The sequence below is a fragment of the Nonomuraea sp. 3N208 genome (genome assembly GCF_052245935.1).
Lineage (GTDB): Bacteria > Actinomycetota > Actinomycetes > Streptosporangiales > Streptosporangiaceae > Nonomuraea.
Map to the genome: position 1 here is coordinate 57,672 of NZ_JBQQBR010000030.1, position 57,671 is coordinate 115,342.

The window sequence follows — 57,671 nt, forward strand, 5'->3', positions numbered from 1 at the left end:
GTCTTCGTGCCCGACGACCGCTACAAGGGCGAGGTCGAGGACCGATCCGCGATGCGCGAGACGGCCGCCGCGACCGACGTGGACGTGCTCGACTGGCGCCCGGTGTGGATCGAGGACTTCATCACCTGGTGCGCGAAGCGCGAGCTCCCGATCGACTTCATCTCGACCCACCTGTACCCCACCGACTTCGCGTTCGGCGCCGACGGCGAGGCGGTGCAGATCACCCGGTACGCCGACGCGACGTTCGACGACCTGACCCTCCTTCGCAAGCTCGTGCAGAACAGCGCGTATCCCGACGCGGAGATCCACATCACCGAGTGGTCGACGTCGCCGTCGGCCCGCGATTTCATCCACGACACGCTGTTCGCGGCGACGTACATCACACGGTCGTATCTCAAGTGCGCCGCCCTCGCCGACTCGATCTGCTACTGGGCCTTCACGGACGTGTTCGAGGAGGGAGGCGCAGGGATCGGACCGTTCCACGGCGGGTTCGGACTGGTGAACGAGGCGGGCATCCACAAGCCCACGTTCCACGCGTTCACGATGCTGGAACGGCTCGGGGACCGGCTGCTCCTCGCGACGTCCGACGGTGTCGTGACCCGTGACAGCCGGACGTCGGCCGTGTCCGCGGTGTTCTTCAATTACCCCGAGGACATGGCCATGAGGGGTCTCGGCTCGGAGAACGCGTACCCGGCGACACGCGCGCTGGCGGAGATGGGGCCGAGCCGGAGGATCCACCACTCGATCGGCGGCCTGGAGCCTGGCACCACGTTCCTCGTCGAGGTCCTGGACTGGGAGCACGGGAACGTCGCCGAGGCCTGGTACCAGCTCGGGTCCCCTCTCAACCCGTCCCGGGCCGAGAGCGAGTACCTGAGCAAAGTCGCCGACTCGCTCCACAGATTCACACTGACCGTGCCCGACAACGGTGTGCTGAACCTCGATGTCGAACTGACGCCCTGGGCGGTGATGTCGTTGAGTCAGTCGGCATGACCGCGCCACTCACCATCGTTCCTCAGCGAATCAGGGGTGCAGGGCGCGCGCACGCTGAGCGGAGTGACGAAGGCGATGCGTGCCAGATCCGCCGAGGACGGCCCGTCGCGCAGTCGCAGCTCAGCCCTCCCACACCCGGACCGTGGCCTCCACCGACGTGGTCCAGTCATGGCCGCCCGCCTTGCCGGTCAGGACCGTGGTGCCCATGGGCTCGTCCGCGCCCGGGGTGACCTTGAACTCGGCAGTACGTTCCGAGCCGGGGCTCAGGGGCCCCATCACGACCTGGGCGGGCGTGACGCTCCATCCGTCCGGAGCCTCGACGGACACCGTGGCCGAAGGGGCCAGCGGCATCTCGATCGCCCGGACGGTGACGGTGACCTTGGCCTCCTGACCCGGGATCACCTCGGCCGGTGCGCCGAGCCGGACCTTCTGCAAGCTGTACGCGCGATAGGTGTGGCCGGCCTGCCCGGTGAGCTCGATCAGGTCGGGGCCGACCTTCCTAGTGCGGGCCTGGCCGCCGCGCATGGCGTCGACCACCTTGTAGCGCCCGGTGAACATCTCGGCGCGTACTCTCACGGTGCCGTCGCGATCAGGCGTGATCAGGAACTCGTCGGCCTGCCCTTCGCTCCATGCCGCGCCGACGGTGTGACCGCCGCGACCCCGAAGCCCCTTCACCCGTCCCTTCGGCCAGGCCGCCGGCCGGGCCGGCAGCAGGTGCAGCTCACTGTTGTGGCTGTGCAGCAGCATCTCCGCGATGCCGGACGTGGCGCCGAAGTTGCCGTCGATCTGGAACGGAGGGTGCAGATCGAACATGTTCGGCGCGAGCCTGGCCGGTGTGACGAGGGCGCGGACCAGGTCGTGCGCCCGCGTGCCCTCCTCCAGCCTGGCCCAGTAGTTGATCTTCCAGGCCAGCGACCAGCCCGTCCCGTCGTCGCCGCGCAACTCCAGCGTCCGGCGCGCGGCCTCGAACAGCTCGGGTGTGTCGCGCTTGGTGATCTGATGGCTGGGATGCAGGCCGTACAGGTGTGAGACGTGCCGGTGGTTGCGCTCGGTCTCCACCCAGTCGTAGAGCCATTCCTGGATGTTGCCGCGGGAGCCGATCTTCATCGGCGCCAGCCGCTCGCGGGCGGTCTCGACCTTGGCCCGGAAGTCCGCGTCCACGCCGAGCACCTTGCTGGCCTCGGCGCAGCCGTCGAACAGGTCACGCAGGATCTGCATGTCCATGGTGGGGCCGGCGGCCACGCTGGCATTCGGGTGGTGGCTGAGCTCGGGTGAGTTGGACGGGTTCGTGACCAGCCAGCCGAGTTCCGGCTCCGGCACCAGGGTGTCGAGGAAGAACTGGGCGGCGCCCTTCATGGCCGGGTAGTTCGCGCGCAGGAACTCGGCGTCGCCGGTGAACAGGTAGTGATCCCAGATCAAGGCGGCCAGCCAGGCGCCGCCGGTCTGCCACATGCCCCAGAACGCGCCGTCGACGACCGAGGTGGCCCGCCATGCGTCGGTGTTGTGATGGGTGACCCAGCCGCCCGCCCCGTACTGTGCCTCGGCGGTGCGGGCGCCGGTCACGGTGAGGTCCTTGATCATGTCGAACACCGGCGCGTAACACTCGGACAGGTTCGTCGAGTCGGCGGGCCAGTAGTTCATCGGCAGGTTGGCGTTGATGGTGTACTTCGAGTCCCACGGCGGGCGCATCTGGTCGTTCCAGATGCCCTGCAGGTTGGCCGGCTGGGTGCCGGGCCGTGAGGAGGAGATCAGCAGGTATCGGCCGAACTGGAACAGCAGCGCGGCGAACTGCGGGTCGTCGGTGTCCGCATGCTGCGCGATGCGGACGTCGGTCGGCTGGTCGGCCGCCGCGGTGCGGCCGAGCTCGAGCGTCGTGCGCCCGAACAGGCGCTGGTAGTCGGCCACGTGCCGGCCGCGCAGCTTGTCGTAGGGCCGCTCCAGGGCGGCGTTGAGATGCTTCCGCGCGATGCCCTGGTAGTCGCCGCCGACATTCTGGTAGTTCACGTAGCTGGAGCCGATGGAGATCAGCAGTGTCACGCTGTCGGCGCCGGACACCTGCAGAGTGCCGCCGGAGCTGGTGACGCTGCCGCCTTCGGCGACGGCCCGGGCCAGTGCCAGGAAACGGACCGAGCCGGTCACTCCGTCCATGTCGCCCGAGACGCCGTCGAGTGCCACGGTGGTCGCGTCCGGGCTGGAGCGTGTCGTCCGCTGCGGGCTGTCGAACGTCGCGGAGAACGTGATGGAGCCGGGCCGGTCGGCGGTCAGGCGGATGGCGATCACCTGGTCCGGCGCGCTCGCGAACACCTCGCGCCGGTACCGCACGCCGTTCAGGACGTAGCTCACGGAGGTCGTGGCGGTGGTGAGATCCAGCTGGCGGTTGTACTCCGACGCCCCTGCGGCGCTGCCGAAGCTGAGCCGTAGATTGCCGACGGGCTGGTAGGCCAGCTGGCCTGCGGGCTTGCCGAGCATCGTCTGGTTGATCAGGTCCTGGGCCTGGGTCCACTGGTTCTCGAAGACCAGCCGCCGGATCTCCGGCAGCGCCTGCGCACCCTTCGGGTTGCTCTGGTCGTACGGTCCGCCCGCCCACAACGTGTCCTCATTGAGCTGCAACCGTTCGGTATCGACGTTGCCGAACACCATGGCACCCAGGCGACCATTGCCGATGGGGAGAGCGCGGAGCCAGTCGGCGCCGGCGGCCTCGTCGTACCAGAGCGCCAGGTCGTTGGCGGCGCGCACCTCAGGGGGCGGCGTCGAAGCGGCTCGGGCGACCGCCGTCCATTGCATCGGCAGCAGGAGCGCGCCGGCCCCGGCTGTTCCGATCTTCATCAGCTGCCTTCGTGTCAGGGGGTGTTCGGACATGGCTGTTCCCAATCGGTAGGGGGTGCGGTGCTCGGGACGCCGCGTCGAGCTATTCCTGGACCTTGCCTCCGGTGAGGCGGGACAGGACGAGAGCGACGATGATGATCGCGCCGTTGAGGGCCTGGATCCACTGGGCGGGCACGCCGGCCAGGGTGAGGACGTTCTGGATCATGTAGAGGAGGAGGATGCCGGTGAACGCGCCGAACATCGTGCCCTTGCCGCCGTTGAGGCCGACGCCGCCGATCACGGCCGCGGCGAACACGGTGAAGATGGCGCCGTCGCCCTGCGCGGCCGCCACGGAGGCGAGGTGCCCCGACATCAGCAGGCCGCCGAGCGCGGCCAGCACGCTGGCGCCCACCAGGGCGGTCCACAACACCCGGTCGGTACGGATGCCGGCCGCCTTGGCCGCGTCCACGTTGCCGCCGATGGCGTACAGGGCGCGGCCGTACTTGGTGAAGCCCAGCAGCACGATTCCGGCGGCGAACAGCAGCAGGCAGAGCCAGATCGAGGCGGGCACGCCGAGCCACAGGGCCGAGCCGAGATAGAGCATCGACGCCGGCAGGTTGAAGAAGGTCTGGCCGCCGGAGATGCCGGTGAGCAGGCCGCGCAGCACGATGAGCATGCCGAGGGTGACGATGAAGCCGTTGAGCCCGAACCGTACGATCAGCAGCGCGTTGATCGCGCCGATGAGCACGCCGACGGCCAGGGTGACGGGGATCGACCAGAAGCCCGGCAGCAGACCGAGCCCGGCGCCCGAACCGGCGGCCACGGTCAGCCACGCTGCCACGCCCGGCGCGAGACCGAACGTCGACTCCAGTGACAGGTCCATCTTGCCGGCGACCAGCACGATGGTCTGGGCCAGGACCAGCAGCGAGATCTCCGACATGGTCTGCAGGATGTTGATCAGGTTGTCGCCCTGCAGGAAGATCGGGTTGACGATCTGGCCGACGACGGCGATCGCGATGATCGCGGGGATCAGGGCGAAGTCGCGCAGCCGGGCCAGTCGTATCCGTGGCCGTTCCCGCTCGGGGGCGGCGCTCTCGGTGGCGGGCGTGAGAGTTTTCTCAGGCATCGAGCCGGACTCCTTCCATGGCCGCCACCACGTCGTGGTCGTGCCATCCGGCGGCCATCTCGGCGACGACACGGCCCTGGAACATCACCAGCAGCCGGTCGCACAGCCGCAGGTCGTCGAGTTCGTCGGAGGCGATCAGCACGCCGGTTCCTCTGGCGGCCGTTTCCTCGACCTTGCCGAGCAGGAACTCCTTGGACTTGACGTCCACCCCGGCGGTGGGGGTGATCAGCACGAGCAGCCGGGGATCGGAGGCCAGCGCCCTGGCCATGACGACCTTCTGCTGGTTGCCGCCGGACAGGCCCATCACGGGCAGGCCGGGACCGGGGGTCTTGATCGCCAGGTTGGCGATCAAGGTCCTGGCCAGCCGGTCGCGCCGCCGGTTGCTGATCAGGCCGGCCTCGCCGAGCTGGTCGGGGACGGTCATGGTGGCGTTGTCGGCGATCGACATCATCGGGACGAACCCCTGGTGGTGCCGGTCGCGGGGGACGAAGCCGACACCTGCGGCGAGCGCGTCGGGCACGCTGCCGGGACGGGGAGCGCGCCCGGCGACCTCGATCGCGCCCGAATCGGCCGCGCGCAACCCGACGACGGTCTCGGCCAGCTCGGTTCTGCCGCTGCCGGCCGCGCCTGCCAGGCCGACGATCTCGCCGGACCGGATCTGGAAGTCGATCTCCCGGTAGGCGTCGCCGTACGTCAGGCCGCGAACGCCTAGCACCTCACCGGCGCCGCCGGGCACGGCCGTCCGGGAGGACGCCTCTGCCAGGCCGGCGGCCTCTCCCGCCATCGCCGCCACCAGCTCCGCGTGCGGCAGATCGGCCACCGTGGTGGTCAGGATGTGCCGGGCGTCGCGGAAGACCGTGACCGTGTCGCAGATCTCGTAGATCTCCTGCAGGTGGTGGCTGATGAACAGGAAGGTCACTCCCTGTTCCTGCAGGGTTCGGATACGGGTGAACAGCCGGGCGATGGCGGCGGCGTCGAGCTGGGCGGTCGGCTCGTCGAGGATGATGAACCGGGCGCCGAACGACAGCGCACGGGCGATCTCCACGAACTGCCGCTGCTCGACGTCCAGTTCGCCGGCCGGCAGGCGCACGTCGACGTCCACTGACCAGGTGGCGAGCAACTCGGCCGCTTTGCGCCGCAGGGCGGCCCAGCGGACCAGCCCGAGCCGGTTCAGGTCGTGGCGGTGCAGGTAGAGGTTCTCCGCCACGGTCAGCTCGGGGATGATCGTGGACTTCTGGTAGACGCAGGCCACCCGTTGCCGCCAGGCATCACGGTCGGCCAGGCGCGGGGCAGGCTCGCCGCCGAAGCGCACCTCGCCCTCGTCGGGCGCCTGGAGCCCGGTGAGGATCGATACCAGGGTGGACTTCCCGGCTCCGTTGCGGCCGACGAGCGCGTGGGTCTGGCCGGGCATGATGCGGATTCCGGCGCGGTCCAGCGCGACGGTCTCCCCGTATCTCTTGGTGACACCCATCGCCTCGACGAGAGGCGTGGCCGTCTGATCACCCGCCAAGGTTGTTGCCCCACAGAGAGGAGTCGCCCGGCTTGACGCTCGCCACGCCTGCGTAGGTCCCGCCGTCGGCGGTGACCAGGGGCGCGGAGAGCTGGTCCTCCAGCAGGCCGGGGCGCACCTGGATGATGGTGCTGTCGTGGTCGGTCGGGCCCGGTTTGAACGTCTTGCCGTCGATGGCGGCCTTGGTGTACTGCAGCGCGTACTTGGCGTATTGGTCGGCCGGCTGGGAGACGGTCGCGTCGATCTTACCGGCGGCGATCTCCTTGAGCTCCTGGGGGATGCCGTCATTGGAGATGACGAAGACGTGCTTGGGATCGTCCGGCGGAACCAGGAGGCCGCGCTGCTGGAGCACCTGGAGGGTGCCCGACAGGGCGAAGCTCGACTGCATGTAGACGCCCTTGATGTCGGGATTGGCGGTGAGCTGCGTCTGGAGCTTCTGCGAGGCGACCGCACCGTCCCAGTTGGTGGCCTCGCCGAACACCGTGATGCCGGGGTAGCTCGCCTTCATGCAGGCATTGAACGCCTCCGTGCGGTCGCGGCCGTTGATGGAGGCCAGGTCGCCCTGGAGCATCACGACCTTGCCCTTGCCGGACAGCTTCTCGCCGAGGAACTTGCACGCCTTCTCGCCGTAGGCCCGGTTGTCGGCGCGTACCACCATGAAGGCGTCGCCCTGCTCGGGACGGGTGTCGACCATGACGACGGGGATCTTCTTGGTGTTGAGCTGCTGGAGGGTGGGGGCCACGGCGGCGGTGTCCTGCGGCGCCAGCACGACGCTCTTGACGCCCTGGCTGATGAAGCTCTGCACGTTGGCGGTGAGCTTGGAGATGTCGTTCTGCGAGTTGGAGGTCTTCAGCTCCAGGCCGTTCTCGGCACCGAACTGGGGGACGTACTTGATGAAGGAGTTCCAGAAGTCGGTGTCGGAGCGGGGATAGTCCACCCCGACGACCGGCTTGCCGCCTCCTGAGGCGGCCGTGCCGTCGCCTCCGCCGCCCCCGCAGGCGGTGGCCAGGCCGGCCGACAGGGCGACGGCCGTCCCAAAGGCGAGTCCTTTTCTCATGAGTGTTCCTTCCCTGTGCTGGGTGGGGGCTGGGGAGCGCGTCACACCGCACCCGCCGCGTCGGCGGCCCACTGGGGGCCGTGCGGGTAGGCGTACTCGGCGCGGGATGCCGGATGCATCTCGGCGCCCCCGCCCGGACGTGCGGGGGCGAGGTATCGGCCGTCCCGGATCACGACCGGGTCGGTGAAGTGGTCGTGCAGATGGTCGATGTACTCGATGACACGGTCCTCTGCGGTGCCGCTGACGGCCACGTAGTCGAACATCGACAGATGCTGGACCATCTCGCACAGGCCGACGCCGCCCGCGTGCGGGCACACCGGCACCCCGAACTTTGCGGCCATCAGGAGGATGGCGATGTTCTCGTTGACGCCGGCGACTCTGGCGGCGTCGAGCTGCAGGATGTCGATCGCGCCCGCCTGCAGGAGCTGCTTGAACATCACCCGGTTGTGGGTGTGCTCGCCGGTGGCGACTTTGATGGGTGCCACCTGCTTGCGGATGGCGGCGTGGCCGAGCACGTCGTCGGGCGAGGTGGGCTCCTCGATCCAGTACAGGTCGAACTCGGCGAGCGGGGCCAGCCACTCGATCGCCTGTCCGACGTTCCACGCCTGGTTGGCGTCCACGGCGATGCGCACATCAGGGCCGACCGTCTCGCGGGCCAGCCGTAAGCGCCGGACGTCCTCGGCCAGGTCGGCGCCGACTTTCAGCTTGATCTGGCGAAACCCGTCGGCGACCGCCTCCTCCGCCAGGCGGGCCAGCTTGTCGTCGGTGTAGCCGAGCCAGCCGGGAGTGGTGGTGTAGGCGGGGTAGCCCTCGGCCAGCAGGCGTGCGCGGCGCTCGGCACGGCCCGGCTCGGCGCCGCGCAGGATGGCCAGCGCCTCCTCCCGGGTGAGCGCGTCCTCCAGATAGCGGAAGTCGACGACGTCGACGATCTCCTCCGGCGGCAGCTCCGACAGCAGCCGCCACAGCGGCTTGCCCGCCCTGCGCGCACGAAGGTCCCACAGAGCGTTGAGCACGGCTCCAGCCGCCATGTGAATGACGCCCTTCTCCGGGCCGAGCCAGCGCAGCTGGCTGTCGCCGGTGAGCCGGCGGGACACCCCGCCAAGATCGCCGAGCACCTCGGCCACCGGCCGCCCGGTGACCAGCGGCGCCAGCGACTCCACGGCGGCGACGGCGATCTCGTTGCCACGCCCGACGGTGAAGGCGAGCCCGTGCCCTTCCTGCCCGCCGCCGGTCCGCACGATCACGTACGCGGCTGAGTAGTCGGGCTCGGGGTTCATGGCGTCGGAGCCGTCGAGGTGCCGTGAGGTGGGGAATCGGATGTCGTGGGCCTCGATGGCGGTGATCAGCTCGGCCACGACGGCCGCCCTTGGTGATGTTTACACACGAGGGTGTCCCTCCATGGGATGTTTCGGGGAGGTGAAGCGGTCTTCACCACACCGACATGGGATGTCTTTGTAATCCTCGCGAGGGCGGCATGTCTAGACCTCCCAAGGAAATACCGGGAAAATCGCCAATTGACTGCCCCGGCAGGGCACGATCTGATGAGTAGACAACCCATGTCTGCTCATCCATAAGTCCAAATCTTCCTCGAACATAGGATGTCTGTTATGTTTCCCACCGTGAAGCGCGTGCCGATCGAGCGACTCCGTGCCTGGAGGTCGCCCGCATGTCCCTGACCGACGAGGCGATCTCCCGCATCCGGGCCCTCATCCAGTCGGGCGAGCTGCCACCGGGCGCGCGGCTGCCGCCGGAGCACCAGCTCGCCGCCCAGCTCGGCGTCTCCCGCAACCCGCTGCGCGAGGCGGTCAAGGCGCTGGTCGTGGCCCGGGTCCTTGACGTACGGCGGGGCGACGGCACGTTCGTGACCAGCCTGGAGCCGCGGCTGTTGCTGGAAGGGCTGGGACTGGCCGTCGAGCTGCTGCGCGACGACACCCTGCTGGAGATCGTCCAGGTACGGCGGATGCTCGAGCCCGCGGCGACCGCCCTCGCCGCGTCCCGGATCTCCGCCGAGCAACTCGACGAGATCGGCGAGCACCTGAACGCGATGCGCGCCGCCTGCGATGACGTGGAGAAGCTGAACCACCACGACGCCGCCTTCCACCGCGCCGTCGTGCGGGCGACCGGCAACGAGACGCTGTCCACCCTGCTCGACGGAATCTCCGGCCGCACGCTGCGGATGCGGGTGTGGCGCGGCACGGTGGAAGCCGGCAGCTCGCACAAGACCGTCGCCGAGCACGAGGCGATCTACCACGCCCTGGCCGCCGGCGACGCGACGCTCGCCCAGGCCGCGGCGCTCATGCACATCGGCACGACCGAGACCTGGCTGCGCTCGGTGTTGGGAGACGTCGAGGACTCCCGTGACCAGGGTGTGAACTTCGAGGGCTCCCAGCTCGGCGAGGAGGAGACACGATGAAGGTCCGCCTGGCTACAGGGAGAGCGGCCTGACGGTCGAGCTGCCCGATGAAGCCGGTGCTCCCAGGCGGTGGAGGCGGCGATGAGCAGGGCGCAAGACCGGGACGGCCGAGGCCCGACGTCGGGCGAGAGCGCGACGGCGCGCTAACGTTGCAGGCGCACGGGGGCGCTGGGTGCGTTGCGCCGGACGAGCCAGGCCTCGGTGATGTGCGTGAACATCGCTTCGCTGGCGCCATCGGGGTCATGGGCGGCGATGCGTTCATAGATCCGGCGATGGCCCTGGTTGGACGCCACGCACAGGGCGCGTTCCGGCTTTCCCATGTATCGGGCGGTGTTGATCACCTGGCTCTCCAGCGCTCGCACCACGCCCCGGCCGATGCGGTTACCAGACGCCTGCATGATCGTGTCGTGGAAGGCGCGGTCGTGGTCGGCGTACGTGACGTGGTCGTCCACGAGCTCGTCCATCCGGTCCACCAGAGCACGCAGCCGCTCGATGCTCTCCTCGCCCGCCACCCGGGCGGCGAGGTAGGCCATGTCGGACTCGAGCAGACGGCGTGTGACAACGAGGTCGTCGAGGATCCCCAGGCTCTCGTCCATGTCGATGGTCGCCGCCAGAACGAGCTCGTCGAGCATGTCCCACATCGTGGGCGGGGTCACCATGGTGCCCGCGCCCTGGCGAACCTGGACGAGCCCCTTCTCCTGGAGGATCTTCACGGCCTCACGGACGACGGTCCGGCTCACCGAGAAGGTCTCGCACAGCACGGGTTCGGGGGGAAGGGGCGTGCCGGGCGGGTGCACGCCGCGGACGATGCGCTCCACGAGTTCCGCTGTCACCGCCTTGCCCAGGCTGGCGGGTCGTCGGACCCATGCGGGCGGCGGCGCGGGGACGCTGCCGGGCGATTCCTGCGATGCCGTCATATCTTCCTCCGGTGACCCGCTAGGTCAGCGCCCACCGCGTCAGTATATGCCATCCGTATTGACAGCATACGTCATACGAATTACGTTTCCGGGAAGACGGCCGAGGACGCCGGCCGCATTCTGGAGAGTGATCAGCCATGAGGCAGCGAACACTATGGTCGGTCGTCCTCGTCACGGGACTGGCCGTGACCGGCTGCGGAAGCGCCGCACCGACGCAATCCTCCTCCGGGGAACCCAGGAGCAGGATCGTGGTCTGGGACTGGAAATCCGGCGAACCGCCCGTGGCCTCCTACCTTGAGAAGGCCAAGGCCGACTTCGCCAAGAAACATCCCGATGTCACCGTCGAGTTCGTGGCCCAGCCGTTCGATCAGTACTACACGCTCTTGGGCGCGGCCACCCAGTCGGGAAAAGGCCCCGACGTCATGCTCTTCAACGGCGGCGGCCAGCTCCGCGACCGGGTGGACACGCTCCTGCCGCTGGACCAGTACGTTGCCGAGGACAAGCAGCGGCTGGCGGGCTGGGACGCCTTCAGCAAGGACGGCAAGATCTACGCCGCCCCGGTGACGCTGCAGGGCCACCCGATCTACTACAACAAGACGATCTATCAGAAGGCGGGGCTGGATCCGGCGAACCCGCCGAAGACGTGGAACGAGTTCGTCAGTGGCTGCGCTGCCATCAAGAAGGCAGCCGGCGCCAGGTGCTTCGCCCTCGGCAACAAGGAAGGCTTCGGGATCCAGTTCTTCATGTCGGGACTCGGGCCGGGCATCCTGACGCCCAAGGAGTACGACGACTGGATCTCCGGGAAACGCGACTGGACCTCTCCCCACGTGAAGGAGATCTTCGCCCTGTGGAAGAAGGTCAACGATGACGGCCTGAACAACGACGGGGCCAACTCCACCGCGCTGTTCAACGACGCCTTCGCCGTCTTCAACACCGGTAAGGCCGCCCACATCATCGGGCTGATGTCGGATATCGGGCACTGGAAGGACTTCGGCGAATTCCTGGGTGCCGACCAGGTCGGCGTCATGACCGCCCCAGTGGTCACCGACGGAGCCACGCCCGTGCTCCCCTACGACGGCGGCATCGGTTACGGGGTCGCCAAATCGACCAAGAATCCTCAGCTGGCCGCCGACCTGGTGCGATCGCTGACCTCGACCGGCGCGCTGACCGCCTTCTACACCGGCGCCGGCGCGATCACCTCCGACACCACGATCGACGTGTCGCAGGGCGCTCCCGCCGTGGCCGCGATCGTGCCCCAGATCAAGGACGGCAAGCCCGCACTGCATGTCGCGTTGTCCTCCAAGACTCTGGACCTGATGGGGAGGCTGTCCCAGCAGCTCCTGAGCGGGTCGGCGAGCGTCGATGAAGCGGTGAAACAACTGGCCGCTTCGGACAAGACGAGCTGATCGCGTGCCGATCGGAGGTTCATCACCGGTGGTCCGCTCGGCTGCGGCGGAGCGGACCACCGGAGCAAAGTTCGAGCGGCCAGGACGCCACAGCGGCACCGGAAGGACCCCGCGCGGGGCGCGGGCCGAGCGTCTGGCGCCCTTCGTCCTGGTGGCTCCGGCCGTACTGATCATCGTGGCGCTGCGGTTGTGGCCGCTGCTGCTGGGCGTCAACTTCTCCTTCACCGGCGACGGCGAGCGCAACGGGACCTTCGTCGGCTTCGACAACTACGCCGAACTGCTGAACGATCCGTTGTTCCGCACCGCGCTGGGCAATGTCGGCTTGCTGGTGATCCTGCTTCCCGTCGCGGTGGCGATCCCCGGCCTGCTGGCGACGTTCATCTACCTGCGGGTGCCCGGGCATCGGCTCTTCCGCGGCGTCTACTTTTTCCCGGCCGTGCTCTCGCCGGTGATCGTCGGTGCGATCTTCAACCTGATGCTCGGCTTCGACGGCCCGGTGAACACCGCCCTGGCGCTGATCGGCCTCGGCCCCGTCGACTGGCTCGGTGACCCGGACATCGCCATGTTCACGGTCGTCGGCGTGCACATCTGGGCGACGTTCGGGATGGCCCTCGTGGTGTTCCTCGCCGGATTCTCCACGCTGGACGCCGCACTCCTGGACGCCGCCCGGATGGACGGCGCGTCACTGCCCCAGATCATCTGGCATGTCATCGTCCCGGGCCTGTCCCGCACCATCCAGTTCGTCTTCGTGACCACCATGATCGGAATGCTGACGTCCATGTTCGGCCTGCTGTACGTCATGACCAGCGGCGGCCCTGAAGGTTCGACGTACCTGCCGGAGTTCTACGTCTGGTTCCAGCAGGGACACATGAACCGCCCGGCACTCGCCTCGGCCGCATCGACGGTGCTGTTCCTCATCATGCTCGTGGTCGGAATCCTGCAGGTGATCGTGCTCCGCCGTGCAGGGAGGGAAGACTGATGCCCGGCAAGAGCTTGGGCAGGTGGGTGGCCGCCGTCCCGATGGCGCTCCTCGCGCTGGCGACCGTCTATCCCCTCCTGTTCACCACCAACGCCGCGATGAAGACCCGGCGGGAGTACATCCTCGACCGCTTCTCCCCCACGAGCTCGCTGCACCTGGAGAACGTCGCCGCGGCGTGGAACAGCGTCGGCATGGCGCGCTACTTCGCCAACTCGCTCATCGTGGTGACGGTAGCGGTGATTCTGCTGCTGCTCTTCGGGTCGATGGCCGGCTTCGCACTGGCTCAGTTGCGCTTCCGCGGCTCCTCGGCGCTGTTCCTCGGCTGCCTCGCGGCGTTGTTCGTCCCGTTCCAGGTGATCATGGTGCCGATGGCCCGGGTCATGGCGGACAGCGGCCTCATCGACACCTATCCCGGACTGATCCTGGCCTACGTCGCGCAGTTCCTCCCCTTCACCATCTTCCTGATGACCAGCCACTACAGGACCATCCCAGTGGAGATCATCCACGCGGCAAGGATCGACGGGAACTCCACCTACGGCGTCTACCGGCGGATCATGATCCCGCTCGGTACTCCGGCCCTGTTGTCGGTCGGCATCCTCGATGCCTTGTTCTGCTGGAACGACGTGCTCATCGCCCTGCTGATGATGCCGTCGCCGGAGCATCGCACCCTCATGGTCGGGGTCACCTCGCTGCGCGGACAGTACTCGGACAACATCCCCCAGTTCGCCTCAGGAGTTCTGATCGCCGCGATACCCGTCCTGTTGCTCTATCTCTTCCTTCAGCGTCAGATCGCCGACGGTGTCACCGCCGGCTCCACGAAGGGCTGACATGCGGATTTCGGGGTATCGCACGTTGACAACGGTGCATGAATGGGGCCGCCCCGTCGGCGACGCCAACGGCGTCTACGCCGACGGGAACGTGTCGGTGCCGATCATCATGGTGGACACCGACGAGGGGATCACCGGCGTCGGCCTCGGGCCGCACGCACACCTCGACACCATCTTCGCCGCCATCGAAGGCGAGGATCCGCGCGGCGTGACGGCGCTCTACGACCGCATGCTGCGACAGACCTTCAAGGCCGGCCACGCGGGCGCCGTGTTCGGGACGATCGGCGCGCTCGACACCGCTCTGTGGGACATCAAGGCGCAGGCCGCCGGCGAACCGCTCTGGCGCCTGCTGGGCGGTCGCGACCGGCGGGTCCCAGCCTACGCCTCCGGCCTGGACATCGGCCTGACCGACGAGGAACTCGTCTCCCTCTACCAGGTCTACGCCCGGCACGGGCTGCGGGCGGCCAAGCTCAAGGGCGGCCTCGACATCGACCGCGACCGGCACCGCCTGACACTGGTACGAGAGGTCCTGACCGAGGCCGGGCACGGATCGCGACCGGGCCTGATGCTCGACGTGAACGAGGCCTGGACCCGCAAGCAGGCGGTCCGGCACGTCTGCGAGCTCGAACGCACCCTGGATCTCACGTGGATCGAAGAGCCGGTCCGGCGGTGGGACGCCGAAGGCCTGGCCGTCGTCGGTCGCGGGGTCCGCGCCTCGGTCGCCACGGGGGAGAATCTCACCGGGCTCGAGCAATATCGACCGCTGCTGGCCGCGGGAGCCGTCGACATCGTCCAGATGGCCGCCGTCTGGGGAATCACCCATTTCCTGCGAGTATCCGCTCTGGCACACGCCCATGACCTGCCGGTCAGTCCGATCGGCACCACCCCGATCGCCCTGCTGCACGCCTCGACGTCGGTACCGAACCACCTGATCAGCGAGCTGCAGGACCTGCAGCCACCACTGGGCGTGTCCCTCGACCTGACCGTCGAGGACGGCGCGTTCATCCTCGGAGACTCCGCGGGCCTGGGCGTCACGATCGACGAGGCCGCGGTCACCTCGTTCACCCGTCGGCCGGCCGACGCCATGACGGCCGGCACCCCCAACGTCCGGCCCGAGCACGCCGGACGGCGACTGCTGGCGGTGGCCGATCAGGGCGCCGCATCGCAGCGCCTGCTCACCCCCTAGTCGTAGACCCTCACGACCGGACGGCGAGGTGAACTCGTACCGTTCGCCGCCTCCCGTCCTTGCCACCTACGTGCCGGAAGAAAGGGAACACGCGTGCGTCCGTTACTCGTGCTGCACAGACGAACATCGGCTGCGTCGTCCGCCGCCTTACTGATCGCGGCCGGACTCATCGTCGGCCCGGTCGCCTCCCGGGCGGAGGCCACGGCCCCGGGAGACCAGACGATCGTGGTCGCGCCCGCCGGGACCAAGAACGCCGACGACAAGGGCCCGGGTAGCGCCGGACGGCCGCTAGAGACCCTGGAGGAGGCACAACGGCGGGCGCGCCAGGCGGCCGCGGAGGGCAACCGCGACGTCACCGTCGAACTCCTCGACGGCACCTATCGGCTGACCGCGCCACTACGGTTCGACGCCGCCGACTCCGGCCGGAACGGGCACACCGTGACCTGGAAGGCCAGGCGCGGCGCCAAGCCCGTGCTGAGCGGCGCCAAGCCCGTCACCGGCTGGGTGCTCGACGATGCCGCGACGGGCGTCTACAAGGCCCAGGTCGGCACCGGATTCGACAGCCGGCAGCTCTACGTCGACGGCGTCCTGGCGCAGCGGGCACGCACCAAGCTGGCCCGCGACGACATCACGCTCAACGCGACCGGCTTCACCGTCAACAACCCCGACCTCGCCTACCTGGCCACGCTGCCCGACCAGAAGCGCATCGACTTCCAGGCGATGCTGTCGTTCACCAACCGTTTCGCGCCCGTGCAGAGCATCTCCGGCTCCACGGTCGTCATGCAGCAACCGGCCTGGGACAACAACACCTACGGTTACGACACCATCCAGTCTCCGTTCCGCACGCCGACCATCTTCCTGCTGAACTCCAGGAAGTTCCTCGACGAGCCCGGCGAGTGGTACCTGGACACGAGTGCCGGGACGCTCTACTACAAGCCGCTCGCCGGGCAGGATCTCTCACGTGCGCGCGTCGAGCTGCCTCGGCTGGAGTCGCTGCTGCAGGTCGGCGGGACGTACGACGAGCCCGCCCGCAACCTGCGGTTCGAGGGCCTGACCTTCACCGGCACCACATGGCTGCACCCCAGCACTGCCGACGGATACGCCAACCAGCAGACCGGCACGTTCATCAGCGGCGTTCAGCCGCACCGGCCGGCCGACGCGTTCACCTCGTGCGCGGTCGGCTGCAAGGGATTCGAAGGAGCGCGCAACGGCTGGGCGCAGGCACCCGCCGCGGTGCAGGTGTCAGCCGCGGAGAATGTCAGCTTCGCCGGCGACACCTTCGTGAACCTCGGTTCCGTCGGGCTCGGCATCGGCAACGACGCCAACGCCCACGCCAGCGGCGTGGGATTGGGCGCGCACCACGTGACGGTCACGGGAAGCACGTTCACCGCGAGCGCCGGCGGCGGCATCGTGGTCGGCGGCGTACGGCCCGACGCCCACCACCCCTCCGACCCGCGCATGGTCAACAGCGACATCAAGATCAGCGACAACCGGGTCTACGCGACCGCGCTCGAATACCAGGACCAGGACGCGATCTTCGCCAGCTACGTCACGCGGCTGACCATCGAGCACAACTACGTCTCGGACATGCCCTACACCGGCATCGGCGTCGGTTTCGGCTGGGGCGCCAACGACCCGGGCGGCAGCCCCGAGTACATCAACCGCGGTCTCTACGACTTCCAGCCGATCTACGACACCCCGACGACCTCGAGCGATGTCCGCATCGTGGGTAACCACGTGCGCAACGTCATCCAGACGATGAACGACGCCGGCTGCATCTACACCCTCTCCGCGATGCCCCGCAGCACGATCGACGAGAACTACTGCGAGAACAGCGGGCAGCTCGGCCTGTACTTCGACGAGGGCTCGCGGTACCTGTCCGCGAACCGCAACGTGTTCGTCAACACCGCGGGGCAGTGGGCGCATGCCAACAACCAGAACGGCAACTACACCGGCAACCTCACACTGACCGGAAACTTCGCGACCAACCCGGCCATCACCGGCATCGTCACCGGCCAGCGCGGCAACGTCGCACGCGACAACACCGCCATCACCTCCGGCAACCTCCCGATCGCGGCCAGCGAAGTGATCCACAAGGCGGGTCCGACCGGCCAGTACCGCGGCCCCGCCGACCCGCAGCGCCCGCCGGTCGGCGCCTACCTGGTGGCCGAACCGGTCAGCATGAGCGCCGGTGGTACGAGCACGGTCACCGCCACGGTGGCGAACATCGGTGACAGCCCGGCTTCCGGCCTGCGTGCCCGGATCACCGTCCCCGAGAAGTGGCAGGCCGTGCCCATCGGCGAGCCGCTGAAGCCGGACCTCCCCGCGGGCGCCTCGGCCACCGTGTCGTGGAAGGTCACGGCGCCCGGGTCAGTCACGACCCCGGTCGACCGCGCGCCGGTCACGATGTCACTGACGTTCCAGGCAGGCAGGACCGAGTACGCGCTGAAGAGGTCGCTGACACTGACCGCGCTCAACCCGCTGACGTCCCTGAAGGGGTACGGCTCGGTGCCGAGCCGGTTCGCCGAAGCCGGATCCGCGTACGCCATCCTGACCTCCGGCGCCGATATCTGGCAGGACGGCGGCGCGTCGTTCGACGAGTACGGCGCCATCTACCAGGACGACGCGGTCGGAACCACTGCCACGGTGACGGCACGGGTCACCGAGATGGACAACACCAACTCCTGGGCCAAGGCGGGTGTCGTCATCCGCAATGATCTCACCGCCGCCGCCTCGTCGCCCGGGTACGCCGTCATGGTCGTCACCCCCGGCAACGGGGTCGCCTTCCAGTGGGACTCCAACGGCAACGGTTACCTCGACTCGTTCAGCGCAGTCTCGGGGACCAAGGCGCCGGCCTGGGTCCGCCTCGTCCGCTCCGGCAACGAGGTCAGCGGCTACTACTCCACGAACGGCACCGATTGGATCAAGGTCGGCCCGACCGCCACCCTGCCCGGCATCGCCGGTACGCAGGACGCGGGGCTGATCGCGACCTCTCACGCGGCCGGCGTGACAGGCCAGTTCAGCTTCAGCGACTTCACAGTGAGCACGTAGGGAGTGCACGTGAGTGGAGACACCTTCGCCGGAAGCGGAGGACCGCCTCCGGTGAAGGTGTCTCTCGCAATGTTCCTCAGGTCCGGGTCCAGCGCTGGTTGACGCCGCCGTTGCAGCCCCAGATGACCAGCTTGGTGCCGTTGGCGGTGGCGTTGTTCGGCACGTCCAGGCACTTGCCGGCGCCGACGGCGGTGATGGTGCCGTCGGCGTTGAAACGCCACTGCTGGTTGGACTGCCCGTTGCAGTCCCAGATGATCACATTGGTGCCGTCGACGGTGCCGCCTTCGTAGACGTCCAGGCACTTGTTCCCGTAAACCCGTAGCTCACCGCTCGCGGTGGGCGTCCACTGCTGGTTGGCCTGGCCGTTGCAGTCCCAGATCTGCGCCTGCGCACCGTTGGTCTGCGAGGCGCCGGCGACGTCCAGGCACCGCCCCGAGCCGGCCCCCTTGATCGCCCCCGTGGGCGTAGGGACGATGCCTCCTCCGGTCACGATGTACATGGCCGCCCCGTGCCCGGGCACCGACGCGCTGATGGTCCCGGACGAGGAGGACGTCGTGTGCGCCCAAAGGTCGCGCACCGAGTAGGAGGACGCCGAGCCCAGGCCCAGGGCGGAGGCGGTGGTGGAGACGGTCGAGGTCGAGGTGCCCCGGTTGAGCAGGACGACCGCGACCGAGCCGTTGGACATGGGCTTGCGCCAGACCTCCAGATTCCCGTTGTCGCTGATCTTGTGGCCCTGCCTGCCGCCCCAGTCCTGGTTGACCGCGATGACCTCGGTGTTCGTCAGGATGGACCGGGTCTCCGCGCTCATCGACCGGATGTCATTGCCCGCGATGAGCGGAGCGTTCAGCAGCGACCACAGGCTGAAGTGCGCCCGTCCCTCGGTCGCCGTCAGCGCGCCGACGCCGACCTCCAGCATGTCGGGGTCGTTCCAGCCGCCCGGCCCCGAGTACGCCTCGAGCCCGACCTGCTGGTCCAGGATGCCCATGATGGAGTTCCAGTTCGCGGCGATGTCGCCCGTCGTGCGCCAGGAGTTGCCCACCGGCATCCCCCAGGTCCACACGTTCTCCTGGCCCCAGTTGCACAGGCTGTACACGATCGGGCGCCCCGTGGCGGCCAGCGCGTCACGCATGGCGGTGTAGCGCTGCTGCCCGGTCCTGCCCTGGTGGTCGCCGCAGTTGTCGTACTTCAGGTAGTCGATCCCCCAGGACGCCCACAGGGCGGCGTCGCGCTGCTCGTAACCCAGGCTGGCCGGGTACCCCGCGCACGTGGTCGTCCCCGCCGAGGAGTAGATGCCGAGCTTCAGCCCTTTGGCATGGACGTAGTCCGCCAGGGCCTTCATGCCGCTGGGGAACTTCTGCGGGTCCGGCACCAGGTCCCCGTTGGCGTTGCGGCTCTTGGTGGACCAGCAGTCGTCGATGTTGACGTACTCGTAGCCCGCCGCCGCCATGCCGCTGGAGACCATGACGTCCGCGGTCTGCCGGATGAGGCTCTCGTTGACGTTACAGAAGAAGGTGTTCCAGTCGTTCCACCCCATCTGCGGTGTACGGGCGAGCCCGTTGTCCAGCGCGATGGCCGGCGACGACGTACCGCCGATCGCGACCAGGGAGCCGGCGGCCAGTACCGCCGCCAGCGCCCATCGAATGATCTTACGCATCTGACTCCTCTCAACACGGGATCGGTGAGCATCCGGACGTCCACCGGCGTCACAGAAAGGCGCTCATATCGGCCGATCCGGCAGCACCCGCAGGTCCACCCGCACGCCCCGAGACGACAACCGGGTCAGGCAAGGCTCCAGCGTTGGTTGGCGCCGCCGTCACACGACCAGAGGCTGAGCTTGGTGCCGTTCGCGGTGGCGTCCGGGGCGTCAATGCGCCCTCACCTGATCAGGAGGCGTCGCAGGTAAGGGTGGGTGTGGCCGCGGCGCCGTTGGCGGTGAAGCCGAACGTGGTGGTGCCGTCGGGGGCGATGGAGCCGTTGTAGGCCTCATTGCGGACGGTCACGCCGGCTCCGGAGCCGGAGCGGATGCCGTTCCAAAGGCTGCTGATCGTCTGCCCGCCCGGCCAGGTCCAGCCGACCGTCCAGCCGTTGACGGGGGTGCTGCCGGCGCGGACGGTGACGGTGGACTGGAAGCCGCCGGACCAGGAGTTCACGGTCTGCATCGTGGCCGTGCATCCACCGGGTACCGGCGTCGGACTGGGCGACGAGCCACTCCCGAACTGGGAGAAGAACTTCCACACCTCTCCCTTGGTCCAGGTCGTGACGCCACTCTCGGCGTAGGTCCCATCCACCGGACCGGGCATGTGACCGTTGTCGAACGCGGCCCAGACGACCGGATAACCGGCCCGGCACCCCGAGTAGGTGGTGACGATATGGCTCCGGCTGCCCGAACTCGGCTCGGGCGGGTTCTGCGCGGTACAGCCGTTGTTGCGGACGAACCTGTCACGCAGCGACCGTCCCTGCGAGATGTTGAGCACCGTGTCCCCGATGCCGTGCAGCCCCATGTACGCGACGGGCTGGGTTCCGTCGCTGCACCCGCTGAGCTGCGCACCGGAGAAGACCGCGACCGCCCGGAAGACCGTCGGCCGCGAGCACGCGAGAGAGAAGCTCATCCCGCCGCCGTAGCTGAAACCGGTGGCGAAGCGCTGCGAGGTGTCGACGCAGAGATCCGCCTCGATGAGCCGGATCATGTCGTCGACGAAGGTGACGTCCTCACCGTTGCTGTTCGCCCAGCCATTGTTGAAGCCCTGGGGCGCGACGAAGATCGCGCCGTTGTTGGACAGCTGCCTGAGTCCGTAGAAGGACCAGGGGTACCCGCTGGTTCCGCCAGAGTCGACGTCGGCGGCGGTGCCGCCCCGCCAGTGGAAGCCGAAGATCAACCGGTAGGGCGTGTTGTTCTGGTAGTTGTCGGGAAGCCGGAGGATGAAGGAGCGGTTCTTGCCGCTGGTCTGAATCGACTGCGTACCGCTCCTCAGCGTCGGAGCCTTGCCGCATCCGGCGGTCGTCGCAAGGGTGCCGGCACCCGCGGATGCCGTGGCTCTGCCGACGTCGTTGCTCATCGCCGCACGACCCGTGACCAGAACGAGAAGTGCCGCGACCGCGATCGCTCCTAAGAAGAATCTGTGCCTTGACATCACATAACCTCGATCATGGTGCGGATACCGATGCATCTGGAGAGAGAAACCATTCACTTCCTCCTAATGAGGCGGGAGCGTCGGTCGGCAGGCGCGACAGCCGGCTTGGGACTACTGGAATGAGGCGTCGTCGATGGAGAAGCCGTCGGTACCCGCCGCCGTCTCGACGTAGAAGGTGGCGCCGGTCAGCGCTCCGCTCCATGACACGGTCGCCGTGCCGGTGAGCTGGGTCCAGCCGCCGGAGTTCACCGTCGTCACCGGTGTGAGCTGGAGGTAGCTCGTCGTGCCGTTGGCGGTGACCGCCAGGGTCGCCTTCGCGCCGGGCGTGCCGCTCTGCGACCGCACCCAGACGCTCGTGGTGTAGCTCTTGCCGTTGGTGAGCTTGGTGGTCACATCCTGGGTGGTGCCGTTCCATGACGCCGTGCGCCCGGCGATGGACAGCGCCCGCGCGCCGCCGTGCACGGGGTCGGTGACGGACGACAGGGCTCCGCCGGACGCGCCCCAGCCCGTCGTGCCGCTCTCCATGTCGCTGTTGGTCAGCAGGTTCCCGCCGGTAGCGGGGCCGCCGGTGAACTGCCACCAGTTGACGTTGAACAGGTTGCCGCTCCCGCCCGTGTACTTGAAGTACAGGTCATGGGTGCCCGTCGCGCCGTTCACCGGGCAGGTGACGGTCGTCCACGTCTGCCAGCCGCCGGTGCCCGGCACGGTGCAGGTCCCCACCAGCGTGCCGTTGACGCCGTCGAGGTGGAGCTCGATCCGGCCGCCGCTGGTCGCGGAGGCCACTCGCGCGGTGAAGGACGTCGCGCCTGAGCCGAAGGCGACGCCCTTGACCTTGATGTGGTCGCCGTTCTCGATCCAGCCGACGTTCATGCCGCCCTCGCTGGAGGGTTCGGTCTCCACGCCGGACTCCCAGGCGATCGTCTCGGCCTCCTGGCGGACATAGGGGTTCAACGTGCCCACCTGAGGCGCCCCGGTCGTGGTCATGTTGATCGTGGGGATGGTTCCGTCGGCGTTGTAGCTGAACTTCACCACGGCAACCGAGCGGGTGAAGCCGCCACCGCCCGGCAGGGCGCCGTTGTGGTAGAAGAAGTAGGACCCGCCGTTGAAGTCGATGATTCCGGGGTGGTTCGTGAAGCTGCTGCCCTGCGTGGGCATGACCGTCCCGCGGTAGGTCCAAGGCCCGGTGGGGCCAGGGGCCGTCGAATAACCGATGAACTCAGAGCAGCATTTCGCCGCGAAGACGTTGTAGTAGAGGCCGTTGCGCTTGTAGACCCAGGGCCCCTCTTCGTACAGGGTCGGACGGCTCGTGTTGCCGGTGCGGGTGCCGAACCCCGCGGTGGTGAGCGGAATCTGGGTGGGGCTGCCCGAGTACGAGATCATGTCGGCGTTGAGCCTGACGTACCAGAGGTTGGGGTTACCCCAGTACAGGTAGGCCTGCCCGTTGTCGTCGATGAAGACCGTGGGGTCGATCTCGCCGTTCCTGACGAGAGGGCGGCCGATGGCATCCGTGAAGGGCCCGGTGGGGCTGTTGGAGACCCCGACGCCGATGGCCATCTGGCCGCTCGCCCGGTCCTTCACCGGGACGTACCAGTAGAACTTGCCGTTCCTGTAGACGGCCTGGCCGGCCCACGCGTCCGCGCTCGCCCAGCTGAAGGTGGCGACGCTCATCGGCGAGCCGTGGTCGGTCCAGTTCACCATGTCCGCGGACGACCAGACCCGCCACTCCTTCATGGTGAAGTACGTCGAGCCGTCCTCGTCGTGTCCCGTGTAGAGGTAGACCCGGCCATCGTGCACCAGTGGAGCGGGGTCGGCGGTGTAGATCGTCTGGACGATCGGGTTGTCCGCCCTGGCCGTGCCCGGAATCACCGTCACGGCGCAGAGCAGCGCCACGATCGCCAGCACACCGCGCCTCGCCATGACGCCGAGCCTCGCGATGACGCCGAACCGAAGGGGGGATGCGACTTTCATGGTCACCTTCCGAAGTCGGGCGGGCATGGGTGCGAGCCGCGGTGTGTCAGGTGCGGGTCCAGCGCTGGTTGGCGCCGCCGTGGCAGGAGTAGAGCTGGAGCCGGGTGCCGTTGGCGGTGCCCTGGCCCACGGCGTCCAGGCACAGCCCGGACTGCACGCCGGTGATGGTGCCGTCGGCGTTCAGCTGCCATTTCTGGTTGGCGCCGCCGTGGCAGGAGTAGATCTGGATGACGGCGCCGTTGCCGGCGCCGGCCGCGTCGAGGCACTTGTTGCCATAGACCCTGAGCTCACCGGCCGAGGTGGCGGCCCACTGCTGGTTGCCGCGCCCGTTGCAGTCCCACAACTGCACCGCGGTGCCGTCAGCGGTGGCGGCGTTGGGCACATCCACGCAACGCCCGGAGCCGACTCCCTTGATCTGCCCGGCGGGTGGTGGCGTCGGCGTCGTGGTGGACGAGCCGCCGTCCAGGCCGAAGAAGCGGATGGCGTGCGCGGCCATCCCTGGTCGCGGCAGATCGTGGCCGGCTCCGGTGATGGTGTACGCCTCGACCTGCCCGGAGCCGAAGACTCGCCGGGTCCATCCGGATTGCGGGCTGTCGGTGGAGGTCGGGGTCTGGCCCAGCCCGTGCACGTTGGTCCACTGGTCGACCTCCTCCTGCAGCATCGTGTACGGCAGCACGGAGTCGGCGGTGCCGTGCCAGGCCATCACGCGCGGCCGGGGCCCGGTGTAGCCGGGGTAGGCGTTCCTGACCAGGTCACCCCACTGCTGCGGCGTCTTGTCCCCGCAGCCGGCGGGCCCGAGGCAACCGTAGGGAACACCCGCGAACGGCGCGCCGGCCTTGAACACGTCCGGATACGTGGCGAGCAGGTTGTTGGTCTCCATCGCGCCGGAGGAGAAGCCGGTGGCGAACACCCGCTCCGGGTCACCGTTGTAGCGTTGCAGCACATGGGTCGTCATGGAGACGATCGACACCGGGTCACTGCCGCCACCGTGGCGCAGGGCCTCGTTGGACCACACATCGAAGCAGTTCGACATGCCGTTGGCGCTCTTGTTCGCCTGCGGGTAGATGACGATGAACCCGTACCGGTCGGCCAATGAGGCGAACTCGGTACCCTGGTGGAAGCCCGGGGCCCAGCCGTTGCAGCCGTGCATCGCCACCAGGACTCCCGGGCGGGATGCCACCGTGTCGGGGACGTAGAGGTACATCCGCAGACCGCCGGGGTTGGTGCCGAAGCTCGTCACTTCGGTCAGGACCGCCGCCGACGCTCCCGGCGCAACCGTGAGGAACATGGACAGAGCGGTGGCTAACGCCGTGATCAGAGCCGCCAGGGCGGCTCCGATGCCCGCGTACCTTCTCGTACGGGGTTCGCTTCGCGTCATTGGTTCGCCTCTCCGCTGTTAGCGCTAACAACCTGCTGGCCTGGTCGAGCTCCCCTAGGGCCGGTGGAGGTGGTGGCGGGACGGAGCAAACACGAGGCAGAAAGGTACTGTCAAGAGCGCCTTAACGTGCAGCGGACCGGCGGAGGCGGCGTCCGAGCGCGCTCACCTCGGATTACCGAGCCTGGCCGCAGTCGACCAGCGAGAGCGTCGCCATGAAACTTTCATTTGAACCCCACTCGAAGAGTCCAGCCGAAACTTTCAAGGGTCACAATTCACACTTGAGCCAGCACAAGCGGCGCAGGCAGAGGTAGGCTCCGCCGATAATTTTCACTATATCCTTGACAATTTTCGGCGAGCTTCCCACACTGAGTGCCCGAGGTGATCTCCCTACCGGCTCGGTGGTGCTCAACAGGGACTGCCGTCCCGACACCTGTGCGTCCCTACCGGGGCGCGGCGTCGGTCCCGCGGGTGTGTCCCGCACGAACCCTTCCCCATGTTTCGCATACGGAGGCTCCAGCATGCGTGTCAACGCCATGTCCCCACCTACCGCCCGACGGCCGCTCGGCGCGCGCCGCCGGGCGCTGATCACCGGCGCGCTCGGCGCACTCGGCGTGATCACGGCACTGGCGACGGCGATTCCGGCCGATGCCGCGGAGAGCACGCTCGGCGCGGCCGCCGCGCAGAGCGGCCGCTACTTCGGCACCGCCATCGCCTCGGGCAGGCTCGGCGACTCCGCCTACACGACGATCGCCAATCGCGAGTTCAACATGGTGACGGCCGAGAACGAGATGAAGATCGACGCCACCGAGCCCAACCAGGGGCAGTTCAACTTCTCCGCCGGGGACCGGGTCTACAACTGGGCCGTGCAGAACGGCAAGCGGGTGCGCGGGCACACCCTGGCCTGGCACAACCAGCAGCCGAACTGGATGCGGCCGATGGAGGGCAGCTCGCTGCGCCAGGCGATGATCAACCACATCAACGGCGTCATGGGCCACTACAAGGGCAAGATCTACGCCTGGGACGTGGTCAACGAGGCCTTCGCCGACGGCAACTCCGGCGGCCGGCGTGACTCCAACCTCCAGCGCACCGGCAACGACTGGATCGAGGTGGCCTTCCGCACCGCGCGCGCCGCCGACCCGGCTGCCAAGCTGTGCTACAACGACTACAACATCGACAACTGGAGCTGGGCCAAGACGCAGGGCGTCTACAACATGGTCAGGGACTTCAAGGCCCGCGGCGTGCCGATCGACTGCGTCGGCCTGCAGTCGCACTTCAACAGCAACAGCCCCTACAACAGCAACTACCGCACGACCATCCAGAGCTTCGCCGCGCTGGGGGTCGACGTGCAGATCACCGAGCTGGACATCCAGGGCGGCTCGGCCACCACGTACGCCAACGTCGTCAACGACTGCCTGGCGGTGCCGCGTTGTACCGGCATCACGGTCTGGGGGGTTCGCGACACCGACTCCTGGCTCGGCGCAGGCGCCGCCGCGCTGCTCTTCGACGGCAACGGCAACAAGAAGCCCGCCTACACCGCGGTGCTCAACGCGCTCAACGGCGGCAGCACGTCGCCGACGCCCGGCCCGGGCGGCGCCGGACAGATCAAGGGCATGGCCTCCGGCCGCTGCGTGGACGTGCCCAATTCCAGCACCACCGACGGCACCGCGGTCAACCTGTGGGACTGCAACGGTCAGACCAACCAGCAGTGGACGCAGTCCTCGGCCGGGGAGCTGAAGGTCTACGGCAACAAGTGCCTGGACGCCGGGGGCACCGGCAACGGCGCCAGGATCCAGATTTACTCCTGCTGGGGTGGCGACAACCAGAAATGGCGCGTCAACTCCGACGGCACGATCGTGGGCGTGCAGTCCGGGCTGTGCCTTGACGCCGTCGGCGCCGGCACCGGCAACGGCACGGGGCTGCAGCTGTACAGCTGCCACGGCGGCAGCAACCAGAAGTGGACCTACAACGCGAGCGCTGCGTGAGCTTCACCGACTGCTCACCCTGGCGCCTGGGCCTGCTGACCCAGAACAGCTCCACCTGCTGACCGCACCCCCGGTGCGACCCTCCCTCGACCCCCGTGGGGAGACCGAGGGAGGGTGAGCCACGCCCGTCCGAAGCGGCCGGGTGTGGCTCACCCGTGCTGTTGAGGCGCCACTGCTGGTTGGCATTGCCGTTGTAGCTCCCCTGCTTGAGCACCGAGCCGGAGGGGACGTTGCCGCCGCTGTCCAGCACCAGACCGGTGGTGACGTTCGTGATCCATACGTGGCTCGCCGGCGGGCCGGACGCGGTCATGCGATACGTGCGCCCGGCTTGGCCGGTCAGTGCGATGACGTCGGACTTGGGCCTGGTGCCACCGACGGTGCGAGACAGAAACTTAACCCTTGATCCGTCGCAAGTTACCTGTTGCCAACCGGTAACTTCTGTGAAACTTTCACATGCACGAGCAGTGCGGCGCGATCTCCTGGGAGGCAAAACTCCAGGCGGGAAGGCGTTCCGATGGCAACGCCCAGGCCGGCGAGGGTTCCCCTCGTTGACGCCGGGCCGGACCGTCGGATGTACTCCGCGACAACGCGCTCAACGGAGTAGGCCACACAGCTCTCTGCAGGATCGGTTGTTAACGCTAACAGATTTCGTGGCCCATCTGCGATCTAGTCAAGGAGCCCTGGATGTCCCCCCTCATCCCCGGCGACGGCGACGGACACACCGTTCGCTGGTATGCCATGGTCGCCACAGCGCCATATCAGTCAACGGCTCGATGCGCATTGGCCTCCAGAACAGCCATGGCGGCCGCGGCTCCGCATAGCCCCCTGGCAGGATTCGCACCGCGAGCCGACCCCGCCTTCTCTCGCGTGGCCGGATTGGCCAACGGCGACTGGTCGTCGTTCCGGTCGCACAGCTTCCCGGCCTCTCACCTGGCACCGAGGCTACATGCTGCGCGTCGACCCGATCAGCTCCTCGTCGAGCGCCGCGACCGCCAAGACCCCGACCTGGGTGACCTCACTACCGAAATGTTAACGCTAACACATCCGCCGAGAGCGGCATCTCCACGCCGACAACCATGGGCAGCCTCACCGAGAGCCTGACCCGGTGAACACGCGACCGGCGGGGGCCGGTCACCGCCCCCCATCTCCAAGGAGCTCCGCATGTCCTTGAGTCGTCGCCAGATCTTTCAGGCCGCGGGCGCGACCGCCGCACTCTCGGTCGCCGGCCAGGTAGCCGGCACATCCCCTGCTCTGGCCGCACTCCCCTGGGCCAGATCCGACATCGGCGTCTCGGCCTACGAGTTCGACCTCGGCCAGGTCCGGCTGACCTCCGGCCGTTGGCTGGACAACCAGAACCGCACGCTGAACTACCTGCGCTTCGTCGATGTCGACCGGCTGATGTACGTCTTCCGGGCCAACCACCGGCTGTCCACCAACGGCGCGGCGGCCAACGGCGGCTGGGACGCGCCGAGCTTCCCGTTCCGGTCCCACATGCAGGGCCATTTCCTGACGGCGTGGGCGCAGGCCTACGCCGTGCTCGGCGACACCACCTGCCGGGACAAGGCCAACTACATGGTGGCCGAGCTGGCCCGATGTCAGGCGAACAACGGCGCCGCCGGATTCACCAGCGGCTACCTGTCCGGTTTCCCCGAGTCGGACATCACGGCCGTGGAGAACCGCACCCTGACCAACGGCAACGTGCCGTACTACTGCATCCACAAGACCCTGGCCGGGCTGCTGGACGTCTGGCGGCTGATCGGCAACACCCAGGCCCGGACCGTTCTGCTGGCCCTGGCGGGGTGGGTGGACGCCCGCACGTCGCGGCTCAGCTCAAGCCAGATGCAGGCCATGCTCGGCACCGAGTTCGGCGGCATGAACGCCGTGCTGACGGACCTGTACCAGATGACCGGCGACTCCCGCTGGCTGACCACGGCCCAGCGGTTCGACCACGCGGCCGTGTTCAACCCGCTGGCCGCGAACCAGGACCAGCTCAGCGGGTTGCACGCCAACACCCAGGTGCCCAAGTGGATCGGGGCGGCCCGAGAGTACAAGGCAACGGGCACCACCCGTTACCGCGACATCGCCGCCAACGCCTGGTCCATCACCGTCGGCGCGCACACGTACGTGAACGGCTCCAACAGCCAGGCCGAGCACTTCCGCGCCCCCAACGCGATCGCCGCCCACCTGACCAGAGACACCGGCGAGGCGTGCAACACCTACAACATGCTCAAGCTGACCCGGGAGCTGTGGCTGCTGTCGCCGACCCGGGCCGACTACTTCGACTATTACGAGAACGCCCTGCTCAACCATTTGATCGGGCAGCAGAACCCGGCTGACGCACGCGGGCACGTCACCTACTTCACCCCGCTCAACCCCGGCGGACGCCGGGGTGTCGGCCCGGCCTGGGGCGGAGGCACCTGGAGCACGGACTACAACTCCTTCTGGTGCTGCCAGGGCACCGGGATCGAGACCAACACCAAGCTGATGGACTCGATCTACTTCCACAACGGCACCACCCTGTTCGTGAACCTGTTCACGCCCTCCACACTCAACTGGGGCCAGCGCGGCATCACGGTCACCCAGACAACCTCCTACCCGGCCGGCGAAACCACGTCGCTACAGGTCACCGGCAACGTGAGCGGATCGTGGACGATGCGCATCCGCATCCCCGCCTGGACCCAGGGCGCGACGATCAGCGTCAACGGCGTCCAGCAGAACATCGCCACCATGCCGGGCACCTACGCCGACCTCACCCGGTCGTGGGCGTCGGGCGACACCGTGACCGTGCGGCTGCCCATGCGGGTGGTCATGAAGGCCGCCAACGACAACCCCGACGTGCAAGCCGTCACCTACGGCCCGGTCGTGTTGTCGGGCAACTATGGCAACACCGGCCTGTCGTCGGCCCCGGCCCTGACCCCCTCCTCGATCACCCGGACCAGCACCTCCTCCCTGGCCTTCACGGCCACGGCCAACGCGGCACCTGTGCAGCTGGGCCCCTTCTACGACGCTCACGACCACAACTACGTCGTCTACTGGAACACCGGTGGCCAGGGCGGCACCGGCGCGGCGAGCTTCCGGCTGATCAACGCGGCCAGCGGGCTGGCCCTCGGCATCCAGAACATGTCCACCACCGACGGCGGCCTGGCCCTCCAGTGGACCGACAACGGCACCGCCGATCATGACTGGATCCCGGTCATCGACGGCAGTGCCCTGCGGTTCCGCAACGTGCACAGCGGCAAGGTGCTCGGCGTCGAGAACATGTCGACCGCTGACAATGCCAGGGTGCTCCAGTGGGGTGACACCGGCACCGCCGACCACCGCTGGACGATCAGCGACGTCGGCGACGGCTCCGTCAAGATCCGCAACGTCCACAGCTCCAAGCTGCTCGGCATCCAGAACGGCTCGACCGCCAACGGCGCCCAGGTGGTCCAGGACTCCGACAACGGCAGCCCGGACAATCAGTGGCGGTTCGTGCCGAACGGCGCGCGGCGCATCCAGAACGTAGGCACCGGGATGGTCCTCGGCGTCACCGACATGTCCACGGCCGACGGCGCGCTCGTCGTCCAGTGGGGCGACACCGGCACCGCCGACCACCTGTGGACGACGATCATCGACACCGGCGGCTACCTGCGGCTGCGCAATTCCCACAGCCAGAAGGTGCTGGGCGTGGAGAACATGGGCACCGCTTCCGGGTCGCGCGTCGTGCAGTGGGCCGACAACGGCACCGCCGACCATCGCTGGCGGCTGCGCTACGGGTCGGGCGCCGCCTTCCGTATCCAGTGCGCCAACGGCGGACGGGTCCTCGGCCTCGGCGGCACGTCCCAGGGCGCGCAGGTCGTGCTCGCCGACGACAACGGCGCGAACAACAACCTCTGGAGGTTCCTGTGAGGCGCGTGCTCGCGGTTCTCTCATCACTGCTTCTCGTGGTCGTGTTCCTCACGCCCCAGGCGTCGGCCGCGACGGTCGACACCAACGCGTGGTACGTGCTGGTCAACCGCAACAGCGGCAAGGCCTTGGACGTGTACAACCTGTCCACCGCCGACGGCGGCCGGATCACCCAGTGGACCCGCAACAACGGCAACCAGCAGCAGTGGCAGTTCGTCGACTCCGGCGGCGGCTACTACCGGCTGAAGTCCCGGCACTCCGGCAAGGTTCTGGACGTCTACAACTTCTCCACCGCCAACGGCGCGAACATCGTCCAATGGTCTGACCACAACGGCACCAACCAGCAATGGAGACTGGCCGACTCCGCCGACGGCTACATCCGCCTGATCAACCGCAACAGCAACAAGGCCCTCGAAGTCCAGGGCGCCTCCACCGCCGACGGCGCCAACATCGTCCAATACGACGACTGGGGCGGCAACAACCAGCAATGGCAACTCGTCCAGGTCGGCAGCAATCCGGATCCGGGCAGCAACTACACCAACCCGGTCGTCTGGCAGGACTTCGCCGACGGCGACATCATCCGGGTCGGCGACGCCTACTACTACTCGGCCTCGACGATGCACTACTCGCCGGGCGCGCCGATCCTGCGCTCCTACAACCTGGTCGACTGGGAGTACGCCGGCCATTCGGTCCCGAGGCTCGACTTCGACTCGAGCGCCTACGACCTCAACGGCGGCCGGGCGTACGTGAAGGGCATCTGGGCCTCGACCCTGAACTACCGGCCCAGCAACAGCACCTACTACTGGATCGGCTGCGTCGAGTTCAACCGAACCTACGTCTACACCGCCTCCGCCGTCGACGGCACGTGGACCAAACGCTCGCAGATCAACAACTGCTACTACGACGCCGGCCTGCTGATCGACACCAACGACACCATGTATGTCGCCTACGGCAACGGCACCATCAGCGTCGCCCAACTCTCGGCCGACGGGCTCAGCCAGGTGCGCGCCCAGCAGGTGTTCCAGACCCCGAGCAGCGTCGGCACCTTGGAGGGCGCCCGCTTCTACAAGCGCAACGGCTACTACTACATCTGGCTGACCCGCCCCGCCAACGGCCAGTACGTGCTCCGCTCCACCTCGCCATGGGGCCCGTACGAGATGCGCCAGGTCCTGCTCGACATGCCCGGCCCCATCTCCGGCGGCGGCGTCCCCCACCAGGGCGGGCTCGTCCAGACCCAGAACGGCGACTGGTACTACATGTCGTTCGTCGACGCCTACCCCGGCGGCCGCGTCCCGGCGCTCGCACCGATCACCTGGACCGGCGACTGGCCGACCGTGCAGACCGTCAACGGCGGCTGGGGCGTCAACTACCCCAAGCCGAACATCCAGACCAGCCGGACCGTGGCGTCCATGATCGGGCCCGACACCTTCTCCTCGGGCAGCCTCGGGCACCGCTGGGAGTGGAACCACAACCCCGACACCAGCCGCTTCTCCACCGGCAACGGCCTGCGCCTGCAGACCGCGACAGTCACAGGCGACCTCTACAACGCCCGTAACACGCTGACCCACCGCATCCAGGGCCCGTCATCGACGGCGACGATCGAGCTCGACTACTCGCAGATGGCCAACGGCGACCGCGCCGGGCTGGCCATGCTGCGCGACCAGTCGGCCTGGATCGGCGTCAAGCGCGACAACGGCGTCAACCGGGTCGTGATGACCAACGGGCTGACCATGAACAGTTCGTGGCAGACCACCGGCACCGGCACCGAGGCGGCGAGCGCGAACATCTCGGGCGGCCGGATCTGGCTGCGGGTCAGCGCCGACATCCGGCCGGGTTCCGGCAGGCAGGCCCGCTTCTCCTACAGCACCGACGGCAGCACCTTCGTGAGCCTCGGCCCGGCCTTCACCTTGAACAACGCCTGGCAGTTCTTCATGGGCTACCGCTTCGGAATCTTCAACTACGCCACCCAGTCCCTCGGAGGGGCCGTCACCGTACGCCGCTTCGACCTCACCACCCCCTGACAGAAAGGTACAGACGTGAAAGTCAGATCCCTGGCCGTCCTCGCGACGCTGGCCACCTTACTGGCGAGCCTGTTCGTCGCCCTTCAGACTCAGGCCGCCAACGCGGCCACCGTCGACACCACCGCCTGGTACGTCCTGGTCAACCGCAACAGCGGCAAGGCCCTGGACGTCTACAACCTCGCGACGAACGACGGCGCCCGCATCACCCAGTGGACCCGCAACAACGGCAACCAGCAGCAGTGGCAGTTCGTCGACTCCGGCGGAGGCTACTACCGCATCAAGTCCCGCCACTCCGGCAAGATGCTCGACGTCTATAACTGGTCAACCGCCAACGGCGGCGCGATCGTGCAATGGTCCGACACCAACGGCACCAACCAGCAGTGGCGGCTGGCCGACAGCTCGGACGGCCATGTGAGGTTCATCTCGCGCCACAGCAACAAGGCCCTGGAGGTCCAGGGCGCCTCCACCGCCGACGGCGCGAACATCGTCCAGTACGACGACTGGGGCGGCGCCAACCAGCAATGGCAGCTCGTCAAGGTCGATGGCGGCGGCAACCCGGGTCAATGTGATCTTCCGTCGACGTACCGCTGGACATCGACGGGCCCGCTGGCGCAGCCGAAGTCGGGATGGGTCTCGCTCAAGGACTTCACCGTCGCCCCCTACAACGGCAAGCACCTCGTCTACGCCACGACGCACGACTTCGGCACGAGCTGGGGCTCGATGAACTTCAGCCTCTTCACCAACTGGTCCGAGATGGCCTCGGCCAGCCAGAACACGATGAACTCCTCGACTGTCGCGCCCACGCTCCTCTACTTCGCCCCCAAGAACATCTGGGTGCTCGCCTACCAGTGGGGCGGGACCGCCTTCTCGTACAGGACCTCCAGCGACCCCACCAACCCGAATGGCTGGTCATCGCAGCAGGTGCTCTCCACCGCGAGCATCTCAGGCTCCGGAACAGGCCCCATCGACCAGACGCTCATCGGTGACAGCACGAACATGTACCTGTTCTTCGCCGGGGACAACGGCAAGATCTACCGGGCCAGCATGCCCATCGGGAACTTCCCGGGCAGTTTCGGCACCACAGCGACGGTGATCATGAGCGACACGACGAACAACCTGTTCGAAGCCGTCCAGGTCTATAAGCTCCAGGACCAGAACAAATACCTCATGATCGTCGAGGCGATCGGCTCGCAGGGCCGCTACTTCCGCTCGTTCACCGCCACCAGTCTGAACGGTTCGTGGACACCCCAGGCCGCCACCGAGAGCAACCCCTTCGCCGGCAAGGCCAACAGCGGCGCCACCTGGACCAACGACATCAGCCACGGCGAACTGATCCGCACCAGCGCCGATCAGACCATGACCGTCGATCCCTGCAACCTGCAGTTGCTCTACCAGGGACGAAGCCCCAACTCCGGCGGCGACTACGGCCTCCTGCCCTACCGGCCGGGTCTGCTGACACTGCAGCGCTAATAGCGTGACAGGTCCGGCTGGAGCCGGCGTGGCGGGCTCGGTGCAAGGCCGAGCCCGCCCGGGTCATGCGGCACCGGCGGCCTCCCCACACTCCGTGACTAGACTGCCGCCATGACCACGGAGTCGTCCCCTCTTACCATCGCTCAGCTCGCCGAGCTGGCCGGAGTCTCCACCGCGACGGTCTCCAAGGTCGTGAACGGCCGTTCCGAGGTGTCGTCAGAAACCCGCGCCGCCGTGGAGGAGCTCATCCGCCGGCACGGCTACCGGCGACAGCGCCGCCGTTCCACGCCGACGGCCCTGGTGGAACTCGTCTTCCATGCGCTGGAGGGCGACTATCCCGTCGAGATCACCAAAGGCGTCGCGGAGGCCGCCCGTAAGCACGACCTCACGGTGGCGATATCGGACCTGCACGGTGACCACACCGCCGCAGACGCCTGGCTGGAGAGTGTGCTGCGGCGCCGCCCGAGCGGCGTGATCGCAGTGTTCTCGGGCCTGACCGAGACCCACCATGAACAGCTCGCCCGCCGCGAGATCCCGCTGGTCCTGCTGGATCCGGCCGACGCTCCCGCGCGGAACATCCCCTCGGTCGGCGCCGGCAACTGGAACGGCGGGCTCACGGCCACCCGCCACCTCCTGGAGCTCGGGCATCGCCGCATCGCCATCATCACCGGACCCGACTCCGCGCTGCCCAGCCGGGCCCGTCTCGACGGCTACCGAACCGCCCTCGACATGGCCGGCGTGCCCGTCGACCTTGAGCTGATCGGCCGGGGGGACTTCCTCATCGAGGGCGGTCTGGCCGAAGCGCACCGCATGCTGCGCCTGCCCGACCGGCCAACCGCGATCTTCGCCACGAACGACGGCCAGGCCATCGGCGTCTACCACGCGGCCCGTCAGCTCGGCCTGCGCATCCCGGACGATCTCAGCGTCATCGGCTTCGACGACATGCCGTCGGTGCGGTGGGCCATTCCACCGCTGACCACCATCCGCCAGCCCCTCGCCAAGATGGCCGCCGCGGCAACCTCGATGCTGCTGACGCTGACCCATGGCGAGCAACTGCCCCAGAGCCGCGTCGAGTTGGCCACCGAACTCGTCGTACGCGAGAGCACCGGGCCTCCCCTACTCCCAACCGCCTGAGCCGAAGCGCGGCCTCCAAGGGGCAGCACCGTCCGGCGCCCAGCTCACCCACGAGCGCGGGGACGCCGGTCGCCGTGATCTCCTTCACCAGGCTTTCCTCGAGTTGGGGTGCCGTCAAGAACTGCGCGACGAGCCGCATGGCGGCCTTTGTACCGCTCGGCCAGCCGTACCCCGACGAAGACCAGCACCGCCGCCACCACCATGGCGATCACCACGTTCGTGCCGAGGCCGACGTAGGTCTCGACCCGTGACCAGTTCTCGCCCAGGAAATACCCGGCCAGCACGAAGACGGTGTTCCAGATCAGGCTCCCGACCGTCGTCAGCAGGGTGAACGTGGGCAGCGGCATCCGCTCCACGCCCGCCGGGATCGAGATGAGGCTGCGGAAGAGGGGGATCATCCGGCCGAAGAACACCGTCTTGCGGCCGTGGCGCTGGAACCAGGCCTCGCTCTTCTCGATGTCGGACACCTTCACCAGCGGCAGCTTGGCGGCGATGGCCAGCACCCGCTCGCGGCCCAGCAGCGCCCCGACCCAGTACAGCGCCAGCGCGCCGATCACCGAGCCGAGGGTCGTGCACACCAGCACCTCCAGCAGGCCCATCTCGCCTCGGCCGGCGGTGAAGCCCGCCAACGGCAGGATCACCTCGCTGGGCAGGGGTGGGAACAGGTTCTCCAGCGCGATCGCGAGGCCCGCCCCAGGGGCCCCGAGACTCTCCATCAGTCCAACGAGCCAATCAGTCATGAGGGTAAGACTCAAAGACGAACGTGGGAACGGCCTGGGAAAGCGCTGTGATTCATCCGTCAGTGCACCCATAAAGCGTCTCGCCGCCCGATGTGAGCACGGACTTGCAGTTCAGCTCGATCCACTGGGGGTCCCTGTAGTCCGGGACATTTCGGTCGGATTTGCCTGGCCTGTACTGATGCAGGGAGGGCCGCTTCCCAGCGTTGCTCGTCGATTTCCCGCACACCTGGCCAAACGACGCACAACCCGTGTCGGTCGCCCGGCCTAGGACCAGGGAAGCAGCACGGTGAAGTGAGCGCCTTCGCCGGGTGCCGTCCGGAGTTCGACGCGGCCGCCGTGGGCCTCCAGGATCGCGGCGGTGATGGCCAGGCCGAGCCCGGTGCCGCCGCGTGTGCGGGAGCGGGCCTCGTCGACCCGGTAGAACCGGTCGAAGATGTTCGGCGCGGCCTCCAGCGGCACGCCGGGCCCGTCGTCGATCACTTCCAGTACGACGCGGCCGCGCGATTCCAGGCTCCCCGCGGCGGCCACAGGAGGTCCTGGCTGTTTGGCGGGCATGCCTACGCGGACGTATACGGGCGTGCCGGGCGGGGTGTGGGCCATGGCGTTGCTGACGAGGTTCGTGATCACCTGGCGCATCCGATGTTCGTCCACCGTGACGCGGACCGGTTTGCCGGCGCTTTCCAGGATCAGTGGCCGCTCCGGGTCGCGGGCTTTGGCGTCGTGCACGGCGTCCTCGACGAGCGTGCGGATGTCCAGTTCGGCCAGGTCCAGCGCGCGTTCCTGGTCCAGCCGGGCCAGCAGCAGCATGTCGTCGACCAGCCGGCCCAGCCGGACCGCCTCGTCCTCGATCCGGCCCATCAGCCGGTCCACGTCGGCCCGGTCCGGCGCGCCGCCGCGGCGGTTCAGCTCGGCGAAGCCGCGGATCGACGTCAGCGGGGTGCGCAGTTCGTGCGAGGCGTCCATGACGAACCTGCGCAGCCGCGCCTCGGACTGCTCCCGCTGGCGCAGCGCGGCGGAAAGCCTGCCGACCATGGTGTTCAGGGCGCCGCCGAGCCGGCCGACCTCGGTACGCGGATCCGACGCGACCCGCAGATCGAGGTGGCCGCCGGCGATGTCCTCCGCGGTCTTCTCGATCTTGGTCAACGGCCGCAGTCCCAGCCGTACCAGCAAGAACCCACCCACGCCGAGGGCGAGCAGCACGGTGATCCCGACCCCGGCCTCGATCCAGATCAGCCGCGTCACGGTCACCTCGGTGGTCTCCGTCGACTGCGCGGCCACGACGATCCGCGGCCCTTCGGGCGTCGTCCGCCGCGACACCAGGACGCGCCACCCGGCGCCGCCCCGCCTGTCGTCGACCGTGAACGGACGCTCGTCGTACTGGCCGATGGTGGTCGAGTTGATCACCGGCAGAACCGGCCCGTCCGCGGTGACCGGGGCGGACAACTCCGGCGTCCCGTTGTCGTAGAGCACCAGGACCGCGAAGTCCGTGGGCAGACCGTCAGACTGGCGCTGAAGGTCGTCCGGCGACGGCGACGACCCTCCCGGGCGGCCGTCCACCCGCTGCGCGAAATCCCTGAGCTGGTCGTCCATTCGGGCGATCATCGACGTGCGGAGCAGCACAACGCTCGCGACCCCGATGGTGCCCACGCCGACGGTAGCCAGCACCAGCAAGACCATGACCAGGCGCGCCCGTAGTGTCCACGGCCTGCGCCACCGGTTCTTGCTCAACGCTCTTCCCTGGGCAACCGCAGTGAGTAGCCGACGCCCCGGATGGTGTGGATCAGCGGCGGTTCCACCGAGTCGATCTTGCGGCGCAGATAGCTGATGTACGACTCGACGATCCGGCCGTCCCCGCCGAAGTCGTAGCTCCACACCCGGTCGAGGATCTGCGCTTTGCTGACCACCCGCTCGGCGTTGACCATCAGGTACCGCAACAGGTTGAACTCCGTGGGCGACAGCGGCACCAGCCGGCCGGCCCGGTGGACCTCGTGGGCGTCCTCGTCGAGCACGAGATCGGCGTACCGGAAGGTACCGCCGTCCGGCAGGACGTCGGCGCCGCCGTTGGTGCGCCGGAGGATCGCCCTCAGCCGCAGCACGACTTCCTCCAGGCTGAAGGGCTTGGTCACATAGTCGTCGCCACCGGCCGTCAGGCCCGCGATCCGGTCCGCCACGGCGTCCCGTGCGGTCAGGAAGAGCACCGGCAGCTGGTCCTGCACCGTACGGAGGCTGCGGGCGAGGTCGAAGCCGTCGGTGTCGGGCAGCATCACGTCCAGGATCACGATGTCCGGCCGGACGCGCCGGACCGTGGCCAGCGCTTCGGCTCCGCAGTCCGCCGCGTGCACGGTGAACCCGCTGAGCCGGAGCGCTGCCGACAGCAGCTCCAGGATGTTCGGTTCGTCGTCCACTACGAGGACAGTCGCCTCACCACGCTGCTGATCCACCTGACCAGCGTCGACGACGAACCTGGGAACTTCCTGAGAACGCGCTGTGAGTCATCCGACCGTGCACTCGTGAAGCGTCTCGCCCTCGCCGATCGCGGTGAGCACGGGCTTGCAGTGCTGCTCGATCCACTTGGACCGCTCGATGACCCTGTTGTCGTCCCCCATCCCGCCGCCGGCCAGCCCGCCGATGAGCACGAACCGCAGCCTGCCCGCCCGCACCCACGCGGTCAGCTGGTCCGTCGAGGGCGCGGGGTCGCGGCCGTCGAACCCGCCCATTCCGATGACGGTCTCGTCGGTGGCGACGATGTACGTGTTCGCGGCCTGGGCGCCGCCCTCGACCGCCATCGTGATCTCGGCTCCGGACGAATGTGACTTGGCGTAGTCCAGGACCTTGCGTTGGTCCGCGGTGAGTTCCCCACTGTCCAAGCCAATCGGCATCTCGTTGTCCGCCGGCCCCGCGGCCGGCAAGCTCGCGGGGGCGGTGGAGGCGAACGCACTGGCCCCCGACCACACGGCAGGTGCCAGCAATACCGCGACGAGTCCGAGCACGGGTGCCACCCTCGGGATCTTACGCAGCGCTAAGGCCGGGATCGCGGCCAGCGCGACGATCACCACCGCGTACCGCAGCCAGCCGTGCCACGAGGTGTCCCGGGAGATGACCACCCACGCCCACGCCGCGGTCACCGCGACGCCGGCGGGCAGCACGAGCCAGGTCCGTCCCTCGGGCTCCCGGTACTTCCGGAACGCCCACACTGTGCCCGCACCGACGAGTGCTCCGATCGCGGGTGCCATGACGGTGGTGTAGTACGGGTGGAAGACGCCTTTCTGGAAGCTGAACACGAGGGCGTACACCAGGAGCCAGCCGCCCCACAGCACCCAGCCCGCGCGGCCGGCGGTGTCCGCCGGGGCGGACCGGCGCCACCGCCGCAAGCCGAGCACCGCCGCCACCACCAGCGCGATCAGCGCCAACGGAAGCAGCCAGCTGATCTGCCCGCCGACGGCGTCGGCGAACATCCGATCGATACCGGACGGGCCGCCGAACGACGGACCCCCGGGGCCCCCTGGGCCACCGGGCCCGCCGGGTCCTCCGGGGCCACCTCCGCCCGGCGGGGGTGTACCGGTCGCCGCCCCGCCGTTCGCCGTTCCCTCAGCGCCGAACACGCGGCCGAGCCCGTTGTGGCCCAGCACCAGGTCCAGGGCCGTGCCGTTGGTGCTGCCGCCGATGTACGGCTTCTGGCCGGGCCACAGGTCGACCGCCACCACCCACCACAGTGAACTCGCCACCAGCACCACGGCCGCACTGGCCAGGTCGAGCACCTGACGGCGCCAAGGAGCCTTGTTGCCGACCAGGTAAGCGGCGAAAAGAGCAGGAAGGACGATGTACGCGGCCGCCATCTTCGCCAGGAAGCCGCAACCGACCAGGAAGGCCGTGAACAGCAGCCACTTCGTCCTTCTGCCTGGTTCCACCGCCTTCATCGCCCGGGTGAAGGCGTAGGCCGCCGCGACGAGCGTGAGGAGGAGCATGGTGTCGGTGTTGTTCGTCTGGGTGGTCGCCACGGTGATCGGGGTGAGCGCGAAGATCAAGGCGGCGATCAGCGCGGCGTTCTCCCCCGCCCACATCCGGACCGTCCGGTGCAGCAGGAAGATCGCCGCGACGCCTTCGATCACCTGCGGCAGCAGCACGGACCAGTTGTGGAAGCCGAAGATCCACACCGACACCACCTGCGGCCACAACGCCAGCGGCGGTTTGTCCACCGTGACCACACCGGCCGGGTCGTGCGAAGCGAATAGGAAGTTCGTGAAGTTCAACGACATCGACTTGACCGCGGCGGTGTAGTACGTGTTGCCCCAATTGCCGCTCCACAGCCCCCAGCCGTACAGCGCCGCCCCCAGCACGAGGATCGCGATGAGCGCGTACCGCGGCCGGCGCCTGGGAGGTTGCCCTGCCGGTTCGACGGGCACCGTCTGCTCCGCTTGGCCAGTGTCGGCGGCGGTCATGTGTTTCCCTTTCCCTGGTTGAAAACCCAGCCACGCAGCAGGACGAACCGGCCGGCCGTGCCCAGCACGGACGCGCCGAGCAACACGACCAGCTCGAGGAGTCGCGAGGGTGCGGCCACTGCCGAGTGCAGGACGAGCAACGCGGCTGACGTGAACGCGTAGTAGAGACAGAAAACGATGAGACCTTGCAGGTGCACCCGGCCGGACGAGCCACGGGAGCCGAGGAACGTGAACCGCCGGTTGGCCTCGGTGTTGACCATCGTGGTGATCACGAGCGCCAGCAGGTTGGCCGTCAACGGGTCCATCGCCGACCGGAAGAGCGCGTAGAGCAGCAGCGTGACCGCCGTGGACAATACGCCGATCGCACCGAACGACAACAGTTGCCAGACCAGACCGGTGTCCCGTCTGGACACCACCGCGTCCGGGTGGGACGGCTTGGGTTCCGGACGCCTTGGCAGGTCGGCGACTCTCGCTGTGCCGCCGGCTTTCGCCCTCGCCACCCGGATCAGGCCGCGGATGTCCTCGATCGCGGTCGACCCGATCTTGACCCGGGTGTCGATGTCCTCCACCCAGTCGACCGGCACCTCGTGCACCCGCAGTCCGTTGTGCTCGGCCAGCAACAGCAGTTCGGTGTCGAAGAACCAGTTGTCGTCCTTGATGTGGTCGAGCAGCGGGCGGATCACGTCTGTGCGCGCGGCCTTGAATCCGCACTGGGCGTCGGAGAACTTCGCGCCGTGGCTGAGCCGGATGATCGCGTTGTAGCACCGGGAGATCAACTCACGCTTCGGGCCGCGTACGGTCCTCGCGCCCGGGGCCAGCCGCGAGCCGATCGAGACGTCCGAGTGGCCGTTGACCAACGGAGCCACCAGGGGCAGCAACGCGTCCAACCCGGTCGACAGGTCGACGTCCATATAGGCCACCACGTCGGCGTCGCTCCATTGCCACGCCCTGCGCAGGGCACGGCCACGGCCCTTCTCGTCGAGATGCAGCACGCGGACCTGATCCGTCGCTTCGGCCAGCTCATCGGCGATCGCCAGGGTGGCGTCGGTGCTGGCGTTGTCGACGATGGTGATGGTCCACTCGAACGGGAACTGTTCCCCCAAGTACGACTGCAGGACTTCCACGCAGCCGCGCAGCGCGCGTTCCTCGTTGTACACCGGAATCACGACGTCGACCGTGGCGGCCTTTGTCGCACCGGTCAGGTCCGGCGGAGTCGCCGGGGCCGGAATGCTAATCATGACTAAAGGTTTGCCAGGTGCAACCGCGAGGAGGCTGGACAGAACCTCAAAGGAGCCTGGGACCCGGTGACATTCATACATTCTGGGATGGCAGATTTGTGCCATGGCTTTCCTTCGCCTTAAGTCCTCAACGAGGATCGGGAATGCGTATTCAGCGCATCATGAGTCGGCGTTTTCCGTGTTCTCTGCGCTCCCGGCGCGGGCGTCCCGGCGGAACTCGCGGAATGTCGCCCACAGAACGGAAACGACCGCGACCGCCATGAGCGCGGCGAGGATCCGGAACTCCAGGGTCGGCGCGTACATCTTCGCCATCTCGTCCGCGAGGACCTCGGACGCCGGGTCTCCGCCGGAAGGCGCTGCGTCTCCGCCAGGAGGAGGCTCACCGGTGAACATCTCCCCTGGCGGGCCTCCAGGAGGCCCCGAATCCGCCGCCGGGAACAGCACGGGGAGATAGGCGCAGAACGAGGCCACCTGGACGAGGACAGGCACGTACCAGAGACGGCGCGGCAGGGAGAACGCGGCGATCACGGCGAGTACCTCGGCCAGGTAGAAGTAGCGCTCGTGCATCGTCGGCAGGAGGAACGGCATCAGGACGGCCGAAGTCGCTCCCATCAGCACGATTTTCGCCGTCGTCAACTGCACCCGGCTGAGCAGTACGCCGAGGCACAGCCCGACAATCACCAGCCCGGTCACCGCGACACCGATGGGCCGGATCAGCGCCGCGTCGGCGCCCGCCGGGAGGAACTGGTAGATCGACGGCGCGTTCAGCGACAGCGCCGAATACGAGCTCGCCTGCTGCGCATATACCGACAGCAACTGTCCCAAGGGCGCTCCGGCCAGCAGCGCCGGCACGTCCAGCAGCAGGACGACCCCGGGGACGGCCAGCAGTGCCCGCCACGGCATCCACTTCTTCAGTACCAGCACCAGGAGCAGCGGGAACAGGAAGATCGCCTGCAACTTGAAGGCCAGCGACAGGCCGAAGAAGAGTCCGGCCGGCCACGGCCGCCGGCGAAGGAGGAAGTACACGCCGCCCAGGCCGAACGCGGCGTAGATGGAGTCGGCCTGCCCCCACATCCCGCTGTTGGTCGCCACGGTGGGGAGGAACAACACGATGAGGGCGGCCAGTGGCGGTAACCAGCGGCCGATGTGGCGCAGCGCGACGATGCGGTAGGTGAAGTACGCCAGTACCAGGTCGAACGCCACCGAGATGATCTTGATTCCGGCGAGCGGGGGTATCGGTAGATAGGTCAATAATGCGATCAGGTACAAATAAGGGACGTTGTAGTCCGCAAAACGGTGCTTGAGGGCGCCGAATCCACCATGTGTGGAGATGAAGTCATACCAGCTTTTGACAAAGAATTTGTAGTCGAAGGACTCGTGGTCGAACATGGCGACCCTGACCATGACCGCGATCACGGCCGCCGCGGCCACCAGTCCCATTCGGCGGAATGTTCGTTTCCGATTCTCGTCGCTGTCGACGGATTCCGTTTCTACTGACACGCCGCGACCGTAGAGTGCGTTTGTGCGAATTACCTGGAAGTTGTGCGAGTAAACCCTGAGAACCACTCTTCACGGCCCGGACATCGATGGTGGCGTTGAGTGCTCACCTGCCAGCCTGGGGCGCGCCGAAGATCGCTGACCGATCGGGTGCACGGCCACTGCAGCCGCGGGCGCCTACGGTGAGATGATTCGACGTGCCCTGCCGGATCCGATGATGGCGCTCAGTGCCCATCCAGAGCGTCACGGCGATCACGAAGGTTTACACCTTCGGGCAGAAGGTCGCCGCCGTGGCCGTCGAGTACAAGGACGTCGTCAACAGACGCCCGCCCAATACTCTTCGCAACGCCCTTCAGGCGCCGATCGGTGCCAGCGGCAGGCGGACGGTGAAGGTCGCCCCTTGGCCCAAGCCCTCGGAGGTAGCCGTGATGTTGCCGCCGTGGGCGCGGGTGATGCCGCGCGCGATGGTCAGGCCGATGCCACTGCCGCCCGCGGGGGCCGGGCGCCCGGGGTGCTCGACGCGTTCGAACCGGGTGAAGATCCGGGTGAGGTCGTGGGCGGCGATGCCGACCCCGTCGTCCTGGACGGTGATCTCCACGTGCGGGGCCGGGCCGTCGCCGGTGCGCACGGTGACCGACACCCGGCCGCCGGGATCGCAGGCACGCAGGGCGTTGCCCAGGAGGTTGACCAGCACCTGGGCGATGCGGCCTGAATCGAGCAGGGCCCTGACCGGCGGGCCGGGGGTCATGGCGAGCGTGACCTGGCCGTCGTCGAATTGGGGACGCAACTTTTCGATGGTGGTCCGCGTCAGGGCCGTCACGTCGGTGAGCGAGTGCCGCAGGGTGAACGCGCCCTCCTCGACCCGGGAGAGGTTGGACAGGTCGTCCGTGAGACGCCGCAGCCGGGTGAGATCGTCGGTAAGGGAGGCGAACATGGCGTCGTCGGGGGTGAAGATGCCGTCGGCCATTCCCTCGATCTGGCCGTTGAGGATGGTGATCGGGGTGCGCATCTCGTGGGCGATCTCCGAGACCAGGCGGGCGCGGCGCCGCTCGATGTCGGCGAGTGCGGCGGCCAGCCGGTTGACGTCCTCGACCAGTGCGGCGAGTCCCGGCTCGCGGGGAACGTTGAGGACGTCGTCGTAGTGCCCGTCGGCGAGGCGGTGGGTCGCCGCACTGACCTGGCGCAGAGGCCGGAGCAGGAACCGGGAGAACACGAGGGACAGGGCGAGCGCCGATATCAGGCCGGCGGTCAGTGCGGGCAGGACCATCTCAAAGGCGATGTTTCCTTCGTCCTGGCTGGCCAGCGCGGCCACCAGTGCTTCAAAGTCGGTACGCCCGGTGACGGGCAGCGGCTGCCCGATCACGCCGGAGGTGGCGTCCATCACCACGAGCGACACGACCAGGACCGTCATGTGGGACAGCGTCAGGCGGATGGTCAGCGGCAGCGCCGGCAGCCGTCGCACCGCGCTGCGCAGCGCTCCGGCCCAGGCGGTCCTCCGATGACGGGGCGGGCGGGTCATACGGCGGGACGGGCGAGGAAGCGGTAGCCGATGGCGCGCACCGTTCCCACGAACCGGGGCGCGCTCGCGTCGTCACCGAGCGCGCGCCGCAGCGTGCGGATGTGGACGTCCACCACGCGTTCGTCGCCGAAGAAGTCGCTGCCCCATACGTGCTCGATCAGCCCGCGGCGGGTGAACACCCGGCCCGGCGCGCGGGCCAGGGCCACCAGCAGGTCGAAGTCGAGCGCGGACAGCTCCGCCGTACGGTCGTCGTCGCAGGTGACCGTACGCGTGCCGGGGTCGATGACCAGGCCGTCGAAGCGCAGCGTCCTTTCCTCCGCGGCCTGGGCCGGGCCTTCCGCGCGGCGCAGGATGGCCCGGGCCCGCAGGGCGAGTTCACGGGCGCTGAACGGCTTGGTGACGTAGTCGTCGCTGCCCGCGGTGAAGCCGATGACCCGGTCCACCTCCTCCGTCCGGGCGGTGAGCAGGATCACCGGAACCTGGCGGGTCGCCCGGATACGGCGCAGCACCTCGAACCCGTCCAGGCCGGGCAGCATCACATCCAGCACGATCAGGTCAGGCCGTTCGCGGACGGCCGAGGCGAGGCCGGACGGGCCGTCCGCCGCCTCCAGGACTTCGAAACCGTCCGCCTCCAGATAGCCGCGCAGCGTCATCCGGATCTTGGGTTCGTCGTCAACGACCAGAATGCGCTGTGTGCTCATGGTTCTCCCTGTCACGGGCCGTCGTGAGCTTGGCCGCTTCCCGATAGAGCATTTCGAAGGTGTCCAGGGTGAGCCCGATGTCGTGGCGGGCGACGATCTCACGGCTGGCTTCGCCCATGCGCGTCCGGCCTTCGGGGTCGCCCAGGATCGAGCCGAGGGCCGCGGCCAGGGCCGGGACGTCGCCAGGCGGGAAGAGCAGGCCGTTGCGTCCTTGGTGCACCAGATGGGGCAGCGCCGTGGCGTCGGCGGCGACGACGGGCTTTCCGGCGGCCATGGCCTCCATCGTAGCCAGGCTCTGCAGTTCGGCGGTGCCGGGCATGCAGAACACGTCGCAGCGGGCGTAGGCGTCCAGGACCTCCTGGTCGCCGACCAGGCCGTGGAAGGTGACGCGGTCGGCGACGCCGAGTGCGCGGGCCAGGTCCTCCAGCTCACGGCGGCGGGAGCCGTCGCCCACGATCTCGGCCGTGACCGGGAGCCACGTGGGCAGCAGCGGCAGGGCGCGCAGGAGTTCGCCCACGTTCTTCTCCGCGTCCAGCCGGCCCACGAACAGCACGCGCGGTCCCTCGCCCTGGTTCTTCGCCGTGTGCTGTGCGAAGCGGTGCAGGTCCAGGCCACAGGACACCGGGAAGACGGCGTCACCGACGAGGCCGTGCCTGCGCATCAGCCGCACGGCGCTGGGGGTGGGGGCGGTGACGACCTGGGCGCGGTGGAAGACGCGTACGAAATCGCGCCAGGCCAGCCGGCACGTGGGGGCGGCGAGCCAGCCGGGAAGGGAGGTGTAGCCGACGAGGTTCTCCGGCATGAAGTGGTTGGTCGCCACCACCGGGATGGCCGCGTGCCGCGCGGCTCTGATCAGAGTCCGGCCCACGGCGAAGTGGGACTGCACGTGGACGACGTCGGGTGCTATCCGGTCCAGCAGCCGGGCGGCCGAGCCGCGGATCTGCCAGGGCAGGCAGACACGGAAGGTGGGATGGAACGGGGTGCCGTGTGCGGGGAGCCGGTGCACGGTCGGACCGTCGGGCGTGACGCGCTCGGGACCGGCGCCCGTGGCGGGGCAGATCACGTGGACCTCGTGGCCTCGGCCGGCGAGTCCGGTGGCCAGGCGGTGGGCGAAGTTGGCGGCGCCGTTGACGTCGGGCGGATAGGTGTCCGCGCCGATGACGATACGCCGGATGGGACTGCCGGACATGGGGTGCTCCTGTCGTGCGGAAACGGAGAGGAAGGGGGCAGCCGGGTGGGGATGTCGTGTGAGAGGCCGACGACCCCGAGGATCGCGACGGCGGCGAAGGCCAGCCCCAGGGCGGCGATCGGCACGGTCAGGCCGGGGGCCTCGCCGAGCAGGCCGATGCCGATGGTGACGGCGACCAGCGGGTCAACGACGGTGAGGGTCGCCACCGTGCTCTCGGGTGGACCGTCGGCGTACGCGCGCTGCACGAACCAGAAACCGGCCAGGATCGTCGCCGCCAGACCGGCGAGCGTGCCGAACAGCGGCGCGCTGACGCCGTGCGAGACGAACTCCTCCGTCGCCGCCCGGACCAGCGTCGAGGTGCAGCCGTAGGCGGCACCCCCGCCTATACCCAGGACCAGGCACCGGGCCCGGCCCCTGAGCGGATGGGCGACCAGCAGGCAGACGGCCATCACGGCGAACACCAGCGCACCGGCCTGGATCTGCGCCGCCACGGGGACCGGGCGGGGGACGGTGTTCAACGCGGCGAGCACCGCGAAACCGCCCGTACCGACGAGGATCGCCGCCAGCGCCGAGCCGGTGTCCCACCGCAGCGGGGCGCGGCGCAGCCGCAGCGCCCACACCACGCTGATCACGATCCCCAGCACCCCGGCCGGCTCGACCACGGTCACCGGGGCCAGTCGCAGGGCGATGACCTGCAACACCGCCCCCGCCGTCATCAGCGCCAGCCCCGCCAGCCATCGGGGCCGCCGCAGCGCGGCCACTAGGGACGCGCCACCCGCCGACGCGCTGTGCTGCAGCCAGGTCCCGGCCGTGAAGCAGCAGGCGTTCAGGACCGCCAGGCCGATGGCAAGCCAGGTCATCTGCCCTCCCGGCTCGCAGCCACGGCGCCGGCCGGTCTGCCCTCCCGGTTCGCCGCCACCGCGCCGGCCAGGATGAACAGCAGGCCCATCTCCAGCGCGAGGGTGATCCGCTCAGCCAGCCCCAGCCAACTGCCGATCTCCTGGACCAGCGAGGTCGGGTCCGGGGTCATGACGCACAGATGCGCGCACATGAAAGCGACGCAGCCGGCCACACTCGCCCACGAGGTACGACGCAATGCCCGCGCCGTCGTCTCCCACCCGGGCCGTCGTCCCAGCCGCCGGGCGATCAGCAGTGTGGCGGCCGGGAGCGCCGCCACGGCTCCACCCGCCGCGTACCGGTGCACCAGCCCTTCTATAGTGGGGACGCCCGGCGTGTCGGTCGGGAAGACCACGGCGAGGGCCAACCCGCCGCACCACGCGCCCAGCAGTACGATCGCCGGCGCGCCGACCGGCAGCCTGGACCGTACGAGTCCGGCGACCAGCGCCGTCGATCCCATCGAGAGACAGGCCACGGTCCCGGCGAAGACCTGGTCCGCGCCGTCGCTCAGCGCGTAGTCGCTGAACACGTTCCGGACGGTGTCCACCTGCTTCGCCCAGCCGAGGTGCAGGGCGGCGGCGCCGACCAGCGCCCCCGCCAGCCCGGCATGAGCCGCGACCACGAGTTTTCGTGTGAGGGGAAAGCTGTCCACACCCCACAGCGAACCGGGGCATCATGTGGCGCGTACGACTTCGACCGTGAAGCTTCTGTGAAGCAGGCGCCGTGTTCGGCAGAACCTTGGCCGCCCACTCGGCACGGCACGCCGGCCAGGCCGCGGAGCCGGTCCGCAGAAGGGCGGGCCGGCTCCAGGGTTCGGGCGTCACATGGGGATCAGACGCGGGTCCACTTCTGGTTGTTCTGGCCGTTGCAGGTCCGGATCTGCACCTTGGTGCCGTTGGCGGTGCCGGCGCCGCTGACTTCCAGGCACTTGTTCGCCCCGACGGCGGTGATGGTGCCGTCGGCGTTGAGGCGCCACTTCTGGTTGTTCTGCCCGTTGCAGTCCCAGATGATCACCGCGGTGCCGTCCGCCGTCCCCGCCCCGTTCACGTCCAGGCACTTGGTGCCGTACACCCGCAGCTCGCCCGCGCTGGTGGAGGTCCACTGCTGGTTGGCCTGCCCGTTGCAGTCCCAGATCTGCACCTGAGCGCCGTTCGTCTGCGAGGCGCCGTTGACGTCCAGGCACCGGTTCGATCCCACACCCCGCAGCGCGCTCGTGCCGCCCGGAGGCGAGCCGTCCCCCTGCCCGACGCCCTTGCCGTTGAAGGTGATGGAGTCCACGTCGAACGAGTTGGCGGACGGCGCCTTGAACACGACATGGACATTGCGGGTGCCACCGGGGTCGGTGACCTGCACCGCCGGCAGCGACACGTAGGTGTTCCATCCCCCGGTCGCGGGCACGGGGCTGGAGGCGATGAGCGCCCCGGTCGGTGAGTCGGCGCGCAGTTCGATGGACGCCCCGGTGTTGGACGGCGCCGAGACGCGGAAGGACACCGTGTCAATCCCGGACAGGTTGATCGGGCTGAAGGAGATCCAGTCATTGTTGGAGATGTCGCCGATGCGCCTGCCACCCTCGGCTCCGGGCTCGTCGACGATCCGGATTCCGGACGAGCCGGTGAAGTGCTCGGCCTGCTTGTGTTTCGGCTGCAGGGTGATGCCGACGGTGCCCTTCAGGCCGCCCTTGTCGGTGTAGTCGGCGGACAGTGCGTAGTAGACGTTGGAGGCCTCGTCATGGCCGGAGGCGGTGGTGGTGACCGTTCCGGAGCAACCGGTGTACTGGCCGGTGTCGTGGGCGTGCTGGTCATGGCCGAGCGCCGTGATCACGTTGACCTTGGTGCAGTCGACGGCGCCGTCCTCGGCGTCGGTGACGTTCACCGTGTAGGCGACCTGATCGCCGAAGTCGATGAATCCACCGTCGGGTGGAGCCGAGAAGGCCACCTTGGGACGAGTGTTGCCGACGACGATGGGCAACGTGATGCTGCCCGTCTTCCCGCCGGAATCCCGTACGGTCAGCTTGGCCGTGTACGTGCCGTTGGTGTTGTAGGTGTGAGAGGGGTTGGCGCTGGTGGAGGTCCCGCCGTCGCCGAAGTCCCACGCGTAGGTGATCGCGTCGCCGTCGGGGTCGGACGAGCCGGCCGAGGAGAACGCCACCGCTAGCGGTGCCGCGCCCGAGTCGGGGTTGGCGCTCGCCTTGGCCAGGGGCGCGCGGTTTCCGGCTACGTAGTCGACGCGGTAGATGCTGTCATCGGTGTTCGCGTGGCCGAAGCCATTGCCCCAGTCGGCCATGTACAGGGCGCCGTCCGGACCGAACTTCATGTCGATCGGCGCATGCGGGGCGAGCTGTGCCACGAAGGGGTTGATCTTCAGGAGGTTGCCCGAGGAGTCCAGGCGGAGCTCCTTGACGAAGTTGCGGCTCCATTCGTAGAGGAACGGCGTGCCGTCGAAGTACTCGGGGAACTTGCGGTCAGAGCTGCCGGCCGGGTCGTAGCGGTAGAACGGTCCCCCCATCGGGCCCGCACCACCGCAGCAGTCGATCTCGGGGAACTCGGCCGAGGCGTGGTAGTTGTACCAGACGGTCGCGGGCTTGGCCGCGGGCAGGTTGGTCAGGCCGGTGTTGTTGGGAGAGTTGTTGACCGGCGCCGAGCAGTTGAACTTCGCGCCGGAGGTGTTGGTGGCGAAGTTGAAGTCGTTGTACGCGATGTTGTTGGCGACGCAGTACGGCCAGCCGTAGAAGCCCGGCTGCTTGATCAGGTTCCACTCCACGGTGCCCTCGGGACCGCGGCTGGAGTTCGCGGCGCCCGCGTCGGGGCCGTAGTCACCCAGCGAGATCCAGCCCGTCACCTTGTCCACCGAGAAGCGGAACGGGTTGCGGAAACCCATCGCGTAGATCTCCGGCCGCGTCTGGGCGGTGCCGGGCGCGAACAAGTTGCCGGACGGAATCGTGTAGGTGCCGTCGGGCTCGGGGTGGATGCGCAGGATCTTGCCGCGTAGGTCGTTGGTGTTGGCCGCGGACCGCTGGGCGTCGTAATGCTCCCGGCCCGGCCGCTCATCGATCGGGGTGTAGCCGCTGGACGCGTGGGGATTGGTGTCGTCACCCGGGCCGACGTATAGATTGCCCCCTGGGCCGAACGCGAGGTAGCCGCCGGTGTGGCCGGGCTCGTCGACGTTGCGGTACGCCGGAACCTCGATGATCTTCTTCTCGCTCGCCAAGTCGAGGCTGGTGCCGTTGAAGGTGAACCTCGATACCCGGTTCACCTCACCGCCATTGGAGGGCGAATAGTTGACGTAGATCCAGCCGTTGGTGGCGAAGTTCGGATCCAGCGCCAGCCCGATGCCGCCGTCCTCGCCGCCGTCGTACACCGGCAGGGTGGCGATGACGCGCGTGCCCCCGCCATTGGCGGTGATCATGTTCACCTTGCCGGAGCGCGAGATGTAGAAGACCCTGCCGTCGGCGGCCACGTCCAGTTCCATCGGCTGGTCCGGTGCGCCGTCGAGGGTCACCTTCTGGAACCGGGCCGCGACCGTGCCGCCGCAGTCACCCGGCGCCCCGCCCGCCGCCCACTGCACTGCACCCAGCAGGTGCTGTTTGAACAGCGGCTCCGAATAGGAGGACGCCTGGTGGCCCATCGCGGTGGCCCACACCCGGCCGCCCTCCGGGTTGTGACACCAGGAGATCGGGTGGTCGGCGCCCATCTTGCTCGGCCCCGCGTCATAGGTGGTCTCATCCGCGGTCACCAGCACGTGCACCGAGCCGCGCATGTTCTTGTCGAAGTTGTACCACTCCTCCGGACGCACCCACCGATCCGGCAGCCCCTTCGTGGAGGGGTGAACCTTGTCGGCCACCTTGGCGGTGCCCTGCAGGATCGCCGAATGCGCGGTCATATGCGCGCCGGCCAGGACGACCTGGTCCCACCAGGGGAACTGTGCCTCGATGTTCATGTCGGTGGCGTTGTGGATCGCGACGACGCCGTGGCCACTGCGCACATACGCCTGGAAGGCCTGACGCTGGGCGTCGTTGTCCCACACCATGCCGTTGGTCTGGAACATGATCACCGCGTCGTAGGTGTTCAGGGTCGCGGTCGAGAAGACGGCGGAGTTCTCGCTGTGATCGAGCTGGAAGTTGTTGTCGGTCGCCATCTGCTGGAACATCGCGACACCGGCGGGGATGGAGTCGTGCCGGAAGGCGCCGCTCGCGGTCTCGGTGAACAGCAGCACCTTGAACTGCGGAGCGGTCGCGTGCGCCACCAGCGGCACTGCGGACAGCAGCAGCCCTAATAGGGCTGCGGTCAGGACGGGAAGTAAACGGGATGTTCGCATGAAGGGTCTCCTGGTGGGTACCGGCAACGGTCGGAGTGAAAGGGGCGGTCCACTCGCCGGGGTGTGGACGGATGGCCTCAGACGCGGGTCCAGCGCTGGTTGGTTCCTCCGGTGCAGGTCCAGATCCGTGCCTTGGTGCCGTTGGCGGTGCCGCTGACGTCCAGGCACTTGTTCGCTCCGACGGCGGTGATGGTGCCGTCGGCGTTGAGGCGCCACTTCTGGTTGTTCTGGCCGTTGCAGTCCCAGATGATCACAGCGGTGCCGTCCGCCGTCCCGGCCCCGTTCACGTCCAGGCACTTGTTGCCGTAGACCCGCAGCTCACCGGCGCTGGTGGAGGTCCACTGCTGGTTGGCCTGCCCGTTGCAGTCCCAGATCTGCGCCTGCGCGCCGTTGGCCTGCGAGGCGCCGTTGACGTCCAGGCACCGGTTCGACCCCACGCCCCGCAGCGCGCCCGTACTGCCCGGTGTGCTGGTCAGTTCCTTGATACGGATGTTGCGGAAGGCCACCACGTCGCCGGGCCCGTGGTTCTGGATGCCGATGTAGCCCTGCTGGAGCGAGCGGACCGGATCGGTGTTGGTGAAATCGTTGATCTTCGTACCGTTCAGGAACACCTGCAGCCTCTCACCCTCCACCAGCAGCTCATAGGTGTTCCACTGACCCGGCGGATTCAGCGCCGCGTCCCGTGAGGCGATGTCCGCCGCCTTGAACCCATAGATCGCCCCCGTCGTTTTGTCCGGGGTGTCGGTCGCGTCGATCTGCACCTCATGTCCGGTGTTGAGCGCCGTGTTCGGGTCGCCGGTGGCCGGGAACCCGACGATCACGCCCGAGTTGGAGTCGCCGGTCAGCCTCCAGTCGAGCTTGAGCGAGTAGGAACGGAACTCCTTGGTGCCGTACCACAGCATGCCCATGCCGCCCTGGGAGGTCAGCGTGGCGTCGGTGTTGGCGAACGACCCCGGCCCGGCCTGCGACCAGCCCGTCGTCGACCCGTTGTACAACGGCGTGTACCCGGTCTCCGGACGGCAGTCGGCGTTGGTGGCCTTGGCCGCGTACCGGATTCCGCCCAGCAGCAGCGTGCGGAAGTTCGGGTCGGCGTACGACTCCTGGGTGTGCCCCAGGCCGGTGTAGAACGCGCGGCCGGAGGACTGGGGGTGGCACCAGGTGATCGGGTGATCGCCCATGCCGCCGCCGCTGTAGCTGCTCTCGTCCAGGCTCTGCAGCACCCGGACGTTCGAGCGGGGGTTGGAGCGGTAGTTGTACCACTCGTCGGTACGTGACCAGGCCGCCCCGAGGTGAGCGGTCGCGGCGTGCGCCCGGTCCTCGTTCCGTACGGTGGCCTGCTGGATCGCCGGGTGGTTGTTGAACCAGGCCCCCACCAGCTGCCCGTAGTACGGCCAGTTGTACTCGGTGTCCGCGGCCGAATGCACCCCCACGTAACCGCCCCCGCCGTCCACATATGTCTGGAAGGCGGCCTGCTGGTTGTCGTTCAGCACATCGCCGGTGGTGTTGAGGAACACCACCGCCTTGTACTGGGCCAGGTTGGCCGTGCTGAAGGCGTTCGAGTCCTCGGTGGCGTCGACGGCGAAGTCGTTGGCGGTCCCCAGGTCGCGGATGGCCTGGATCCCGTTGGGGATCGAGTCGTGCCGGAACCCGGCCGTCTTGGAGAACACCAGCACCTTGAAGGCGGCGGCCTGGGCGGGGATGGCGGGGATCATCGTCGCGGCGGCGATGATCGCCACCATCGCCACTGACAGGCGTCGCAGCATAGATGTCTTTCGGTCGCTCCCCACGGTGCGCCCGAGCGCGGCGGGGGTCAGATGTCGCGGCATGAGTGTCCCTTCAGACGCGGGTCCAGCGCTGGTTGGTTCCTCCGGTGCAGGTCCAGATGTTCGCCTTGGTGCCGTTGGCGGTGCCGGATCCGGACACGTCCAGGCACTTGTTCGCTCCGACGGCGGTGATGGTGCCGTCGGCGTTGAGGCGCCACTTCTGGTTGTTCTGGCCGTTGCAGTCCCAGATGATCACCGCGGTGCCGTCCGCCGTCCCGGCCCCGTTCACGTCCAGGCACTTGCCGCCGTAGACCCGTAGCTCACCGGCGGTGGTGGAGGTCCACTGCTGGTTGGGCTGCCCGTTGCAGTCCCAGATCTGCACCTGCGCGCCGTTGGCCTGCGAGGCGCCGTTGACGTCCAGGCACCGGCCCGACCCCACACCCTTGAGCGCGCTCGTGCTCCCCGAGGATGGGGTGCCGGTGTCGAGGGTGAAGGCGTCGACGTCGAACAGGTAGCCCTGTCCGGTCGCGCCACGGAAGACCAGGTACAGCGTCGTCGTGCCGGCCGGCGCGCCGCTGAGGTTCGCCGAGATGTCGGTGAAGGTGTCCCAGCTGCCGGTGCTCGCGACGTTCACCGTTCCCAGCAGTGTGCCCGTCGCCGAGCCCGCCCGCACCTCGATCCGGCCGCCCGCGCCGGCCGAGGACACCCGGGCGGTGATCCTCGTCGCGTTGCTCAAGTTGTACGGCTGGAAGGAGATCCAGTCGCCGTCGTCGGTGAAGCCGACCGTCTTGCCGCCTTCCGCGGTGGCGTGGTCGGTCGTCTGGATGCCCTGCTGGGCGCCGAAGTGCTCGGCCTGCCGGTGCCGCGGCTGGAGCGTACGGGCGCTGGTGGAGGTCAGACCGCCCTTGTCGGTGTAGGAGGCCTCGAAGACGCCGTAGATGTTGGCCGCGGTGTCATGCTCACCATCGGCCGGCAGCGAGATGGAGCCCGAGCAGCCGGTCTCGGAGGTGATCTTGTGGCGGTGGCTGTCGTGGCCGAGGAAGTAGGCGACGGTGACCCCGGTGCAGTCGATCGTGCCGTCCTCCGGGTCGCTGACGGTGACCTGGAAGGGCACGGTGTCACCGAAGGAGAACAGTTGCCCGTCGGCAGGGGTGGTGAGGTTGACTGTCGGCGCGGTGTTGCCGACGTTCACGATCACGTTCGCCGTGCCGGTGAGACCCTGCGGGTCCCGGACCGTCAGCGTCGCCGTGTAGGTGCCGTTCGTGGTGTAGGTCTTGCTCGGATTCGCCGCCGTGGAGGTGGTGCCGTCGCCGAAGTTCCACGAGTAGGTCAGCGCGCCGCCCTCCGGGTCGGAGCTGCCCGCGGAGGAGAAGTTCACCGTCAGCGGGGCCGGTCCCGACGTCTTGTCGGCGGACGCCTTGGCGATCGGATTGCGGTTGGCATTCCCGATGTACTCGATGCGATACAGCGCCTGGTTGTTGTTCCCGGTGCCGTAGTCGAGGACGTATAAGGCCCCGTCAGGACCGAAGGCCATGTCCATCACCTGCGTCCCCGACCAGGGGAACGCCGAGATCTCCCCGTACGTGCCGTCCGACTTCACCTCGATCGCCTTGATCCAGCGCCGGCCGTACTCACCGGCGAAATACCGCCCGTCGAGCGCCTGGGGGAACTTGATGGCCGAGTTCAGATCCGGGTCGTAACGGTAGACCGGACCACCCATCGGCGACTCCGACCCGGAGCCGAACTCCGGCGGAGATCCGGCGTCCCCCGCGTACCTGATCCACGCCGGCTTCGCCGGAGGCAGCGTGGTCAGGCCGGTGTTACGGAAGGAGTTGTTGGTGGGGCCGCCCGCGCAGTTGTACTTGGGGCCGGTGCTGTTGGTGGCGAAGTTCCATTCGTTGTAGGTCTCGCTGGTGGTGTTCGTGCCCGTGCAGTACGGCCAGCCGTAGTTGCCCGGAGCGGTGATGCGATCGAACTCCACCTGCCCGCTCGGCCCGCGGTTGGAGTTGGTCACACCCGCGTCCGGCCCGTAGTCGCCGAGGTAGACGATGCCGGTCGCCTTGTCCACGCTCATCCGGAACGGGTTGCGGAGGCCCATCGCGTAGATTTCCGGCCGGGTCTTCGCCGTCCCCGGCGGGAACAGGTTGCCGCTGGGAATCGTGTAGGTGCCGTCGGGCTGCGGTTTGATGCGCAGGAGTTTGCCGCGCAGGTCGTTGGTGTTGGCGGCCGAGCGCTGGGCGTCGAACTGCGGGTTGCGGTTGGTCCGCTCGTCCAGCGGGGAGTAGCCGCTGGACTCGAACGGGTTGGAGTCGTCGCCGGTGGTCAGATACAGGTTTCCGGCGGCGTCGAAGTCGATGTCCCCGCCCACGTGACAGCACTGGCCGCGGTCGTTCTGGACCCGCAGGACCACCTTCTCGCTGGTCATGTCGAGAGTGTCGTCCGCCTTGAGGGTGAACCGGGACAGGTGCAGCTCGCCCTTCCACTGGTCGAACTGGGCCTGCGTGCCGGTGCTGGGCGCATCACCGTTCGGCGTGCTCAGCCGCGGGGAGTAGTAGAGCCAGATGTGCCGGTTCGACGCGAAGTTCGGGTCGACTGCCGCACCCTGCAGGCCCTCCTCGTCGTGAGAGTAGACGTTGAGCCTGCCGGCCACCTTCGTGTTGCCGTTGACATCGGTGACGCGCACCGTGCCGTCGCGTGCCGTGTGCACCACCGACCGGTTCGGCATCACGGCCAGCGACATCGCCTCACCCAGCTCCGCACCGCCCGACGCGAGCGACACCTGCTGGTAGTCGGACGGCGGGATGACCAGGGCGTGCGCCGGGGAGGCGTTGAGCGCGAGTGCTCCGGGAGTGATCAGCGCCATCGTGGCCAGCAAGGTGAGCCACGGACGTCGCGACATGGATGTTCCTCCTGACAGCGGGACGAGTCGGTTGGTATCGAATCGGTTCGAGTGAAGGGAGAACCGGTCTCCCGTTCCCGACGATGCGGCGACGAGGGCGCGTCGTCAGGCGCGGGTCCACTTCTGGTTGGTGCCGCCGTGGCAGGTCCAGATCTGCATCTTGGTGCCGTTGGCGGTGCCGGCGCCGGACACGTCCAGGCACTTGTTCGCTCCGACGGCGGTGATGCTGCCGTCGGCGTTGAGGCGCCATTTCTGGTTGTTCTGTCCGTTGCAGTCCCAGATGATCACGCTGGTGCCATCCGCCGTCCCGGCCCCGTTCACGTCCAAGCACTTGCCACCGTAGACCCGCAGCTCACCGGCGGTGGTGGAGGTCCATTGCTGGTTGGGCTGGCCGTTGCAGTCCCAGATCTGCGCCTGCGCGCCGTTCGTCTGCGAGGCGCCGGTGATGTCAAGGCACCGGCCCGATCCCACACCCTTGAGCGCACTCGTGCTCCCCGAAGGCTGGCCCTGGGGCCCGGCGGACGCGATCACGGCCTGGGCGCCGGACGGCCAGTTGCCGTTGGTGACGGTGACGTTGTTGTTCACCACGTTGCCGCGGTCGCCGTTGGTCACGTTGGTGCTGCCGTTGGTCGACCAGTTGCCGGTGACGGTGAAATTGCCCATGTTCTCGCCGTAGTAGTAGTTGGCGGTGGCCCAGGTGCCGGTGTTCGAGAGCACGTTGTTCCTGACGGTGTAGTACTTGGAGCCCTCGTCGAAGTAGATGCCGAACCAGCCGTTGGTGCGCAGGCAGTGGTTGTCGCTGATCACCGCGCCCGGGTTCCACGACAGCGTGTAGATGCAGCCGCCGTCGGTCATCTGCTGCATGACATCGTGCACGTAGTTGCCGACGAGCCGGTTGCCGGAGGCGGTGGTGGCCGTGGTGTAGCGCGGCTGGAAGTCGTACAGGCCGCGGTTGGCGTAGTGGGTGCTGCCACCCGGCTCGTTGGCGCCCCAGCCGTACCCGATCGACATGCCGGTGTACGGCATGTTGTAGACCTCGTTGTGGGACACGTCGGTGTTGGTGACGTAGGTGGTCAGGACCGAGACGACGCCCCGGTGGTCCAGGCCGAGGTCGTGGATGCGGTTGTTGCTGACGGTGATGTTCCGGTTGACCATCCGCTGGTCACTCGGGTGGTGCGCGTCGGCGCGCACGCCGCCGACCACGATGCCGCCGGCCGAGCTGCGGGCGATCTCCGACCG

37 protein-coding genes and 1 pseudogene (2 of these 38 cut by a window edge) are annotated in these 57,671 nt (G+C 68.2%); 12 read left to right on the forward strand and 26 right to left on the reverse strand.

What is annotated here, in order from left to right:
* A protein-coding gene (locus tag ACTWPT_RS38125; protein WP_443182379.1) for a GH39 family glycosyl hydrolase crosses the window boundary here: on the forward strand, positions 1-990 show its 3' portion. Its footprint begins 648 nt before the window's first position; 990 of the gene's 1,638 nt are visible here — the last part of the coding sequence; its start codon lies beyond the left edge, outside the window; its stop codon occupies positions 988-990.
* Positions 991-1,110: 120 nt separating this feature from the next.
* On the opposite strand, the gene ACTWPT_RS38130 is transcribed toward ACTWPT_RS38125, so the two are convergent.
* The 5 genes from ACTWPT_RS38130 to ACTWPT_RS38150 form a co-directional block, all read right to left on the reverse strand.
* Positions 1,111-3,816 (reverse strand): glycosyl hydrolase family 95 catalytic domain-containing protein, encoded by a 2,706-nt coding sequence (locus ACTWPT_RS38130; RefSeq protein WP_443182380.1) that lies wholly within the window; start codon positions 3,814-3,816, stop codon positions 1,111-1,113.
* A gap of 82 nt (positions 3,817-3,898) precedes the next feature.
* Positions 3,899-4,921, reverse strand: coding sequence for an ABC transporter permease (locus tag ACTWPT_RS38135; RefSeq protein ID WP_443182381.1), 1,023 nt, complete (start codon positions 4,919-4,921; stop codon positions 3,899-3,901).
* The gene (locus tag ACTWPT_RS38140) at positions 4,914-6,392 is read right to left on the reverse strand and encodes a sugar ABC transporter ATP-binding protein (RefSeq protein WP_443182382.1); all 1,479 of its coding nucleotides are present in this window, start codon (positions 6,390-6,392) and stop codon (positions 4,914-4,916) included. Before ACTWPT_RS38140 ends, ACTWPT_RS38135 begins: the two co-directional genes overlap by 8 nt.
* 28 nt (positions 6,393-6,420) lie before the next feature.
* The gene (locus tag ACTWPT_RS38145; protein WP_443182383.1) at positions 6,421-7,488 is read right to left on the reverse strand and encodes a sugar ABC transporter substrate-binding protein; all 1,068 of its coding nucleotides are present in this window, start codon (positions 7,486-7,488) and stop codon (positions 6,421-6,423) included.
* A 41-nt stretch (positions 7,489-7,529) separates the two neighbouring features.
* Positions 7,530-8,843 (reverse strand): L-fuconate dehydratase, encoded by a 1,314-nt coding sequence (locus ACTWPT_RS38150; protein WP_443182384.1) that lies wholly within the window; start codon positions 8,841-8,843, stop codon positions 7,530-7,532.
* 311 nt (positions 8,844-9,154) lie between these two features.
* On the opposite strand from ACTWPT_RS38150, the gene ACTWPT_RS38155 reads away from it, so the two are divergent.
* The gene (locus ACTWPT_RS38155; RefSeq protein ID WP_375118148.1) at positions 9,155-9,901 is read left to right on the forward strand and encodes a FadR/GntR family transcriptional regulator; all 747 of its coding nucleotides are present in this window, start codon (positions 9,155-9,157) and stop codon (positions 9,899-9,901) included.
* A gap of 143 nt (positions 9,902-10,044) precedes the next feature.
* Here the strand turns inward: ACTWPT_RS38155 and ACTWPT_RS38160 are convergent, their stop codons facing one another.
* Positions 10,045-10,818, reverse strand: a complete 774-nt coding sequence (locus ACTWPT_RS38160) for a FadR/GntR family transcriptional regulator (RefSeq protein WP_443182385.1) — start codon at positions 10,816-10,818, stop codon at positions 10,045-10,047.
* Positions 10,819-10,955: 137 nt separating this feature from the next.
* Here ACTWPT_RS38160 and ACTWPT_RS38165 point away from each other — a divergent pair, with 137 nt between their 5' ends.
* The 5 genes from ACTWPT_RS38165 to ACTWPT_RS38185 all read left to right on the forward strand — a co-directional run bounded on the left by ACTWPT_RS38165 (position 10,956) and on the right by ACTWPT_RS38185 (position 18,267).
* Positions 10,956-12,224, forward strand: coding sequence for an ABC transporter substrate-binding protein (locus ACTWPT_RS38165; RefSeq protein ID WP_443182386.1), 1,269 nt, complete (start codon positions 10,956-10,958; stop codon positions 12,222-12,224).
* A gap of 28 nt (positions 12,225-12,252) precedes the next feature.
* Positions 12,253-13,203: a carbohydrate ABC transporter permease gene (locus tag ACTWPT_RS38170; RefSeq protein ID WP_443182387.1), complete on the forward strand. Its 951-nt coding sequence runs from the start codon at positions 12,253-12,255 to the stop codon at positions 13,201-13,203.
* Positions 13,203-14,030, forward strand: coding sequence for a carbohydrate ABC transporter permease (locus ACTWPT_RS38175; protein ID WP_443182388.1), 828 nt, complete (start codon positions 13,203-13,205; stop codon positions 14,028-14,030). The genes ACTWPT_RS38170 and ACTWPT_RS38175 overlap by 1 nt, the downstream gene beginning before the upstream one ends.
* Positions 14,031-14,064: 34 nt before the next feature.
* Positions 14,065-15,216, forward strand: coding sequence for a mandelate racemase/muconate lactonizing enzyme family protein (locus ACTWPT_RS38180; protein ID WP_443182389.1), 1,152 nt, complete (start codon positions 14,065-14,067; stop codon positions 15,214-15,216).
* Between the two features lie 93 nt (positions 15,217-15,309).
* Positions 15,310-18,267 (forward strand): NEW3 domain-containing protein, encoded by a 2,958-nt coding sequence (locus tag ACTWPT_RS38185; protein WP_443182390.1) that lies wholly within the window; start codon positions 15,310-15,312, stop codon positions 18,265-18,267.
* A gap of 76 nt (positions 18,268-18,343) precedes the next feature.
* Here the strand turns inward: ACTWPT_RS38185 and ACTWPT_RS38190 are convergent, their stop codons facing one another.
* The 4 genes from ACTWPT_RS38190 to ACTWPT_RS38205 all read right to left on the reverse strand — a co-directional run bounded on the left by ACTWPT_RS38190 (position 18,344) and on the right by ACTWPT_RS38205 (position 24,744).
* A complete protein-coding gene (locus tag ACTWPT_RS38190) occupies positions 18,344-19,921 on the reverse strand; it encodes a glycoside hydrolase family 27 protein (protein WP_443182391.1) in 1,578 nt (525 codons plus the stop codon).
* Between the two features lie 229 nt (positions 19,922-20,150).
* Positions 20,151-21,398: a cellulose binding domain-containing protein gene (locus ACTWPT_RS38195; protein WP_443182392.1), complete on the reverse strand. Its 1,248-nt coding sequence runs from the start codon at positions 21,396-21,398 to the stop codon at positions 20,151-20,153.
* 111 nt (positions 21,399-21,509) lie between these two features.
* Positions 21,510-23,366, reverse strand: coding sequence for a family 43 glycosylhydrolase (locus ACTWPT_RS38200; protein ID WP_443182393.1), 1,857 nt, complete (start codon positions 23,364-23,366; stop codon positions 21,510-21,512).
* Between the two features lie 46 nt (positions 23,367-23,412).
* On the reverse strand, positions 23,413-24,744 hold the full coding sequence (locus tag ACTWPT_RS38205; protein WP_443182394.1) for an extracellular catalytic domain type 1 short-chain-length polyhydroxyalkanoate depolymerase: 1,332 nt from the start codon (positions 24,742-24,744) through the stop codon (positions 23,413-23,415).
* Between the two features lie 518 nt (positions 24,745-25,262).
* Here ACTWPT_RS38205 and ACTWPT_RS38210 point away from each other — a divergent pair.
* Positions 25,263-26,726: an endo-1,4-beta-xylanase gene (locus ACTWPT_RS38210; protein ID WP_443182395.1), complete on the forward strand. Its 1,464-nt coding sequence runs from the start codon at positions 25,263-25,265 to the stop codon at positions 26,724-26,726.
* A gap of 163 nt (positions 26,727-26,889) precedes the next feature.
* Here ACTWPT_RS38210 and ACTWPT_RS38215 read toward each other — a convergent pair.
* Positions 26,890-27,036 (reverse strand): annotated as a pseudogene (locus ACTWPT_RS38215) (RICIN domain-containing protein); the annotation flags it as partial.
* Positions 27,037-27,887: 851 nt separating this feature from the next.
* On the opposite strand from ACTWPT_RS38215, the gene ACTWPT_RS38220 reads away from it, so the two are divergent.
* The 4 genes from ACTWPT_RS38220 (at position 27,888) to ACTWPT_RS38235 (ending at position 35,236) form a co-directional block, all read left to right on the forward strand.
* Positions 27,888-30,614, forward strand: coding sequence for a beta-L-arabinofuranosidase domain-containing protein (locus ACTWPT_RS38220; RefSeq protein WP_443182396.1), 2,727 nt, complete (start codon positions 27,888-27,890; stop codon positions 30,612-30,614).
* A 5-nt stretch (positions 30,615-30,619) separates the two neighbouring features.
* Positions 30,620-32,632 carry an RICIN domain-containing protein gene (locus ACTWPT_RS38225; protein ID WP_443182397.1) on the forward strand — a complete coding sequence of 671 codons (2,013 nt, stop codon included), beginning with the start codon at positions 30,620-30,622 and terminating at the stop codon, positions 32,630-32,632.
* 15 nt (positions 32,633-32,647) lie between these two features.
* Positions 32,648-34,102, forward strand: a complete 1,455-nt coding sequence (locus ACTWPT_RS38230; protein ID WP_443182398.1) for a non-reducing end alpha-L-arabinofuranosidase family hydrolase — start codon at positions 32,648-32,650, stop codon at positions 34,100-34,102.
* A 111-nt stretch (positions 34,103-34,213) separates the two neighbouring features.
* The gene (locus tag ACTWPT_RS38235; protein ID WP_443182399.1) at positions 34,214-35,236 is read left to right on the forward strand and encodes a LacI family DNA-binding transcriptional regulator; all 1,023 of its coding nucleotides are present in this window, start codon (positions 34,214-34,216) and stop codon (positions 35,234-35,236) included.
* A 44-nt stretch (positions 35,237-35,280) separates the two neighbouring features.
* On the opposite strand, the gene ACTWPT_RS38240 is transcribed toward ACTWPT_RS38235, so the two are convergent.
* The 15 genes from ACTWPT_RS38240 to ACTWPT_RS38310 all read right to left on the reverse strand — a co-directional run.
* The gene (locus ACTWPT_RS38240; RefSeq protein ID WP_443182400.1) at positions 35,281-35,976 is read right to left on the reverse strand and encodes a DedA family protein; all 696 of its coding nucleotides are present in this window, start codon (positions 35,974-35,976) and stop codon (positions 35,281-35,283) included.
* 264 nt (positions 35,977-36,240) lie between these two features.
* Complete coding sequence (locus tag ACTWPT_RS38245; RefSeq protein WP_443182401.1) at positions 36,241-37,704, reverse strand: sensor histidine kinase; 1,464 nt, start codon at positions 37,702-37,704, stop codon at positions 36,241-36,243.
* Entirely contained in the window at positions 37,701-38,417 is a 717-nt protein-coding gene (locus tag ACTWPT_RS38250; RefSeq protein WP_127932343.1) for a response regulator transcription factor, read from the reverse strand. Before ACTWPT_RS38250 ends, ACTWPT_RS38245 begins: the two co-directional genes overlap by 4 nt.
* A 51-nt stretch (positions 38,418-38,468) precedes the next feature.
* On the reverse strand, positions 38,469-40,415 hold the full coding sequence (locus ACTWPT_RS38255) for an ArnT family glycosyltransferase (protein ID WP_443182402.1): 1,947 nt from the start codon (positions 40,413-40,415) through the stop codon (positions 38,469-38,471).
* Entirely contained in the window at positions 40,412-41,653 is a 1,242-nt protein-coding gene (locus ACTWPT_RS38260) for a glycosyltransferase (protein ID WP_443182403.1), read from the reverse strand. Before ACTWPT_RS38260 ends, ACTWPT_RS38255 begins: the two co-directional genes overlap by 4 nt.
* A 159-nt stretch (positions 41,654-41,812) precedes the next feature.
* Positions 41,813-43,093 carry a glycosyltransferase 87 family protein gene (locus ACTWPT_RS38265; RefSeq protein ID WP_443182404.1) on the reverse strand — a complete coding sequence of 427 codons (1,281 nt, stop codon included), beginning with the start codon at positions 43,091-43,093 and terminating at the stop codon, positions 41,813-41,815.
* Between the two features lie 409 nt (positions 43,094-43,502).
* Complete coding sequence (locus ACTWPT_RS38270; protein WP_443182405.1) at positions 43,503-44,669, reverse strand: sensor histidine kinase; 1,167 nt, start codon at positions 44,667-44,669, stop codon at positions 43,503-43,505.
* Positions 44,666-45,370, reverse strand: a complete 705-nt coding sequence (locus ACTWPT_RS38275) for a response regulator transcription factor (protein WP_443182406.1) — start codon at positions 45,368-45,370, stop codon at positions 44,666-44,668. The genes ACTWPT_RS38270 and ACTWPT_RS38275 overlap by 4 nt, the downstream gene beginning before the upstream one ends.
* Entirely contained in the window at positions 45,342-46,544 is a 1,203-nt protein-coding gene (locus ACTWPT_RS38280; protein WP_443182442.1) for a glycosyltransferase, read from the reverse strand. The genes ACTWPT_RS38275 and ACTWPT_RS38280 overlap by 29 nt, the downstream gene beginning before the upstream one ends.
* A complete protein-coding gene (locus tag ACTWPT_RS38285; protein WP_443182407.1) occupies positions 46,430-47,419 on the reverse strand; it encodes a DMT family transporter in 990 nt (329 codons plus the stop codon). Before ACTWPT_RS38285 ends, ACTWPT_RS38280 begins: the two co-directional genes overlap by 115 nt.
* Positions 47,416-48,108, reverse strand: coding sequence for a DUF998 domain-containing protein (locus ACTWPT_RS38290; protein ID WP_443182408.1), 693 nt, complete (start codon positions 48,106-48,108; stop codon positions 47,416-47,418). The genes ACTWPT_RS38285 and ACTWPT_RS38290 overlap by 4 nt, the downstream gene beginning before the upstream one ends.
* Before the next feature lie 179 nt (positions 48,109-48,287).
* A complete protein-coding gene (locus ACTWPT_RS38295; RefSeq protein ID WP_443182409.1) occupies positions 48,288-51,770 on the reverse strand; it encodes a ThuA domain-containing protein in 3,483 nt (1,160 codons plus the stop codon).
* A gap of 77 nt (positions 51,771-51,847) precedes the next feature.
* A complete protein-coding gene (locus tag ACTWPT_RS38300) occupies positions 51,848-53,533 on the reverse strand; it encodes a ThuA domain-containing protein (protein ID WP_443182410.1) in 1,686 nt (561 codons plus the stop codon).
* A 73-nt stretch (positions 53,534-53,606) separates the two neighbouring features.
* Positions 53,607-56,432: a carbohydrate-binding protein gene (locus tag ACTWPT_RS38305; RefSeq protein WP_443182411.1), complete on the reverse strand. Its 2,826-nt coding sequence runs from the start codon at positions 56,430-56,432 to the stop codon at positions 53,607-53,609.
* Between the two features lie 105 nt (positions 56,433-56,537).
* Positions 56,538-57,671 carry the 3' portion of an RICIN domain-containing protein gene (locus ACTWPT_RS38310; protein WP_443182412.1) on the reverse strand. Its footprint extends 1,248 nt past the window's final position, so only the last 1,134 of its 2,382 coding nucleotides appear in the window; its start codon lies off the right edge, out of view — the gene reads right to left on this strand; the stop codon is at positions 56,538-56,540.

Excerpts from the sequence above, each read along its gene's own strand:
- ACTWPT_RS38130 (WP_443182380.1), bottom strand. The coding sequence starts at position 3,816 with ATGAAGATCGGAACAGCCGGGGCCGGCGCGCTCCTGCTGCCGATGCAA.
- ACTWPT_RS38135 (WP_443182381.1), bottom strand. The coding sequence starts at position 4,921 with ATGCCTGAGAAAACTCTCACGCCCGCCACCGAGAGCGCCGCCCCCGAG.
- ACTWPT_RS38140 (WP_443182382.1), bottom strand. The coding sequence starts at position 6,392 with ATGGGTGTCACCAAGAGATACGGGGAGACCGTCGCGCTGGACCGCGCC.
- ACTWPT_RS38145 (WP_443182383.1), bottom strand. The coding sequence starts at position 7,488 with ATGAGAAAAGGACTCGCCTTTGGGACGGCCGTCGCCCTGTCGGCCGGC.
- ACTWPT_RS38155 (WP_375118148.1), top strand. The coding sequence starts at position 9,155 with ATGTCCCTGACCGACGAGGCGATCTCCCGCATCCGGGCCCTCATCCAG.
- ACTWPT_RS38160 (WP_443182385.1), bottom strand. The coding sequence starts at position 10,818 with ATGACGGCATCGCAGGAATCGCCCGGCAGCGTCCCCGCGCCGCCGCCC.
- ACTWPT_RS38165 (WP_443182386.1), top strand. The coding sequence starts at position 10,956 with ATGAGGCAGCGAACACTATGGTCGGTCGTCCTCGTCACGGGACTGGCC.
- ACTWPT_RS38175 (WP_443182388.1), top strand. The coding sequence starts at position 13,203 with ATGCCCGGCAAGAGCTTGGGCAGGTGGGTGGCCGCCGTCCCGATGGCG.
- ACTWPT_RS38190 (WP_443182391.1), bottom strand. The coding sequence starts at position 19,921 with ATGCGTAAGATCATTCGATGGGCGCTGGCGGCGGTACTGGCCGCCGGC.
- ACTWPT_RS38195 (WP_443182392.1), bottom strand. The coding sequence starts at position 21,398 with ATGTCAAGGCACAGATTCTTCTTAGGAGCGATCGCGGTCGCGGCACTT.
- ACTWPT_RS38200 (WP_443182393.1), bottom strand. The coding sequence starts at position 23,366 with ATGAAAGTCGCATCCCCCCTTCGGTTCGGCGTCATCGCGAGGCTCGGC.
- ACTWPT_RS38205 (WP_443182394.1), bottom strand. The coding sequence starts at position 24,744 with ATGACGCGAAGCGAACCCCGTACGAGAAGGTACGCGGGCATCGGAGCC.
- ACTWPT_RS38210 (WP_443182395.1), top strand. The coding sequence starts at position 25,263 with ATGCGTGTCAACGCCATGTCCCCACCTACCGCCCGACGGCCGCTCGGC.
- ACTWPT_RS38220 (WP_443182396.1), top strand. The coding sequence starts at position 27,888 with ATGTCCTTGAGTCGTCGCCAGATCTTTCAGGCCGCGGGCGCGACCGCC.
- ACTWPT_RS38235 (WP_443182399.1), top strand. The coding sequence starts at position 34,214 with ATGACCACGGAGTCGTCCCCTCTTACCATCGCTCAGCTCGCCGAGCTG.
- ACTWPT_RS38240 (WP_443182400.1), bottom strand. The coding sequence starts at position 35,976 with ATGACTGATTGGCTCGTTGGACTGATGGAGAGTCTCGGGGCCCCTGGG.
- ACTWPT_RS38255 (WP_443182402.1), bottom strand. The coding sequence starts at position 40,415 with ATGACCGCCGCCGACACTGGCCAAGCGGAGCAGACGGTGCCCGTCGAA.
- ACTWPT_RS38260 (WP_443182403.1), bottom strand. The coding sequence starts at position 41,653 with ATGATTAGCATTCCGGCCCCGGCGACTCCGCCGGACCTGACCGGTGCG.
- ACTWPT_RS38265 (WP_443182404.1), bottom strand. The coding sequence starts at position 43,093 with ATGGGACTGGTGGCCGCGGCGGCCGTGATCGCGGTCATGGTCAGGGTC.
- ACTWPT_RS38270 (WP_443182405.1), bottom strand. The coding sequence starts at position 44,669 with ATGACCCGCCCGCCCCGTCATCGGAGGACCGCCTGGGCCGGAGCGCTG.
- ACTWPT_RS38275 (WP_443182406.1), bottom strand. The coding sequence starts at position 45,370 with ATGAGCACACAGCGCATTCTGGTCGTTGACGACGAACCCAAGATCCGG.
- ACTWPT_RS38285 (WP_443182407.1), bottom strand. The coding sequence starts at position 47,419 with ATGACCTGGCTTGCCATCGGCCTGGCGGTCCTGAACGCCTGCTGCTTC.
- ACTWPT_RS38295 (WP_443182409.1), bottom strand. The coding sequence starts at position 51,770 with ATGCGAACATCCCGTTTACTTCCCGTCCTGACCGCAGCCCTATTAGGG.
- ACTWPT_RS38300 (WP_443182410.1), bottom strand. The coding sequence starts at position 53,533 with ATGCTGCGACGCCTGTCAGTGGCGATGGTGGCGATCATCGCCGCCGCG.
- ACTWPT_RS38305 (WP_443182411.1), bottom strand. The coding sequence starts at position 56,432 with ATGTCGCGACGTCCGTGGCTCACCTTGCTGGCCACGATGGCGCTGATC.